Source organism: Bradyrhizobium glycinis (assembly GCF_016031655.1).
Taxonomy (GTDB): Bacteria; Pseudomonadota; Alphaproteobacteria; order Rhizobiales; family Xanthobacteraceae; genus Bradyrhizobium; species Bradyrhizobium glycinis.
On sequence record NZ_JACCHQ010000010.1, the window covers coordinates 114,323 to 169,145 of the forward strand.

The 54,823-nt window shown below is 64.6% G+C and carries 61 protein-coding genes and 1 pseudogene (2 of these 62 cut by a window edge); 29 read left to right on the plus strand and 33 right to left on the minus strand.

Annotated features, from left to right (window positions below; all coding sequences use genetic code 11):
* The 5 genes from HZZ16_RS16905 to HZZ16_RS16925 all read right to left on the minus strand — a co-directional run.
* On the minus strand, positions 1-358 hold the 5' portion of the coding sequence (locus HZZ16_RS16905) for a hypothetical protein (RefSeq protein WP_197949696.1). 68 nt of this gene lie to the left of the window's left edge; the window shows 358 of its 426 coding nt (coding positions 1-358); its start codon is at positions 356-358; the stop codon falls past the left edge of the window.
* Between the two features lie 125 nt (positions 359-483).
* Positions 484-1,473, minus strand: coding sequence for a Bug family tripartite tricarboxylate transporter substrate binding protein (locus tag HZZ16_RS16910; RefSeq protein ID WP_197949698.1), 990 nt, complete (start codon positions 1,471-1,473; stop codon positions 484-486).
* Between the two features lie 111 nt (positions 1,474-1,584).
* On the minus strand, positions 1,585-2,514 hold the full coding sequence (locus tag HZZ16_RS16915) for a type 2 periplasmic-binding domain-containing protein (protein WP_197949700.1): 930 nt from the start codon (positions 2,512-2,514) through the stop codon (positions 1,585-1,587).
* Positions 2,511-2,867, minus strand: coding sequence for a c-type cytochrome (locus tag HZZ16_RS16920; RefSeq protein WP_197949702.1), 357 nt, complete (start codon positions 2,865-2,867; stop codon positions 2,511-2,513). The genes HZZ16_RS16915 and HZZ16_RS16920 overlap by 4 nt, the downstream gene beginning before the upstream one ends.
* A 10-nt stretch (positions 2,868-2,877) precedes the next feature.
* On the minus strand, positions 2,878-4,542 hold the full coding sequence (locus tag HZZ16_RS16925; protein WP_197949704.1) for a methanol/ethanol family PQQ-dependent dehydrogenase: 1,665 nt from the start codon (positions 4,540-4,542) through the stop codon (positions 2,878-2,880).
* A gap of 320 nt (positions 4,543-4,862) precedes the next feature.
* Between HZZ16_RS16925 and lanM the strand changes: the two genes are divergently transcribed.
* The 5 genes from lanM (at position 4,863) to HZZ16_RS16950 (ending at position 7,446) form a co-directional block, all read left to right on the plus strand.
* Positions 4,863-5,255: a lanmodulin LanM gene (lanM, locus tag HZZ16_RS16930; RefSeq protein WP_197949706.1), complete on the plus strand. Its 393-nt coding sequence runs from the start codon at positions 4,863-4,865 to the stop codon at positions 5,253-5,255.
* Between the two features lie 142 nt (positions 5,256-5,397).
* Complete coding sequence (locus tag HZZ16_RS16935) at positions 5,398-5,727, plus strand: hypothetical protein (protein WP_246510175.1); 330 nt, start codon at positions 5,398-5,400, stop codon at positions 5,725-5,727.
* Positions 5,728-5,945: 218 nt separating this feature from the next.
* Positions 5,946-6,026, plus strand: a complete 81-nt coding sequence (gene pqqA / locus HZZ16_RS16940; protein WP_008562446.1) for a pyrroloquinoline quinone precursor peptide PqqA — start codon at positions 5,946-5,948, stop codon at positions 6,024-6,026.
* A gap of 229 nt (positions 6,027-6,255) precedes the next feature.
* Positions 6,256-7,125, plus strand: a complete 870-nt coding sequence (locus HZZ16_RS16945; RefSeq protein WP_197949710.1) for a DUF6662 family protein — start codon at positions 6,256-6,258, stop codon at positions 7,123-7,125.
* A gap of 111 nt (positions 7,126-7,236) precedes the next feature.
* Positions 7,237-7,446, plus strand: coding sequence for a hypothetical protein (locus HZZ16_RS16950; RefSeq protein ID WP_197949712.1), 210 nt, complete (start codon positions 7,237-7,239; stop codon positions 7,444-7,446).
* A gap of 18 nt (positions 7,447-7,464) precedes the next feature.
* Here the strand turns inward: HZZ16_RS16950 and HZZ16_RS16955 are convergent, their stop codons facing one another.
* Genes HZZ16_RS16955 through HZZ16_RS16975 form a run of 5 tightly spaced genes read right to left on the minus strand, consistent with a single transcriptional unit; the run spans position 7,465 to position 11,127 of the window.
* Positions 7,465-7,812, minus strand: a complete 348-nt coding sequence (locus HZZ16_RS16955) for a hypothetical protein (protein WP_197949714.1) — start codon at positions 7,810-7,812, stop codon at positions 7,465-7,467.
* Between the two features lie 25 nt (positions 7,813-7,837).
* Positions 7,838-8,647, minus strand: coding sequence for a pentapeptide repeat-containing protein (locus HZZ16_RS16960; protein WP_197949875.1), 810 nt, complete (start codon positions 8,645-8,647; stop codon positions 7,838-7,840).
* A gap of 48 nt (positions 8,648-8,695) precedes the next feature.
* Positions 8,696-9,424: an ABC transporter ATP-binding protein gene (locus tag HZZ16_RS16965; protein WP_197949716.1), complete on the minus strand. Its 729-nt coding sequence runs from the start codon at positions 9,422-9,424 to the stop codon at positions 8,696-8,698.
* Positions 9,414-10,151, minus strand: a complete 738-nt coding sequence (locus HZZ16_RS16970) for an ABC transporter permease (RefSeq protein ID WP_197949718.1) — start codon at positions 10,149-10,151, stop codon at positions 9,414-9,416. The genes HZZ16_RS16965 and HZZ16_RS16970 overlap by 11 nt, the downstream gene beginning before the upstream one ends.
* A gap of 1 nt (position 10,152) precedes the next feature.
* Complete coding sequence (locus HZZ16_RS16975) at positions 10,153-11,127, minus strand: ABC transporter substrate-binding protein (protein WP_197949877.1); 975 nt, start codon at positions 11,125-11,127, stop codon at positions 10,153-10,155.
* Positions 11,128-11,214: 87 nt separating this feature from the next.
* Here HZZ16_RS16975 and HZZ16_RS16980 point away from each other — a divergent pair, with 87 nt between their 5' ends.
* Complete coding sequence (locus tag HZZ16_RS16980) at positions 11,215-11,574, plus strand: hypothetical protein (protein WP_197949720.1); 360 nt, start codon at positions 11,215-11,217, stop codon at positions 11,572-11,574.
* Positions 11,575-11,614: 40 nt separating this feature from the next.
* Here the strand turns inward: HZZ16_RS16980 and HZZ16_RS16985 are convergent, their stop codons facing one another.
* Complete coding sequence (locus HZZ16_RS16985; RefSeq protein WP_197949722.1) at positions 11,615-12,439, minus strand: quinoprotein dehydrogenase-associated SoxYZ-like carrier; 825 nt, start codon at positions 12,437-12,439, stop codon at positions 11,615-11,617.
* 48 nt (positions 12,440-12,487) lie between these two features.
* A complete protein-coding gene (locus HZZ16_RS16990; RefSeq protein ID WP_197949724.1) occupies positions 12,488-13,411 on the minus strand; it encodes a quinoprotein relay system zinc metallohydrolase 2 in 924 nt (307 codons plus the stop codon).
* Positions 13,412-13,537: 126 nt separating this feature from the next.
* Here HZZ16_RS16990 and HZZ16_RS16995 point away from each other — a divergent pair, with 126 nt between their 5' ends.
* A complete protein-coding gene (locus HZZ16_RS16995; RefSeq protein ID WP_197949726.1) occupies positions 13,538-14,422 on the plus strand; it encodes a substrate-binding domain-containing protein in 885 nt (294 codons plus the stop codon).
* Positions 14,419-14,976 carry a PQQ-dependent catabolism-associated CXXCW motif protein gene (locus tag HZZ16_RS17000; RefSeq protein ID WP_197949728.1) on the plus strand — a complete coding sequence of 186 codons (558 nt, stop codon included), beginning with the start codon at positions 14,419-14,421 and terminating at the stop codon, positions 14,974-14,976. Before HZZ16_RS16995 ends, HZZ16_RS17000 begins: the two co-directional genes overlap by 4 nt.
* A gap of 50 nt (positions 14,977-15,026) precedes the next feature.
* Here HZZ16_RS17000 and HZZ16_RS17005 read toward each other — a convergent pair whose 3' ends face one another.
* The 6 genes from HZZ16_RS17005 to pedA1 all read right to left on the minus strand — a co-directional run bounded on the left by HZZ16_RS17005 (position 15,027) and on the right by pedA1 (position 20,068).
* Positions 15,027-15,329, minus strand: coding sequence for a copper-binding protein (locus HZZ16_RS17005; protein ID WP_197949730.1), 303 nt, complete (start codon positions 15,327-15,329; stop codon positions 15,027-15,029).
* Positions 15,330-15,465: 136 nt separating this feature from the next.
* Positions 15,466-16,080, minus strand: a complete 615-nt coding sequence (locus HZZ16_RS17010) for a hypothetical protein (protein WP_197949732.1) — start codon at positions 16,078-16,080, stop codon at positions 15,466-15,468.
* Positions 16,077-16,925 (minus strand): lanthanide ABC transporter permease protein PedC, encoded by an 849-nt coding sequence (gene pedC, locus HZZ16_RS17015; RefSeq protein WP_197949734.1) that lies wholly within the window; start codon positions 16,923-16,925, stop codon positions 16,077-16,079. The genes HZZ16_RS17010 and pedC overlap by 4 nt, the downstream gene beginning before the upstream one ends.
* The gene (pedB, locus tag HZZ16_RS17020; protein ID WP_197949736.1) at positions 16,922-17,728 is read right to left on the minus strand and encodes a lanthanide ABC transporter ATP-binding protein PedB/LutE; all 807 of its coding nucleotides are present in this window, start codon (positions 17,726-17,728) and stop codon (positions 16,922-16,924) included. The genes pedC and pedB overlap by 4 nt, the downstream gene beginning before the upstream one ends.
* On the minus strand, positions 17,725-18,684 hold the full coding sequence (locus HZZ16_RS17025; RefSeq protein ID WP_197949738.1) for a YVTN family beta-propeller repeat protein: 960 nt from the start codon (positions 18,682-18,684) through the stop codon (positions 17,725-17,727). Before HZZ16_RS17025 ends, pedB begins: the two co-directional genes overlap by 4 nt.
* 202 nt (positions 18,685-18,886) lie before the next feature.
* The gene (gene pedA1 / locus HZZ16_RS17030; protein ID WP_197949740.1) at positions 18,887-20,068 is read right to left on the minus strand and encodes a lanthanide ABC transporter ABC transporter substrate-binding protein PedA1; all 1,182 of its coding nucleotides are present in this window, start codon (positions 20,066-20,068) and stop codon (positions 18,887-18,889) included.
* A gap of 59 nt (positions 20,069-20,127) precedes the next feature.
* Here pedA1 and HZZ16_RS17035 point away from each other — a divergent pair, with 59 nt between their 5' ends.
* Positions 20,128-20,700: a DUF3280 domain-containing protein gene (locus HZZ16_RS17035; protein ID WP_197949742.1), complete on the plus strand. Its 573-nt coding sequence runs from the start codon at positions 20,128-20,130 to the stop codon at positions 20,698-20,700.
* Positions 20,701-20,907: 207 nt separating this feature from the next.
* On the opposite strand, the gene fghA is transcribed toward HZZ16_RS17035, so the two are convergent.
* Positions 20,908-21,753, minus strand: coding sequence for an S-formylglutathione hydrolase (gene fghA, locus HZZ16_RS17040; protein ID WP_197949744.1), 846 nt, complete (start codon positions 21,751-21,753; stop codon positions 20,908-20,910).
* A gap of 69 nt (positions 21,754-21,822) precedes the next feature.
* Entirely contained in the window at positions 21,823-22,443 is a 621-nt protein-coding gene (locus tag HZZ16_RS17045) for a response regulator (protein ID WP_036007891.1), read from the minus strand.
* Between the two features lie 204 nt (positions 22,444-22,647).
* Here HZZ16_RS17045 and HZZ16_RS17050 point away from each other — a divergent pair, with 204 nt between their 5' ends.
* Together HZZ16_RS17050 and HZZ16_RS17055 are read left to right on the plus strand one after the other, a co-directional pair.
* Positions 22,648-24,000: a histidine kinase gene (locus HZZ16_RS17050; RefSeq protein ID WP_197949746.1), complete on the plus strand. Its 1,353-nt coding sequence runs from the start codon at positions 22,648-22,650 to the stop codon at positions 23,998-24,000.
* 165 nt (positions 24,001-24,165) lie between these two features.
* Positions 24,166-26,637: a TonB-dependent receptor gene (locus HZZ16_RS17055; RefSeq protein ID WP_197949748.1), complete on the plus strand. Its 2,472-nt coding sequence runs from the start codon at positions 24,166-24,168 to the stop codon at positions 26,635-26,637.
* Positions 26,638-26,710: 73 nt separating this feature from the next.
* On the opposite strand, the gene HZZ16_RS17060 is transcribed toward HZZ16_RS17055, so the two are convergent.
* The 3 genes from HZZ16_RS17060 to HZZ16_RS17070 are packed head-to-tail and all read right to left on the minus strand — an operon-like array spanning position 26,711 to position 30,237.
* Positions 26,711-27,736, minus strand: a complete 1,026-nt coding sequence (locus HZZ16_RS17060) for an ABC transporter permease (RefSeq protein WP_197949750.1) — start codon at positions 27,734-27,736, stop codon at positions 26,711-26,713.
* Positions 27,733-29,250: a sugar ABC transporter ATP-binding protein gene (locus HZZ16_RS17065; protein ID WP_197949752.1), complete on the minus strand. Its 1,518-nt coding sequence runs from the start codon at positions 29,248-29,250 to the stop codon at positions 27,733-27,735. The genes HZZ16_RS17060 and HZZ16_RS17065 overlap by 4 nt, the downstream gene beginning before the upstream one ends.
* Before the next feature lie 33 nt (positions 29,251-29,283).
* Positions 29,284-30,237 carry a sugar-binding protein gene (locus HZZ16_RS17070; protein ID WP_197949754.1) on the minus strand — a complete coding sequence of 318 codons (954 nt, stop codon included), beginning with the start codon at positions 30,235-30,237 and terminating at the stop codon, positions 29,284-29,286.
* A 385-nt stretch (positions 30,238-30,622) separates the two neighbouring features.
* On the opposite strand from HZZ16_RS17070, the gene HZZ16_RS17075 reads away from it, so the two are divergent.
* Together HZZ16_RS17075 and HZZ16_RS17080 are read left to right on the plus strand one after the other, a co-directional pair.
* Positions 30,623-30,790: a hypothetical protein gene (locus HZZ16_RS17075; RefSeq protein WP_197949756.1), complete on the plus strand. Its 168-nt coding sequence runs from the start codon at positions 30,623-30,625 to the stop codon at positions 30,788-30,790.
* Between the two features lie 60 nt (positions 30,791-30,850).
* Entirely contained in the window at positions 30,851-31,258 is a 408-nt protein-coding gene (locus tag HZZ16_RS17080; RefSeq protein WP_197949758.1) for a hypothetical protein, read from the plus strand.
* 29 nt (positions 31,259-31,287) lie between these two features.
* On the opposite strand, the gene HZZ16_RS17085 is transcribed toward HZZ16_RS17080, so the two are convergent.
* Complete coding sequence (locus HZZ16_RS17085; protein ID WP_197949879.1) at positions 31,288-31,980, minus strand: GntR family transcriptional regulator; 693 nt, start codon at positions 31,978-31,980, stop codon at positions 31,288-31,290.
* Between the two features lie 133 nt (positions 31,981-32,113).
* On the opposite strand from HZZ16_RS17085, the gene HZZ16_RS17090 reads away from it, so the two are divergent.
* The 4 genes from HZZ16_RS17090 (at position 32,114) to HZZ16_RS17105 (ending at position 36,531) form a co-directional block, all read left to right on the plus strand.
* Positions 32,114-33,013, plus strand: a complete 900-nt coding sequence (locus HZZ16_RS17090; RefSeq protein WP_197949760.1) for a VOC family protein — start codon at positions 32,114-32,116, stop codon at positions 33,011-33,013.
* Positions 33,010-34,626, plus strand: coding sequence for a bifunctional 3-(3-hydroxy-phenyl)propionate/3-hydroxycinnamic acid hydroxylase (locus HZZ16_RS17095; RefSeq protein WP_197949762.1), 1,617 nt, complete (start codon positions 33,010-33,012; stop codon positions 34,624-34,626). The genes HZZ16_RS17090 and HZZ16_RS17095 overlap by 4 nt, the downstream gene beginning before the upstream one ends.
* Entirely contained in the window at positions 34,623-35,468 is an 846-nt protein-coding gene (locus tag HZZ16_RS17100; protein ID WP_197949764.1) for a fumarylacetoacetate hydrolase family protein, read from the plus strand. The genes HZZ16_RS17095 and HZZ16_RS17100 overlap by 4 nt, the downstream gene beginning before the upstream one ends.
* 85 nt (positions 35,469-35,553) lie before the next feature.
* Positions 35,554-36,531, plus strand: a complete 978-nt coding sequence (locus HZZ16_RS17105; RefSeq protein ID WP_197949766.1) for a Bug family tripartite tricarboxylate transporter substrate binding protein — start codon at positions 35,554-35,556, stop codon at positions 36,529-36,531.
* A 175-nt stretch (positions 36,532-36,706) separates the two neighbouring features.
* Here HZZ16_RS17105 and HZZ16_RS17110 read toward each other — a convergent pair whose 3' ends face one another.
* Positions 36,707-37,282 carry a YybH family protein gene (locus HZZ16_RS17110; protein ID WP_197949768.1) on the minus strand — a complete coding sequence of 192 codons (576 nt, stop codon included), beginning with the start codon at positions 37,280-37,282 and terminating at the stop codon, positions 36,707-36,709.
* A gap of 78 nt (positions 37,283-37,360) precedes the next feature.
* Here HZZ16_RS17110 and HZZ16_RS17115 point away from each other — a divergent pair, with 78 nt between their 5' ends.
* The 4 genes from HZZ16_RS17115 to HZZ16_RS17130 all read left to right on the plus strand — a co-directional run bounded on the left by HZZ16_RS17115 (position 37,361) and on the right by HZZ16_RS17130 (position 42,044).
* Positions 37,361-38,314, plus strand: coding sequence for a LysR family transcriptional regulator (locus HZZ16_RS17115; protein WP_197949770.1), 954 nt, complete (start codon positions 37,361-37,363; stop codon positions 38,312-38,314).
* A gap of 159 nt (positions 38,315-38,473) precedes the next feature.
* Entirely contained in the window at positions 38,474-39,934 is a 1,461-nt protein-coding gene (locus tag HZZ16_RS17120) for a GH1 family beta-glucosidase (protein WP_197949772.1), read from the plus strand.
* Positions 39,935-40,165: 231 nt separating this feature from the next.
* On the plus strand, positions 40,166-41,398 hold the full coding sequence (locus HZZ16_RS17125; protein WP_197949774.1) for an acetyl-CoA C-acetyltransferase: 1,233 nt from the start codon (positions 40,166-40,168) through the stop codon (positions 41,396-41,398).
* A 343-nt stretch (positions 41,399-41,741) separates the two neighbouring features.
* Positions 41,742-42,044 carry an HU family DNA-binding protein gene (locus HZZ16_RS17130; RefSeq protein WP_018320691.1) on the plus strand — a complete coding sequence of 101 codons (303 nt, stop codon included), beginning with the start codon at positions 41,742-41,744 and terminating at the stop codon, positions 42,042-42,044.
* Positions 42,045-42,114: 70 nt separating this feature from the next.
* On the opposite strand, the gene HZZ16_RS17135 is transcribed toward HZZ16_RS17130, so the two are convergent.
* The 7 genes from HZZ16_RS17135 to HZZ16_RS17165 form a co-directional block, all read right to left on the minus strand.
* On the minus strand, positions 42,115-42,279 hold the full coding sequence (locus HZZ16_RS17135) for a hypothetical protein (protein WP_197949891.1): 165 nt from the start codon (positions 42,277-42,279) through the stop codon (positions 42,115-42,117).
* Entirely contained in the window at positions 42,276-44,654 is a 2,379-nt protein-coding gene (lon, locus tag HZZ16_RS17140; protein WP_197949776.1) for an endopeptidase La, read from the minus strand. Before lon ends, HZZ16_RS17135 begins: the two co-directional genes overlap by 4 nt.
* An 8-nt stretch (positions 44,655-44,662) precedes the next feature.
* Entirely contained in the window at positions 44,663-45,046 is a 384-nt protein-coding gene (locus HZZ16_RS17145) for an Hsp20/alpha crystallin family protein (protein ID WP_024342525.1), read from the minus strand.
* A 168-nt stretch (positions 45,047-45,214) separates the two neighbouring features.
* On the minus strand, positions 45,215-45,781 hold the full coding sequence (locus HZZ16_RS17150) for a YciE/YciF ferroxidase family protein (protein ID WP_197949778.1): 567 nt from the start codon (positions 45,779-45,781) through the stop codon (positions 45,215-45,217).
* Positions 45,782-45,879: 98 nt separating this feature from the next.
* Complete coding sequence (locus HZZ16_RS17155; RefSeq protein ID WP_197949780.1) at positions 45,880-46,086, minus strand: hypothetical protein; 207 nt, start codon at positions 46,084-46,086, stop codon at positions 45,880-45,882.
* 86 nt (positions 46,087-46,172) lie between these two features.
* Positions 46,173-47,360 (minus strand): carboxylate-amine ligase, encoded by a 1,188-nt coding sequence (locus HZZ16_RS17160; protein ID WP_197949782.1) that lies wholly within the window; start codon positions 47,358-47,360, stop codon positions 46,173-46,175.
* Positions 47,361-47,363: 3 nt separating this feature from the next.
* Complete coding sequence (locus HZZ16_RS17165) at positions 47,364-48,182, minus strand: gamma-glutamyl-gamma-aminobutyrate hydrolase family protein (protein ID WP_311974167.1); 819 nt, start codon at positions 48,180-48,182, stop codon at positions 47,364-47,366.
* 300 nt (positions 48,183-48,482) lie between these two features.
* Between HZZ16_RS17165 and HZZ16_RS37205 the strand changes: the two are divergent.
* The 3 genes and pseudogenes from HZZ16_RS37205 to HZZ16_RS17175 form a co-directional block, all read left to right on the plus strand.
* Positions 48,483-48,616: pseudogene (locus HZZ16_RS37205) on the plus strand (MarC family protein); the annotation flags it as partial.
* 134 nt (positions 48,617-48,750) lie between these two features.
* Entirely contained in the window at positions 48,751-49,404 is a 654-nt protein-coding gene (locus HZZ16_RS17170) for a class II aldolase/adducin family protein (RefSeq protein ID WP_197949786.1), read from the plus strand.
* Positions 49,405-49,416: 12 nt separating this feature from the next.
* Positions 49,417-51,204: a chloride channel protein gene (locus tag HZZ16_RS17175; protein WP_197949788.1), complete on the plus strand. Its 1,788-nt coding sequence runs from the start codon at positions 49,417-49,419 to the stop codon at positions 51,202-51,204.
* Positions 51,205-51,211: 7 nt separating this feature from the next.
* On the opposite strand, the gene HZZ16_RS17180 is transcribed toward HZZ16_RS17175, so the two are convergent.
* Positions 51,212-51,463: a DUF2798 domain-containing protein gene (locus HZZ16_RS17180; protein WP_197949790.1), complete on the minus strand. Its 252-nt coding sequence runs from the start codon at positions 51,461-51,463 to the stop codon at positions 51,212-51,214.
* 288 nt (positions 51,464-51,751) lie between these two features.
* Here HZZ16_RS17180 and HZZ16_RS17185 point away from each other — a divergent pair, with 288 nt between their 5' ends.
* The 5 genes from HZZ16_RS17185 to uraD all read left to right on the plus strand — a co-directional run.
* Positions 51,752-52,153, plus strand: a complete 402-nt coding sequence (locus HZZ16_RS17185; protein WP_197949792.1) for a hypothetical protein — start codon at positions 51,752-51,754, stop codon at positions 52,151-52,153.
* Between the two features lie 651 nt (positions 52,154-52,804).
* On the plus strand, positions 52,805-52,981 hold the full coding sequence (locus HZZ16_RS17190; protein ID WP_197949794.1) for a hypothetical protein: 177 nt from the start codon (positions 52,805-52,807) through the stop codon (positions 52,979-52,981).
* Positions 52,982-53,415: 434 nt separating this feature from the next.
* Positions 53,416-53,829, plus strand: a complete 414-nt coding sequence (locus tag HZZ16_RS17195; RefSeq protein ID WP_197949796.1) for a DUF3830 family protein — start codon at positions 53,416-53,418, stop codon at positions 53,827-53,829.
* Complete coding sequence (gene puuE, locus HZZ16_RS17200; RefSeq protein ID WP_197949798.1) at positions 53,830-54,765, plus strand: allantoinase PuuE; 936 nt, start codon at positions 53,830-53,832, stop codon at positions 54,763-54,765.
* Between the two features lie 4 nt (positions 54,766-54,769).
* Positions 54,770-54,823, plus strand: the 5' portion of a protein-coding gene (gene uraD / locus HZZ16_RS17205) for a 2-oxo-4-hydroxy-4-carboxy-5-ureidoimidazoline decarboxylase (protein ID WP_197949881.1). It continues 834 nt past the right edge of the window; 54 of the gene's 888 nt are visible here — the first part of the coding sequence; it begins with the start codon at positions 54,770-54,772; its stop codon lies beyond the right edge, outside the window.

Sequence of the window (54,823 nt, forward strand, 5' to 3'; positions counted from 1 at the left end):
TTCCGCTCCAATGCAGCCGGCGTAACCGACGCGCGGCCTCGGCGTCACCGGCGTCCCGCGCGCTGAGCTGGTCGTCGAACCGTTGCATGAACCAGGGGCGGCCCCAGATCGCCAGGGCCGCGATCACGCCGACGCCGAACGCGGCGAGCAGGCGGCCGTCGAGCAGCAGCGCAACCGTTGCAATGACGCCGGCGACGCGCATCACCAGAAAATGGGCGTTGAACATTCCGCGCAGCAACTGGGCGACGGGCTGGATGTCGAGCCTCACCAGCAGGAAAGCGGGCGAAGCCAGCGTGAAATAGCTCATCGGAAAGAGCAGGATGATCATGACGGCAACGGCGACTGCATCCGGTGTCATGCGATCGGCCTCCCTTGTCCGCACAGGCGCGCAATCATAGCGGGAAAATGCGCCTCCGACACTAGGCTTTGGTCGGACTCCCGGGAGGGGCGGGAGCAGCCGGGTGACCGGCCAAGCCTCCAGGTTCAGGCCGGCTCGAGGCCGAGCGCCTGCGCGCTCTCGATCCAGATCGGCAGCTCGCGCTGGTACAGCGCATTGGTGTCCTTGAAGCCGAGTGCGGGTTCGAGCACGAAGGTCGCGAGAACCTCCTTCACCTTCGAATCGTTGTTGGCGGCGACACAGAGCTCGGCGATGCGATCGACCACCGGCTGCGGCGTCGCCTTCGGCACTGCCCAGCCGGTGAACCCGCTCACGGTGAAGAATTTCGACGTCGCGCCCTGTTCCGGCAGCGTCTTGATGTTCGGGATCGCATCGACCTTCTTCGAATGCACGGCGAACACCGTGCCACGATCGCTTTGCAGGACCGACTGCGCGGCCGTGTAGCTGCCCATCGCGGCATCGAGGGTGCCTTCCAGCATTCCCGTCCACATCGGCGCCTCGCCGCGATAGTGCACCGGCTCGATGTTGAGGCCGTACTGCTTATTGAGCTCGTTGATGGTCATGTGCGGGGCCGAGCCCGCGCTGTAGGTGCCGAAGTTCACCTTGCCGCTCTTGCGCGCGAAGGCGACGAAATCCTCCAGCGTCTTGACCCCGGTTTTCGGGTTCGCGACCAGCAACAGGCCGGCGCCGGGAATGACGCTGACGAGCGTCAGATCCTTGTCCATGTCGTAGCCGGGATTCTTCATCACCACACGGTTCATGATGTAAGTGGTCGAGATCGAGCACAGGATGGTGTGGCCGTCGGGCTCGGCGCGGGCGACTTCCGCCGTGCCGATCGCACCGGAGGCGCCGGGCTTGTTCTCGATGACGACGGTCTTGCCGACCTGCTTGGAGATGAACTCGCCATAGGCGCGCGCGAGCAGGTCGGTCTGGCCGCCGGCGGGATAGCTGCAGATCATGCGAATCTGCCGCGCCGGCCAGCTGCTTTGCGCCGATGCGCCGCGCGCGAGGAACGGCATCGCCAGTGCGGTGGTACCGGCGGCGATGAAATGGCGGCGATCGAGCTTGGCGGACATGATTCTCTCCCTGATTTTTGCCGAACCTACTGCATCAGGCCGTCGCTGCCATGGATCGCAGGCGAGACAGATTGGCGCATTGGCTCGCCCTGCGTCCGGGCCGTGAGAGCCTCACCGCTGGATGATCTTCGTCCAGACATCGCCGAGGATCGCGGGCTCGCGCGGCGGCAGATAGGTGAGGCCGGCCTGCTTGCCGAATTCGGCGATCTTGCCCGAAGCCGTGAGCTCCGTCAGCGCCTGGTTGACGGCCGCGATCAGCGCGCCATCGCTGGCGAGCCCGATATAACCGCGATTGGCGCCGATCGGATAATAGTAGCCGGACGCCGTGATCGCCGTGTTCGGGTGCGCGGCGCGATGGGCGTCGAAGCGGGCAAGATCGATCAGCGTCGCGTCATGGTCGCCGCGCTCGAGTGCGCCGAGGAGATCGTCGCGGCCGGGGACGAGGTGGGTGATGTTGTCGATCAGGCGCCCCTTGTCGAAGGTCATCAGGATGGCGTCGCCGAGCGATCCGCTTTCGATGGCGAGACGAAGGCCGGCGAGATCGCCGATGTCGCCGACCTTGCGCCCGCGGGCGTTTTGTCCCAGCACCACCGTCATCGGCGAATAGATGTAGGGCTGGCTCGGCGCGAGCACGCCGAGCGGGACGCGACGGCGCCGATCGTCGCGCGTGGCGCCGGCGAAATCCGGCAAGCGCGCCGTCTTCATCCCGGGTGCGACGAGCGAATCCTGCGTCAGCGCGTAGCCGCCGACCAGCGAGCAGCGCCCGTCCGAGAGCAGCGCGTTGGCCTCGAGCTGCGGGCTCGAATCCTCGTCCAGCCTGCTCTCGAACCACTGGATCTTCAGCGGGCGTCCCATCCGCTCGGCGATCGCCTGCGCCAGCAGCACGTCGAAGCCGGCATCCGGCTTGCCGCGGCGATGCACCGAGAGCGGCGGCCGGTCCTCGTCGAGACAGACCTTCAGGGGATCGTCGGCCGCGAGAGCGACCGACGCCATCGTCGACAGAAAGGCCGCAACGCTCCAGGCAACGCGCCAGCGTCTCATGGCTTTCTCCGGCTGGAGACAAAGGCCCAGAGGTTTCCGATCTCGTCGTCGCTGAGAATGTCGCCCCAGGGCGGCATCTTGTTGTTCTTGCCGTTCTTGACCGTGGTGACGAAGCGCGTCTTGTCGTCGGGGATGACGCGCAGGTCCGGCGTGATGGTGCCGGAGTTCATCAGGTTGGGACCGTGGCAGTGCGAGCATTTCTCGGCATAGGTCGACTTGCCGTGGTCGATCTGCGCCTGCAAGGGATTGCCGGTTGCGTTATCCGCGGCGCGAACGGTCGCCGCAAGCGCGACCGTCAGCACTGCGACGGTGGCGATCGTCGCCACCGTCCTGTGTGATACGTCTGTTAGCATCGTGCCGTGGTTACTGCTTGACCGCAAAGACCCACAGCGAGCCGCCGGGCGGCACGGCGGCAAGCCGCTCGTCACCGGAGAACAACGAGTAGACGCCGCCATAGCCGCTGGTGACCGCGACGTATTGCACGCCATCCTGCTGCCAGGTCACCGGCTGACCCTCGATGCCGGACCCGGTTTGGAACTGCCAGAGCTTCTTGCCGGTGTCGGCGTCGAAGGCCTCGAACTCGCCGGTCAGCTGACCCGAGAACACGACGCCGCCGGCCGTCGACAGCACACCCGAGAAGCGCGGAATGTCGCTCGGCGCCTCCCACTTGGCCTTGCCCGTCATGGGGTCGATGGCCTTGAGGTAGCCGCGCGGGCCATCGTCGAACTGCCAGGGATCGGTCAGGTCCATGCCGAGATACCATTCACCCTGCTTGAAGGTGACGGGCTCCGCCTTGTACTTGCCGCCGAAATTGAGCGTGTTGGCATAGGCGAGGCCGGTCTGCGGATTGAACGACATCGGCTCCCAGTTCTTACCGCCGAGGATCGACGGATAGACCGTCACCTTCTTGCCCTCGCGCGCGTCCTTGGAAACGTCGCTCTCGATCGGACGTCCGGTTTTCATGTCGATGCCGGTCGCCCAATTCACCTTCACGTAGGGATTGGCTGCGAGCAGCTTCCCGTTGGTGCGGTCGAGCACGTAGAAGAAGCCGTTGCGGTTGGCATTCATCAGCGCCTTGGTCGGCTTGCCCTCGACGTTCACGTCGGCGAGCACCATCTCGGCCACGGCGTCGTAGTCGAACGGATTGTTCGGCGAGAACTGGTAGTGCCACTTGATCTTGCCGGTCTTGGGATCCATCGCCAGCACGGAGCAGGTGTAGAGATTGTCGCCGGGGCGCACTGCCGAGTTGAACGGGCCGGGATTGCCGATGCCCCAATAGACCGTGTTCAGCTCGGGATCATAAGAGCCCGTGATCCAGGTCGAGCCGCCGCCGAGCTTCCAGGTGTCGCCCTTCCAGGTGTCGCCGCCGGGCTCGTCCGGCGAGGGGATCGAATGGGTTCGCCAGAGATGCTTGCCCGTTGCCGGATCCCAGCCGTCGATGAAGCCCCTTGTGCCGAATTCGGCGCCGGAGATGCCGGTGATGACGACACCGTCGGCAACGAGCGGGGCCACCGTCATCGAATAGCCTTCCTTGAAATCGGCCGCCTTCTGCCGCCACAGCTCCTTGCCGTTCTTGGCGTCGATGGCAATCACGTGGGCATCGAGGGTCGTACGGAACAGCTTGCCCTCGTGAATCGCGGCGCCGCGGTTGATGATGCCGCAGCAGACAATTCGCGGCGTCTCCGCCGGATATTCGATCTTGCTCTTCCAGATCTGCTTGCCGGTCTTGACGTCCACCGCCATGGTCGCATTGTGCGTGGTCACATAGATCACGCCCTGATAGACGATGGGTTGGGACTCCTCACTGCGATCGTCGTTGAAGGAGTAGTTCCAGACCGGGACCAGGTTCTTGACCGTATCCTTGTTGATCTGCTTCAGCGTCGAGAAGCGCTGGAGATTGTAGCCCATTCCATAATTGAGAACGTTCGACGTGTCGGTCGCACCCTTGACCAGCTGTTCGGTGGTTTGTGCATTTGCACAGGTTGACGCAAGCATGACAAGGCTCGCGGCCATCGCAAAGCGTTTCATCCGTTCCTCCCAATATGCGCGCCTTTGACGCTGCGGCTGCAACACTCCGTCGGAAACCAAAACGCGTCAATACGAAAGTCGAAACGGCCGTGCCGATATGGTCGGCGGTCACCTGACGGAAACCTGACAAAGGCAACTCCAACTTGTGCGCAGACGCTGAGAAATTCCGCGGCGCGAAGCACGATCGTGAGCAGGTCAATGCATTTTCCACCGGTTGTGGCGCGCGCAAGTTGCAAGTCCGGACTTGAACCGAGCGTCGCTTGCGGGTTTATCTCGGCTCTGCCCCATCGATCTGGGGCTCTATGTCAGGGGAGGTCTCGATGATTTCGGCTCGCTCGATTGCCCTTGCACTTGTGATTGCACTTTCGGCCGGTCCGGCGTGGTCGGCTTCCGGCAATGCGGTCAAGTTGTTCGACACCGACAACGACGGCACGCTCGATCTCGCCGAGGTGAAGAAGGCCGCCGCCGCCGCGTTCGCAAAGCTCGATCCCGATCACGACGGTACGCTCGATGCGCGCGAATTGCGTGGACGGTTGACCGCAAAAGAGCTCGCCGCCGCCGATCCTGACCGCGACGGGACCCTCACTCTCGACGAATATCTGTCCGTGGTCGAGCAGCGCTTCAACGCAGCCAATCCTGACAAGGACGGAACGCTGGATGCGAAGGAGCTGAACTCGCGCGCCGGTCGCGCGCTCGTGCGATTGCTCCGGTGAGCGCCCAGACCGGAACGGGGATGACGGGCGCAACGTTTGCGACCATTCCGGTCTGACGCTTGGGAACATCGGGCTGCTCGGCCTGTTTCTCCGCATGTCCTGCCGGCGCTGGGGCTGCGCGGCGGGAGAAAAGGAGATGCAGATGAACACGAAGCGTTCTCTTCTTGCTGCCTGCGCAATCCTGACGCTGAGCGCCGGGGTTGCGGTCGCCGGTCCCTGCAACACCGGCAGCGCCGGCACCGACAAGGATGCCGGTTCTGGTCCGGTCACCGTGGGCTCCGCACAATCGCACACGTCCGGGTCGGCGAGCGATACCAGCCAGCATCCGCCGACCAGCACGATGAACCGTGCCAGCGGTGAATCGCCGGCGTCGTCCGAGGATGCGCAGCGGCAAATGCAGAGCGAGCCGACGGCGGCTCAGCGCGCCGAAGGCGCCAAGCCGAATGCCGAGATGGCCGACAAGGGTTGCTGACGGCACCCTTGTCGATTCGACGCGCGGTGCGTTGCACAAGGCAGTGTCTCGCTGGTCATGTTTGACCAAGAGGGAACTTGCTTTGTCCGAGAGAGAAATGGCGGTCGCGAAGAATCGGCACAGACGCGTCGGCAGTCGAATCGAGGCTTGAACTGCACTCGAGGCAGCTCTAGGTTTTTCGCCGCGCGATGTCGCGCTCAATACCTTGGGAGACCCGAATGGCTTGGAAAGCTCCGAAGATCGTGGAAGTGCCGGTCGGCATGGAAATCAACATGTACGCCTGCGCTTCGCGCAAGTAAGACCAACGACCTGCCGCGGCTTGGATGGCGAACGCCGTCGGAGCCGTGGCGGTGTCGGATCTCCGCCTCGCCGTGCTCCATGCTTTGCGGATCGGCGCGGAAGCCGCGCGTGGAGAGGCTTCAATTTTCTCCCCGCAAAATCTCGACCGGGCTCTGCGGCAGTGTGTTACGCTGGCGCCCGGTCAGCGCTGCTGCCGCATCATAGCGGCGCGCGCCTTTGGGGCACGGGATGGGCGGCAGAGCCTGCAAGTTCTGGACGGTGATCGTGTGCGCGATCGTGCTGGCGCCGGCACGCACCAGCGCCGAGGCAGGCTTTGATACCGAGCATATCTTCGGCTTCATGATCGGCACCGACGTCGGCAATGTCGGCGAGCGCGAATTCCAGAGCCAGACGACGGGGCGCTTCGGCAAAGGCGGGGGCGCCTATCGCGCTCTCGAGCACGAAGCCGAGATCGAGGTGGTGCCGCTGCCGAATTTTCGTGTCGAGGTCGGCGGCACCGCCAGCTTGCACGACATCACCGGCGTCCCTGGCATCGACGACCGCCGCCAGTTCAACTTCCAGGGCATCTCGCTCGACCTGCGCTATCGCCTGCTCGACCGCGAGCGCGCGCCTTTCGGCCTCACGATTGCGGCCGAGCTCCACGGCGACCGCATCGACGAGACCAGCGGCGCGAAAGGGCGGATGTACGGCACCGAATTCACGCTCGCGCTCGACCGCGAACTCGTTCCGAACTTCGCGATCGGCGCCCTCAACCTGATCTACCAGCCGGAATGGGCGCGCTTCGAGATTGGAGGCGCTTCCGAGAAAAGCTCGACGATCGGGGCCGCGTTTGCCGGCCTGGTGCGGGTGCGGCCCAATGTGCTGCTCGGCGGCGAGATGCGCTACTTCCGGCAATATGAGGGCATCGGCCTTAGCGAGTTCTCAGGCCAGGCCCTGTTTGTCGGCCCCACCGCCTATTTCCAGCTCTCCGAGCGCTCCCGGCTCACTGTGAGCTGGAGCATGCAGGCTTGGGGGCGCCCGGCCGGCTCAGGCGGCAATCTCGACCTCGTCAATTTCGAGCGGCATCAGGCGCGATTGGTGTTCGGCGTGAACTTCTAGCGCGGAAGGTCGGCCATGACGAGGCTTCGGCGCTTTGAAACTTCCCCCTCCCTGAAACGTAGCTCCATGTGCTAATCTCTCCATCCCCCCCCCCTGCGAGAGGATCCCGGCATGAACCCGATTGACCTGGTGGTGACCGTGTGCGCGGTGCTCTCGCCTGCAACCTGCGAAGAGCAGCATCTGATGTTCAACTATTCCGGGTCGCCCCGCCAATGCGTCATGGCCGCGCCGCCCTATATCGCGCAATGGATCGGCGAGCATCCGAAATGGCAGGCCGTGCGGTGGCGCTGCGAATATCCGCATCCGAACGACAGAGCGTGAGCTGCAAGAAGCTATTCTCTATTTCGTGCAGTCCTTCAGATCCTTGTCGGCGATCGAGAACACCGCGTCGGCTTTGATCTCGATATCGCGGACGATGCACTGCCGCGCATTGGGGTAACTGACCTTGGCATCGTAGCGGCCGGGCTCGACGCCGGTGATGCGCAGCCGCTCGTCGTGGTCGACCTCCTTGTCCTTGTCATTCAAGCACTGGTTCGGACCCCAGTCGGTCTTGCCCGCGGGTGCGAGCTGGAAGCCGGAGATCGTCTCCGTCGTGAGATTCCAGAGCCTTATGCCCTTGCCCTTGGTCTGCGCGGCGGCTTCGCCGGCAAGAGTCAACAACGCGATCAAAGCAAGAACCCCACGCATCGGCCAGTCCTCCCAAAGGGCGCCGTCATTCCCTGATCAGGCGCTCGCGGTTCTTTGCCTTGTCGAAATTCTTGGCGCGGTCAAGCCCGTTGGGTGCGATCAGCTTCGCCGAGACGAGATCGGCGCCGTCGAAATCGGCGTCGATGACGATGGCACCGGTCAGATCGGCTCCGCCGAGTTGGGCGTTTTTCAGTGATGCCCCGCTCAGATCGGCGCCCCTGAGGACTGCGAATTCGAGGTCGACGCGCGACAAATCGGCGTTGCGCGCGCTCAGCCGTTCCAGCTTGGCGGATCTCAGCACCGCGCGCATCAGCCCCATCGACTGGTTACGCATATCGGCGCCAAGCTGCGCGTCCGCGATCGAGGCGTCCACCAGGCTTGCGCCGGTGAGGTCGGCAGCGATGCGCGCTCCTGACAGGTTGGCGCCGTCGAGACGCGCGCGGGCCATTTGCGAGGCGAACAGATTGGCGCCTTTCAAGCTTGCGCCGGTAAGATCCGCATCCAGCAGCCACGCCTGATCGAGGATCGCACCGTCCAGCCTGGCGTCTCGAAGTATTGTCTTGTTGAGCCGCGCGGCGCGGAGAACCGTGTTGGACAGGTCCAGCCCCGAGAGATCGAGACCCGACAGGCGTTTGCCGGTGAAATCGGCAGGCTGCTTTGGGCTCGCTTTGGCCAACATGGCCTCGACCTCCGGCCTCGTCATTTCAGCCGAGACCATCGCGGGGGAGGTGAGGTCGACGCCACGCATCATGTCCTGCGCGCCCGCCGTCATCGCAACGAGTGCGAGGCTAAGCGCTGCAAGACCAAGCGTTGCGAAGGCGACTGTCCGTGTCATCATCAGGTCCGCCGCCGGCCTAATTTAGCACGTCCGCCAGGCAACCGGCTATGAGGCATCTGGCTCAGTGCGGTCGCCTTGAGTTCGTTGGGCGAGGCTGGCCTTGATCGCCGCAATCTCGGCTTCGCCGCGTGTGTCGCGCGGGATGCCGATAGGCACCTCGGCCACGATCCGCGCTGGTCGTGGCGACAGGAAGAACAGCCGGTCGCCCAGGCGCACCGCATCGTCCAGGCTGTGTGTCACCAAAAGCGTCATCACCGGCCGGCTCGCGACGAGCGTTGCAATCTCATCGCGCAGGCGTCCGGCGAGAGCGTCATCGAGCGATGCCAGCGGTTCGTCGAGCACCAGAATGTCCGGCTCGACGGCAAAGGCGCGGGCGAGCGCCACGCGCCGGGCCAAACCCAGCGAGAGCTCACCGGGATAGTGGTCGCGATGCGCTTCCAGCTCCAAAATCCTGAAGAGCTCGGCGAGCTTGGCATCAACGACATCGGGCGCAGCCAGCCGCACATTCTGCTCGACCGAGCGCCACGGCAGCAGCCGCGGCTCCTGGAACACCATGCCGATCCGCGCCTCCGGCGGCCGCCCGATGTGGCCTGCAAAGTCGTGGTCCAGTCCCAGGATGATGCGCAGCATCGTGCTCTTGCCGCAGCCGGAGGGGCCGATCAGCACGCCGACCTCGCCGGATTGCAGCGCGAATTTGACCGGCGCCAGCACCTCGTGCGTTCCGCCCGCGGCACTCCTGAAAGTCTTGCCCGTGATATCGACCTCAAGCCGCACGGGGCCGCCACCTGTTTGCGCGGGCTTCGAACGGCTGCACCAGCAAGGTTTCGATGACGAGCACGACGGCGGCGAAGGTCAGGGAATAGGCCAGCAGCCGCGGCGTGTCGAACAGCTGGAAGGCGACGCCGATCTCGAAGCCGACACCGTTCGGCCGGCCCAGCAACTCGGCGACCAGCACGATCTTCCACACCAGCGACAGGCCGGAGCGGGCGGAGGCCGCGATATAGGGCGCCAACTGCGGTAGCACGACGTGGCGGAAGGCTCGCCAGCGCGGCATTGCGAACACGCTCGCCATCTCGTCGAGCGAGCGGTCGAGCGCGCGCGTGCCCTCGCGCAAGGTGACGATGGCAGTCGGCAGCTTGTTGATGGCGATCGCCGCGATCGCGGCGGCCTCGGTGAGGCCGGCCCAGATATAGGCCAGCACAATCACGACCAATGCGGGCAGGTTGAGCAGCAGGATCAGCCAGGGATCGCCGAGGCGGTCAGCGACTTTCACCCGGCCCATCAGGTATCCGATGGCACTGCCGAGCGACATCGCGAGGGTGAAGGCGAGCGCGACGCGCGCCAGCGTGGCGCCGAGATGCAGGAACAGCGCGCCGCTTGATGCTTCCGCGATCATCACCTGAAGCACCGCCGGCGGGGAGGGCAGCTTTGCGCCCCCGACGAGGAGCGCGGCAATCCACCAGATCGCGAGGAACAGGGCGAACGACAGCAGGCGCAGCACCTCAGTCTCCGGGGACTGCGTGATAGAAGGTGCCGGGATCGAGCTCGGCTGCGGGGCCGACGAGATCGCGGCCGCCGATCTCGGCCAGTACGCGGTAGAGCACGCGCGCGTCCTTTTCCTCGTCATCGATGCTCCGGCGCGGAATGCCGTCGCGGTAGCGCTCGCGGTAGGTCTTGAGCAGGGCAGGATCCGTCGTGCCGGTGAGCGGCGCCACCTTGTCCCAGGCCGCATCCGAGGTCGCCAGCAACTCCTTGGCCTTGCGGGTCATTGCGATCAAGCGCGCGACTGCCTCCTTATGGCTCGCGGCCCAGCTCTCGTCGAAGACATAGCCGACCGCGGCGACCGCGCCTTTGGCACCAAGCTTCGGCAAGATGTCCTCGATGCCGGCCAGGCGCCTGAAACCCTTGGCCTCGAGCTGGGCGCAGAAATTCCAGAAGTTGAGGCTCGCATCCATCTCGCCGTCCAGCGCCTTGGCGGCGATCAGGGGCGGGGCGCCGTAGACGATGGTTGCTTCCGACTTCAGGTCGATGCCGTCCTGCTTCATCCGCGCCTGCAGCAGCAGCCAGCTCTTGTCGATCGCCCCGCCGGCGACCGCGAGCTTGCGGCCCTTGAGGTCGGCGAGCGTCTTGATCGGCGATGAGGCCGGTACCATCACGGCGCCGAGCGCGCTGGAATAGGGATAGAAGGTAAGCTTCGCACCAAGCGTGCGCTCGCGTGACACCCACAGCCAGTCCGACAGGATGATGTCGGCGCTGCCGGCGCGCATCGCGATCTTGCCGGCCTCGGTGCTCGCGAGCTCGGTGACCTCCAGCGACAGGCCAGCCTCCTTGTCGAGGCCGGCGCTGCGGATCGCGGCCAGCTCCCACGAGAATGTTCCGGTCTTCTGCACCGCAAGGCGGATCGTGTCCGCGGCGCCGGCAGGTGCGGCTAGCGCCAGCACCGTTGCGAGCGCCCATATTCGCGCCAAAACTCTCATCACCTTGTGAGCCGTTTCCTCTGACTGAGTGCTTTTCAGCACAATAGGCATAGCATAGCCTTGGTCGCAACCAGCGGGAGGACGCGCATGAATCTGGCCGGACGGCTACGACCGATTGTCGCCGCATTGACGGCGCTCGCTGCGAGCGTATGCGTGGCGCGGGCCGAAGAGGCCAATGATTATCCCACCGCGGCACGTGCAGAATACGTCTATGGCTGCATGAAGGCCAATGGCGAGACTCGGTCCACGATCGAGCAATGTTCCTGCTCGATCGACGTGGTCGCCTCGATCGTGCCCTACGAGCGCTATGTTACCGCCGAGACCGCGCTCAGCATGTCGCAGGTGCGCGGCAATCTCGGCGTGCAGTTTCGCACCTCGGAGCAGGCCAATTCGGCGGTGAATGACTTGAGGCGCGCGCAGGCGGAAGCCGAGGTGAGGTGTTTCTAGTTTGCTGCCGCGGTGTCTAACCCTCCCCGTGCTCCTCGCCTCACGTCCCCGGCTTTTCGACATCCCATTCATTGCGGAACACGTGCCCGTCCGTATCCCGGGCCTCCGCACGGAAACGCTTGGCGCCGTTCGAGACATAGGTGAAGCGCAGGTTGGGATCTTCCGAGATCGAGATGCCGCCTTCCATCGACAGCACGGGGCTGTCGTCCTGCGTCAACTTGAGCTGGTTGATGAAGTAGGCGGGGATATAAAGCTGCGTGACCTGGTCCATCTGCAGGCCGGAATTGTTGGGATGGCCGATCATGATCTGCGCTTCGCGCAACCGGCTGGCCGGACCGTCCTCACGGGCGAATTGCCGGTAGCGCATCTGGCCGAGCCGGTTCTTGGCTTCCTCCACGTTCTTTGCCGCCGGCGCTGAGCAGCCGCCGGAGGCCTTCACATAGACTTTTGAGACGTAGAGCTGGCCATCGCTGAGCTCGGCCACCGCGTGCACGTCGGTGTAATTGTTGACGCGCACGCGGGTTGAGATTTCCGTGACGTTGGCGTCCGGGCCGAGCTCGAACTTCGCGGCCATCGGCGCGGGGTTGCGGTCGATCACCAGCGTGATCGAACGGATGCGTCTGCTGTCGCCGGGCGATAGCTTGCTGCGCAGCGTCACCGGCACGATGGCGGCGTCCTCGGCGCGATACGGCATCTCGATGCCGATCACCTCGGCACCGTCGTTCATCGGCCGGCTGCTGAATATGTCCTGCACCAGGCCCGGCCAGGGATCGTAGGCCTCTTCCGCCTGCGCCGGCACGGCGAAGGCGATGCCGAGGAGCAGGGCGATCAGGGGCAGGCGGCGTGTGCATCCCGTCAAGGTCATGCTCCTCGGAACAGGCGAAGCTGATCTCCTGCCAGGGTAGCGCGCCCGCTACTCCCATTCAATTTCCGAAAATGCTGCAGTTGCGTTGCGGGCGTTGTAGTCCTCGAACAGCTGCCAGTGCGGCCGCTCGTCCGCGGCCGCCTTCGCCGCAGCGGCGCGGATAGGGACGCCCTTCTTGTTCAGGGCACGGACGTCGGACAGCAGCGTTGACAGGTAACGCCGTTCTTCGCTCAGCGCCGCAGGCCAGTCGCTCACAGGACCGTGACCGGGAACAACGCGCAGCGCCGGGATCGTCTCCAATTCTTTGAGCGTAGCAAGCCAGCCGCGAATGCTGCCGTCCATCACCGGAATGTGGCGGAGAAAGACGAGATCGCCGGCAAGCAGGGTCTTGGTGGTCTCGTCGAACACGGTCAGATCATTGTCGCTGTGTCCGGCCGGCCATGCGCGCAGGGTCAAGCGGCGCGAGCCCAGATCAAGCGTGAGCGTGTCCGTCACGAGCAGGGTCGGCGGCACGATCTTCACGGGATCGATCAACTCGGCGCCCATGATGCGCCTGAAATTGTCGAGATAGAACGGCCCGCGGCTCGCCAGCGCCTGCGGCAGCTTGCTGTGGCCGACGAAGCTGGTTCCCTCCGCCACGAAGGCAGCATTGCCAAAGACATGGTCGGGATGGGCATGGGTGTTGATGACATAGCGGATCGGCTTCGGCGTGCGCGCGCGTATTGCCGCCAACAGCGCCTCGCCTTCGCGCAGGCTGCCGCCGGTGTCGATCACGACCACCGCGTCATCTCCCACGATGAAGCCGACATTGGCGATGTCGCCTTCATTCTCACGGCTCATCAGCGCGATGGTCCCGGAGTGTACGAAGATTCCCGGCGCGACTTCGCTCACAGGCAATTCGGCCGTCCCGGCGCGTGCTAGCGTTGCTGCTACCAGGGACAAGGCTGCGATCACGAGAGCGATGCGAGACACTTTTCCGCCTCAGTTCAAAGGATTGGCCTCATTGCACTGCAACAAAGCAAAGCCGACAAAAGTTGGCACACGTGGCGCGTCAAGCGTTGCATGGATAACATTCAAACAAAACGAGGAGGAAGCGCGATGATGCAGGCCCGACGACATCGTCGCTGGTGGTTTTCACTCTGGATCGTGATCGCATCGTGTGCCTATGGCGATCTCGCCATCGCGCAGACCAACGAGAGCGGAGATCTCTCGTTCGAGCTGGTCGACCCGAAGGTGCTGCGCGTCTGCGCCGACCCGCGCAACCTGCCGTTCTCGAACGAGAAGGGCGAGGGCTTCGAGAACAAGCTCGCCGAGTTTCTGGCGGACAAGCTGCAGAAGAAGCTCGATTACGTCTTCTTCCCGCAGGCCTCGGGCTTCGTGCGCATGACGCTGGGTGCGCATCGCTGCGACGTCATTATGGGCTTCCCGCAGGGCGACGACCTCGTGCAGGGCACCAATCCCTATTACCGTACGACCTATGCACTGGTCGCCAAGACCGGCAGCGGGCTCGAGGATGTCGACACGCTGGAGGACGCACGCCTGAAGGGCAAGCATATCGGCATCGTCGCTGGCACGCCGCCGGCGACGAATATGGCGTTGGCAGGCCTGATGGGCGACGCCAAACCCTATCCGCTGATGATCGACACGCGCTTCGACAATTCGGCGCAGGCGATGATCGAGGACCTCACTGCCGGCAAGATCGACGCCGGCGTGCTCTGGGGACCGATGGCCGGCTATTATGCGAAGAAAGCCGGCCCCTCGCTGCACGTCACGCCGCTGGTCAAGGAGACCACCGGTCCGAAGCTTGTCTATCGCATCGGCATGGGCGTGCGACCGGCCGATCAAAACTGGAAGCGGCAGCTCAACCGGCTGATCCAGGAGAACCAGGGCGAGATCAACAAGATCCTACTCGATTTCGGCGTGCCGCTGCTGGACGAGAGCAACCGGCCGCTCGGCGCGGAGACGGCCAAGAAGGCGCCATGAGCCGGCCGCTTGCCGCTGCGTTCGTTGTTGCCCTGCTCGTGGCCCCGGCGCTGGCGCAGCAGCAGGAGCCGTTCGAGCCCGAGGGCTATCGCACCGACAATTATCGCGCGCCGGTGCCGGCGACGCTCGCCGGCGCGCGCGTGCTCACGACCGGGGAGGCGGAGGCGATCTGGCGCGCGAACAGCGGCGCCTTCGTTGACGTGATGCCGCGCGCGCCGAAACCAAAGAACCTTCCTGTGGGCACGGTGTGGCGTGACGCGCCGCGCAGGAACATCCCGGGGAGCTTCTGGCTGCCGGACACGGGCTACGGCAACTTGCCGCCCGCCATGGACGACTATCTCCAGCGCGGCCTTGCGCGCGCCTCACGCGGCGACAAGGCCGCGTTGCTGGTGATCTATTGCCTCGGCGATTGCTGGATGTCCTGGAACGCCGCCAGGCGCGCATTGGCGTACGGCTATTCCAATGTCGCCTGGTATCCCGACGGCACCGACGGCTGGGAGCGCGCGAAGCTGCCGACGGAAGAGGCGCAGCCGGAGCCGCGCCCGGAGCAGTAATGGCTGAACGCAGCTGCCGCTCCCTGTGAGTGGGGGCGGGAGGGACGGTGCTATTTCTGCTTCTGCAGCTTCGTCAGCGTGCCCGTGCCGTTGGTCTCGGTGGCCGAATACGTTACCCTGTCGCCGGCATGGACGGCATCCAGCATCGCGGCATCCTTGGCCTTGTATTCCTGCAGCGCGCCGGCACTGCCTGCGCTGGCGCCGACGGTACCTTTCTGCGTCTGCTGGATCGAGATCGTGCCGTTGAGCCGATCGATCCGGGTGATCATCCCGGTCATGTCGTCAGCAAAGGCGCTGGTTGTGAGCATGCTGAGGGCCGCAGCGCCCGCGAACATGAGTCTTGTGGTTCCCATCGAGGCCTCCCGACGTCTGGAGTTCACGTCGACAAGCCATGATAAATCGATTTGGTTCCGGCAGATAGCGCGGCGAAAGGTTAACGTTGCCGGGGCGATTGCGGGAACTTTTCGTGAGCCGTCAGTGTAACTGACGCTATTCCATTTCCTGCTGGATCACGCGTCCGAGCGCGAACAGGCGCTGGTCGATCGAGGTCGGAACCTCGCAGACGAAGCGCACCACCTTGTGGCGGTCCTCGAAGATCCGGGTCTTCCAGATCAGCTCGTTGCTGAGCGCCTCGACCTTGGCCTCGTCACGAGGGGTGGCCCCTTGCAGGGCCTGGAGCTCGATCGTCTCCTCGCGGATCTTGTCGGCGGCATCGCGTTGCTTGCGGCTGACGCGTTCGAGTCCGTTCATGACCTGGGAGCGCTGGGCGTTGAGCGTGTCGAACAGGCCCGCGAACAGCAGCTTGGCGTTCGAAGTCTTGTCGGCTGCGGAACCCGCGAGAAACTCCTTCACCAGCTTTTCCGCCTCATCCAGCGGCGTCTTGCGCGCCGCCAATTTCGCAACGAGCGCGCTGATCCTGGCGTCGTCCTTCCATTTGTTCTGGACGTCATCGAGCGGCGGACCGCCCCACACAGCCGCCAACGAGATCTCCGGCACCTTGGCCTGGGTGCACGGCCAGTCTGGATAGCGCGGATCGGCGGCGTGCGCCGCCGCGCTCGCAACCGCGAGCACCAGTACAGCAATGGCCAGACCCCGAACCGTCATCCTTCGCCTCCCGCAGGCCCGCGTCGCGCCAGCCCGCGCGAGGGATCATAGGCCAGGATCGCGCCGATCATGAAGACGATTGTGCAAGTAGCGACCACGGCCAGCGAGATCCAGTTGACCTGGCCATACAGCGCGAAGCGGATCAGCTCGACCGCGTGGGTGAACGGATTGGCCTCGCACAGATAATAGAGATAGGGGCTGCCCTCCTGCACCCGCCAGAGCGGGTAGAGCGCGGAGGAGGCGAAGAACATCGGGAAGATCACGAAGTTCATGACACCGGCGAAGTTCTCCAGCTGCTTGATGCCCGACGAGATCAGCATGCCGAGCGAACCCAGCATCAGCCCCGACAGGATCAGCGCCGGCAGCACGGTGAGATAGCCCTGGGGCGGCGGTGTGATGTCCCAGAGCCAGGCGATCAACAGGAACGCATAGACCTGGAGCAGCGATACCGCCGTGCCCGCGAGCAGCTTGCAGAACAACAGGAATCCACGCGGCAGCGGGCTCACCAAGAGCGTGCGCATGTTGCCCATCTCGCGGTCATAGACCATCGACAGCGAGGACTGCATGCCGTTGAAGAGCTGGATCATCGCCATCAGCCCGGGCGCGATATAGACCTCGTAGAGGATGTAGGTCTCGTAGGGCGGGATGATGGAGATGCCGAGCACCTGGCGGAAGCCGGCGGCAAAGATGAAAAGCCACACCAGAGGCCGCACCAGCGCCGAGACGAAGCGTTCGCGCTGATGCAGGAAGCGCAGGCCCTCGCGCCAGACGATGCCGCTGAGGCAGGTCATGTACTCGGCGAACGAGAAGCCGCGCGGCGCCTCGCGCGTTGTGATGCTGCTCATGCGCCGCCTCCCGGCATGGTTTGCGCGCCGGTGAGGCGCATGAAGGCGGTGTTGACGTCCTGCGCGCCGGCTTCGGTGATGACGCGGCTCATCGGCCCCTGCGCCAGCACCTTGCCCTGGTGCAGAACCACGAGGTCGTCACCGGGCATGATCTCGTCGAACAGGTGCGTGGCCCAGAGCACGCCGATGCCTTGCTCGGTCACGAGCTGGCGGACGTGGCTGATGATGTCGGCACGCGCCTTGACGTCGAGCCCGACGGTCGGCTCGTCGAGCAGCAGGAGGCGCGGCCGGTGTAGCAGCGCGCGGGCGATCTCCAGCCGCCGCATCTGTCCGCCGGAGAGGTCGCGCACCTTACTTGCAGCGCGATCCGCAAGCCCGATGCGGCCGAGCAGCTCGGCGCTGCGCGCCGAGGCCTCGCGCCGGCCGATGCCATGCAGCGCGGCGTGGTAGAGCAGGTTCTGCGTCAGCGACAGGTCGAGATCGAGCGTGCGCGGCTGGAACACGACCCCGAGCAGCCGCAGCGCCTCGCCGGGGCTCTTGCTGACGTCGTGGCCGAAAATGCCGACGCGGCCTGACTGAATGCCGAACAGCCGCGTGATCAGCGAGAACAGCGTGCTCTTGCCGGCGCCGTTGAGTCCCAGCAGCGCCGTGAAGCTCGCGGGCTGCACGTTGAAGGATACGTCCATCAATGCGCGCCGCGGACCATAGGAATGGCTGACGTCGTCGATCGACAACGCCGGCACCGCGGCCGCTTCGGCTCTCGGCGTCCCATGCGGTTCGGCGATCGGGGCGGGGCTGGTCATGGCGCGATCGCAATGCCCCAGGGCAGCTCACCCACCTGAATGGTCTTGATCACCTTCTGCGCGGCGACGTCGATGACGGAGACGTCGTTCGACACACCGTTGGTGGTGAGCAAATATTTCTCGTCCGGCGTGAACGCCATGTGCCAGACCCGCTGCCCGACCAGGAGAAATTTCGTCACCTTGCGCGAGGCGACATCGACCACGGCGATGCGATTGGCGGGACCGAGCGCGACGAAGGCGGTCTTGTCGTCCTTGGTCATGCCGATGCCGACCGGCTGGATCGCTTCCTTCCGCAGGCCCGGGATCTCGAACGTGACCTTGCCGATTACCTCGTGCTTGTTGGGGTCGATGATCGAGACGGTGCCGCCGATCTCCGAGGACACCCATACCTCGGACGAATCGTGCTTGTACTCGGCAAAGCGCGGCCGCGCGTCCACCAGCACGTTGGCGACGATCTGGCGCGTGGCGGTGTCGATGAAATGCGCCATGTTGGTCGTCTCGGACGTGTTGATCAGCGTCTTGCCGTCAGGGCTGATGGTCATGCCCTCGGGCTCGACGCCGACCTGGATGTCGCCGAGCCGGGCGCGCTTCTCGAGGTCGATCACCGTCACGGTGTTGTCGTTCTCGTTGGCGACATAGAGGGTCTTGCCGGCGGCATCTTGCGCGAACAGCTCCGGGTCGGGTCCGGAGGGCAGGCTGTCCACCACGCTTTGCGTCTTGGCGTCGATCACCTGGATGGTGTCGTCGTCACCGACCGCGACCATCACGAACTTGCCGTCGCGGGTGAAGTCGATGCCGCGCGGACGCTGTCCGACCTTGATGGTCTTGGTCACGGTCCAGCTGTCGGTATCGATCACCGAGACCGTGTTGCTCTTCTCGTTCGAGACATAGGCGATAAACGCATGCGCGGGCGCTGCCGCCAGCGCTAGAGCCGCGAGCAATGCTGCTCTGAACATGTGCGATGTCCGCCTGCGGGCGGCCCTTACCTCCCCCGCTCGCGGGGGAGGTCGCATCGCATCGATAGATGCGATGCGGGAGAGGGCTCTCTCCTCTGGGGGGCTATCGCGAGTGGAGACACCCTCTCCCCAACCCTCCCCCGCAAGCGGGGGAGGGGGCGCAGCGTCGTCGCGGTGGCGGCGCGATCTCATCTCACAATGCTCACTTCAACTTGCATTTGCTCTCCGGGCGATCGTAGCCGAGCGTGTCGAGCTCGGAGACCTGGTGCAGGAAGCCTTCCTGCGGCGACACCGACACCACCAGGCGGCCGTCGACCAAGAGGATCGGCTGGCGCAGCTGCAGATTCCAGTCGCGCAGGGTCAGCCGCGTGCCCTTGAAGGCGGCGACCGAGAAATCCGGCCCCTTGATGAAATCTGTGACCTTCTTGACCTCGCCGGAATTGGTGCGCGAGGTGGCTTCGCCGATCATGCGCACCGCCGTCCAAGCCTGCATGTCTAGTGCGGTCATCCGCCGCGAATTCAGCTTGACGAAGCGGTTCTGCATCTGGATGGCGCCCCACTGATCCTGCGATGCGTCCCAGCTGCGCGGCACGAGGCCGGCCGAGCCGGCGACCGGCCGCGGATCCCAGGTGCGATAGGGCAGATAGGCGCCGAACACCTCGCTCTCGTCGGCGGCGACCAGCACGTCATAGGCCGGTGCCTGCTGCGTGAAGACGGGGATCTGGCGCTGGATCTGTGTCACCCCGCTGTCAGTGCGCCGCGCGCCGCCCTTGTCCTCGAAGGTCCGCTCCTGCACGATCTTGGCGCCGAACCGCGCCGCGGTACGCCTGATAGCATCGGCGAACAGCCTGTCCTCGTCATGCGAGCCGACCACCAGCAGCCAGCGCGACCACTTCTTCCACACCAGATACTGGCCGAGCGCATCCGCCAGCATCGCGCGCGTCGGCGCGGTATGGATGACGTTGGCACGGCAATCGGTCTCGCGCAGCCGCTCGTCGGTCGCGCCGGCGTTGAACACTAGCGTGCCGCGATCGCGCAGGGCGTCCGCGACCTTCAGGAGCGCATCGGCGGGCAGGTCGGCGATGATGAAGCCGTTCTTCTCGGCGAGCGCGGTCGCGGCCTGCGCCACGTCCTCGTCTTCCCTGATGCGGCGCTCCTCCAGCGTGAAGCGCTGGCCGGTGAATTTACCGGTGGTGTTGTTGTCCTCGATGGCAAGGCGCGCGCCGGCGACGCCATCGTTCTCGGCGGGCTGCTCGACCAGCGACAGCGTCGATCGGGTGCCGGCGATTGCGAGATAGCCGACGCCGATCGTGACGGGATCGGCCGCAAGCGCGCTCGTCGCGGCAACACCAAAGCCGATCAGGCCGGCCAACCATCGGATCATGTTTCCTCCAGACGATCTCCCCGGCTTGACCGCCGGTGAAGAATTGTCTCTGCTCAAGCATGACCAATTTGTCAGGCCATGCAACCCCGCATTTCGTCCCCGCGCGTAGACGGCCGGGCGTCACGATCATGCGAGCATCGTTGGCGATCACAGCTTTGCTGTTGACGGGCTCGGCCGCGCTCGCCGAACCGCCGAAACTCGCTGTGTTCGATTTCGAGCTGATCGACACCAGCCTGCCCGGCGAGTTCTACGGCTCCAAGCCGGAAGAGGCGCGGCTCGTGCGCATCAGCGAGCAGCTGCGCAAGGAATTGGCAGAATCTGGCAAGTTCCAGGTGCTCGACATCGCGCCTGTACGGGAGGCCGCCCGTCACGCGAACCTGCACGCCTGCGGCGGCTGCGACCTCAAGCTCGCCGGGCAGCTCGGCGCCGATTTGGAGATCACCGGCCTGGTGCAAAAGGTCTCGAACCTGATCATCAATCTCAACATCTATCTGCGCGACGTGAAGACCGGCAACATGATCACGGTCGCCAGCGCCGACATGCGCGGCAACACGGATGAATCGTGGTCGCGCACGATGAGCTATCTGATCCGCAACCGCCTGCTGGCGCCGAATTACGGCAAGCCGGAGTAGGGGCGGGAATAACTCGCCGCGACGGCGGTGCACCCTCTCCCCTTGTGGGAGAGGGTGGTTTCGCGATAGCGAAACCGGGTGAGGGGTTGTTTCCGCGAGCCCAACTCGCGTTTGTGCACGCGGAAACGACCCCTCATCCGGCGCTTCGCGCCACCTTCTCCCACAGGGGGAGAAGGACGAGGGCAGCGCGCGCTTGGCGCTCAAAGATCACCCCTTCAGCTTCTCCGCATGCCAGTGCAGGTGATCGCTCATGAAGGTCGAGATGAAATAATAGCTGTGGTCGTAGCCCGCCTGGCGCCGCAGCGTCAGCGGGATGCCGGCCTTGGCGCAGGCGGCCTCGAGCAGCTCCGGCTTGAGCTGCTCGTTCAGGAAATTGTCGGCCTCACCGACGTCGACCAGGAAGCCGGAGAACTTGGCGCCGTCCTCGATCAGCGCCACCGTGTCGTGGTTGCGCCAGGAATCCTTGTTCGGCCCGAGATATCCGGTCAGCGCCTTGATGCCCCAGGGCACGAGCGAGGGCGCCACGATCGGGGCAAACGCGCTGGCTGCGCGAAAGCGGTGCGGGTTGCGCAGCGCCACCGTCAGCGCGCCGTGACCGCCCATCGAGTGCCCCATGACCGATTGCCGCTTGGCATCGACCGGAAAGTTCTCCGCAACGAGCTTCGGCAGCTCGTCGGTGACGTAGCTCCACATGCGATAATTGCGCGCGAACGGCTCTTGCGTGGCGTCGACATAGAAGCCGGCACCTAAGCCAAAATCATAGGCGTTGTTGGCATCGCCCGGCACGTCGGGGCCGCGCGGGGAGGTGTCGGGCGCGATGAAGATCAGGCCGAGCTCGGCGCAGGCCTTGCGGAATTCGCCCTTCTCGGTGACGTTGGCATGCGTGCAGGTGAGGCCGGAGAGGTACCAGACCACGGGCAGCTTGGCGCCGTCGGCGTGCGGCGGGATATAGACCGAGAACACCATGTCGGTCCCGGTCGCCTGGCTGGCATGGCGATAGACGCCCTGCACGCCGCCATGGGATTTGTTGGTCGAGACAGTCTGAATCGTCATGCCCAAGGACTCCGTGGCATCTCACCACATCAAGATTGCAACGCTTGTGTGACCGAATTCGTGGCGTGGTCAGGCGACGCCGCTGTCGATCGCCAGCCGCACCAGCTCGACCGAGGTCTTCACCCCGAGCTTCTGGCGCATGATGGACGAGGTATTGGCCACCGTCTTGTAGGACGATTGCACCAGCCACGCGATCTCGGACAGGCTCTTGCCGGCGCTGAGCAGCCGCAGGATCTCCATCTCGCGCGCGTTCAGCTTCGACAGCGGGTTTTGCGCCAGCGTCGGTCCGGCGAAAGCGATGCTGCGCGCGATCGCGGTCGGAAGATAGGTGCCGCCGCTTCCGACGGCGCGGATCGCCTCGACGAGGTCGTCGGGGTCGCCGGTCTTGGAGACGTAGCCCTTGGCGCCGCATTCGATCGCGCGCGCGGCGAAAGCGGGGTCGTCATTCATGCTGAACATGATGATGCGGGCCTCGGGCGCGCGCTCGAGGATGCGGCGCGCAAGCTCGAAGCCGGAAACGGTCGGCAAATTGATGTCAATGATGCAGAGATCGGGACGTTCGACGATGAAGACGCACTCGCCATCTTCGGCGTCGGCGGCCTCCAAGATTTCGATCTCGCCTTCGTCGGCCAGCACGGCACGGCAGCCGGAGGCGACGATGGGATGATCGTCGACGATCAGAATGCGCATAGGCGTTCCCCGCGACAGCCCGTTCCCTTGGAGCCTGCCTGTTCTGCGCCGCATGAGACTGACCAGGCAAGACGCGCATCTCGTGTCGGCTCATGCAACCCGGCCGGGATTGCTGTACGCTTCCGATTAGATATCGGGCGGTTCGCCTCTGTCAACGTCATCGGACAGGCGTGGCCAGCCCTTCGCGAGGCACGAGCGAGACCAATGTGGCAGAATCTTTCCTTGCGCGGGCGCATCAATCTCTTGCTGGCGCTGCTGCTGGCACTGGGGCTCGCGGTCAATATCGGCCGCCAAGTCGCCGAGGCCGGCCCGCGCGTGCAAGCCGAGGACCAGAGCGTGATCCGCCTCGCGCGCGAATTCATCGAAATGATCGTTGCCGATCTCAACGAGGCGCCCGATCCGGATGCCAGGCTGAACCAGATCGCCCGCGATCTCAGTCGCCTGCGCCATGTCAGCATCGCGCTGCTCGATTCCGCTGGGAACCCGCTGACGCCGCCGCGGCTTGGCACTGATGCCGACACACGCGGCCCGCCGGTCTGGTTCGTCAGCCTGGTTCATCCCGAGCAGACCGCGGTCAGCGTGCCGGTCTCGCTCCGCGGCAAACCCGGCTCGCTCGTGATCACCTCGCATCCTGACGACGAGATCGCCGAGATATGGGACGGCATCGTGACCCAGCTCGAGGTCGGCTCGGTGATCGCGCTCGCGCTGTTTTTCCTGATGATGAAGGTGGTCGGCCGCGCGCTGGCACCGCTGCAGTCGCTGGCGGAGGCAATGGGGAAGCTCGAAAGCGGACATTACGAGGCCCGCGTCGCGCCAGGCGGCGCGCCGGAGCTCGGTGCGATCTGCACCAGGCTCAACCATCTTGCGGCGACGCTTGGTGAAGCGGTCGAGGACAAGCGGCGCCTCGCCGAGCGTGCGGTGTCGCTGCAGGACATCGAGCGCAAGGAGATCGCGCGCGAATTGCATGACGAGTTCGGACCCTACCTGTTCTCGCTCCGCGCGCATGCGAGCGCGCTGGCCAAGCAGGCGGACGGACGCGAGCCGAGCGTGGATGCCGTGCGAAAACATGGCAGCGCCATGCTGGAGCAGATCAATGCACTCCAGCAGTTCAACCGCCGCGTGCTGGAGCGCCTTCGGCCCGTGGGCCTCGCCGAGCTCGGCTTGCGCCAGGCGCTCGAATCCCTGACGCGGCTGTGGCGAGAGTCGCGTCCCGACGTTGCGATCGAGACCTCGATCTCGCCGGCGCTTGGCCCCACCGGCGAGACCGCCGATCTCACCATCTACCGCATCGTCCAGGAGGCGCTCACCAACGTGTTCCGCCACGCCGGTGCGACCTCGGTCAGCGTCGTCATCGAGCCGGTCGAGCAGGCCGGCGGCCGCTTCTGCGCCCGGGTGCGGGTCAGCGACAACGGCCGCGGCATGGGGCCGGGGCAGAAGCTCGGCTTCGGTCTCGTCGGCATGCGCGAGCGGATCCTGGCGCTCGGCGGCACGCTCAATGTGGTCTCGGGTGAGGGCGGTGTGACCTTGGAAGCGCTGGTGCCGACAGTGGCAACCTGATCGCATCCGAAGCGATCGGGAAAAATTCCCGATTTGGTCGGGAAAATCGGTGCGGATAGGGTCCGACCTTTTGTGGCTGGCGTCCCCCTTGCGGCCGAATAAACTCGCCTCGACCAATCGGCGCAAAATCAAAACAGCCGGTGGTCCATGGATGGGAAGGCGGGGATGGGCAAGGTTGTTTCGTTCAAGCGTGGTTTGTTGATGGCCTCGGTGTCGACCGGGCTGGCATCGGGCTTGGCCTTTGCGAGTCCTGCCAAGGCCGCGCCGGACGAGGAGACCAACGTCCAGAACCTGCCGCCGGTCGAGGTCTCCGCGCCACCGCGGGCAACGCGGCGCGCGGCGCCGACGCGACCGGTTGCGCGCGTGGGGGCGCCGGGATCGGCCGCGCCGAGGACACGGATCTACGTCTATCCGACCTCGCCGGGCATCGGCCGAGGTCTCGACGTCGACAAGGTCCCGTCGGCGATCAATGCCGTCGATGCCAACCAGATCAGGCGCACGGGTTCGCTGAACGTCACGGACGCGCTGCGCGACAACATCGCCGGCGTCAACATCAGCGAAGTCACCGGCAATCCGTTCCAGCCGGATGTCGAATTCCGCGGCTTCGTCGCTTCGCCCGTGACCGGGACGCCGCAAGGCCTTGCGGTGTACCGGAACGGCGTCCGCATCAACGAGGCATTCTCGGACGCCGTGAATTGGGACCTGATCCCCACGGCCGCGATCAGGTCGGTGACGCTGGTGACCAACAACCCGGCCTTCGGCCTCAACGCGCTCGGGGGCGCGATCAACCTGCAAATGAAGGACGGCTTCACCTATCAGGGCGCCGAGCTCGACCTCATGGGCGGATCGTTCGGTCGCATCCAGGGCTCGGCGCAATGGGGCAAGCAAGTCGATCAGAACTACGCCGTCTACGCCGCGCTCGAAGGACTGCGCGACAACGGCTTCCGCAATTTTTCCCAATCGACGGTGCGGCGCTTTTACGGCGATGTCGGCTACAAGGCCGGCGACAGCGAATTCCACGCCAATATGGGCGTCGCCAAGAACGATTTCGGGGCCAGCGCCACCGTCCCGGCCGAGCTGCTCGACCGATATTGGGGTGCGACCTACACCACGCCGCAGACCACTTCCAATCGCGTGGGCTATCTCAACCTGACAGGCAAGGTCGACGCGACGCCGACCTGGACGCTCGAAGGCACCGCTCATGTGCGCAGGTACGAGCAGAAGGTGGTCGACGGCAACCCGACCGACGTGCAGGAGTGCGGCGCGGATCCGGCGCTGCTGTGCTTCGGCGATGACACCACCGCCGCGAACGGCGCGGGCGGCGTGCAACTCGCCAATCCCTTCGCGCCGGGCACCATCCTCGGCGAGATCGACCGGGGCTCGATCCGTTCGACCACTCTCGGCGTCTCGGGGCAGGCGACCAACACCGACCAACTGTTCGGCCACGACAACCGCTTCGTGATGGGTGCAACCTACGACGCCAGTGTCACCCGCTACAACGCCACCGCCGAGATCGGCTCGATCGGAGAGAACTACGTCGTCAGCGGCAGCGGCGTTTTCCTGGGACCGACTCCCGCCGCAGATCCCGTCGCCGGCCCGGTCTCGCTGCGGACCGTCAATCAGTACAACGGCCTCTATGCGATTGACACGTTCAACGTCACGGATGCTTTCGCCATCACGGGCGGCGGCCGCTTCAACCTCGCGCGGATCTCGCTGGAGGACCAGCTCGGGACCGCGCTCAACGGCGATCACACTTATACCCGCTTCAACCCGATCATCGGCGGCACCTACAAGATCACGCCCGAGCTGACCGCCTATGCCGGCTATTCCGAGGCCAACCGCGTGCCGACGCCGCTCGAGCTCGGCTGCGCTGATCCTGCCAGGCCCTGCCTGCTCGCGGCATTTCTGGTTTCGGATCCGCCGTTGAAGCAGGTGGTCTCCAAGACCGTGGAAGCCGGTTTTCGCGGCACCAAGGAGCTGAACATCGGCACGCTCGGATGGAAGGTCGGCGGCTTCCGCGCCACCAATCATGACGACATCCTAGCGGTGCCTGCCGTCGGGCGGACCGGCTTCGGCTATTTCTCCAATGTCGGCCGCACAAGGCGGCAAGGACTCGAAGCCGAAGTCAGCATCAAGTCGCCCACGCTGCAGTTCCAGGCGAGCTATGCTTTCGTCGACGCGCGCTTCCTCGATCCGCTCGAACTCGGCTCGGAGAGCCCGTTCAAAGATCCCGCCACCGACACCATCCAGGTCAGGCCCGGCAACCAGATCCCGGCAGTCCCGCGCCACCGCGTCAAGGTCGGCGTCGACTATGCCGTGACCGATGTCTGGAAGGTCGGCGGCAATGCGCTGTTCGTCTCCAGCCAATATCTCGTCGGCGACGAGTCGAACCAATTCGCGAAGCTGCCGTCCTACACGGTGTTCAATCTCCACACCTCCTACCAGGTGACGAAGAACATCCAGCTCTACGGGCGCGTCGACAACATCTTCGACAAGCGCTACGCGACCTACGGACAGTTCTTCGATACCGGGGCCTTGCCCAACTTCAGCAACGGCGGCAACGCCTTCACCGACCCGCGCTCGCTCAGCCCGGCACGGCCACGCGCCTTCTACGCGGGGTTGCGGGTGACGTTCTAGATCTTTTGGAAGTGCCGGCGTCCTCTTTCGGCCGGCCGTCTATGTTGGCCACACGCCCGCGCAACCCCTTCTTTCACTCCACCTTCACGCGCTCGAGCGGAGCCGCCGCGACGCTCGCCTGCTCCCGGCCTTTGGCCACCCCCACGCGTTGGCGTCGCTGCACCAGATATTGATCGCCGAGCACGCCGACCAGGATCACCGTTCCCATCACCGCGAAATTGAGCGAGCTCGGAATGCCCAGCAGGTTGACGAGATTCTGCAGCACCTGGAGCAGCACGGTGCCGAGCACGACGCCGATGATCGAGCCTTCGCCGCCGCGCAAGGAGCAGCCGCCGAGCACGGCGGCGGCGATGGCGTAGAGCTCGTAGAACGAGCCATGCACCGCCGGCGAAATTGAACGGGTGTACATCGCGATCAGGATTGCCGAGAACGCAGTCAGCCCGCCACAGATGACATAGGCCGAGATGATCACGCGATTGGTGCGTATGCCGGAATAGCGTGCCGCTTCCTCGTTCTTGCCGACGGCAAAGAGATAGCGGCCGAACACCGAGCGGTGAAGCACCACCCAGGCGATCACGGCCACCACGGCGAGCGCCACCACGCTGTGCGGCAGCGGGAAGCCGAGAATGTTGGTGCGGCCGGCGGCCAGCCATTCCAGCATCGGAAAGCTCGCGCCGAAGCCGAAGCCCGCCGTCGCGTCCTCGGTGTAATAGCGCGCCGCGCCGCGATAGATCAGCAGGCCGCACAGCGTGACCACGAAAGCCTGGATCCGCATCCTGGTCACCAGCGTGCCATGAACGAGGCCGATCGCGAGCCCGGCCGCGACGATCATCGCGAGGGCTACGACCCAGTTGACGTCGTGATTGACGATCAGGTCGATGAACAGGACGCCCAGCAGTGCGATCACCGAACCGACCGACAGCTCGATCCCGCCGATGATGATGATGAAGGCTTCCGCGATCGAGAAGATGCCGAACAGCCCGATCTGGTTGGCGGTGTTTGAGAGATTACCGACGAACAGGAATCTCGGATTGATCAGGGCGACGACGGTCCCGACCACCAGAATCAGAACGAGAAGGCTCAAGTCTTTCTTGCTCAAGGTCCCTCCGCCTCGATTGTGTGGCCGACGGCAAGCTGCAGCACATTGTGCTCACTGAACTGACTGCGATCAAGGAAGCCCGAGATGGCGCCTTCATGCATCACGGCGAGCCGATCGCTGACCCCAATCACCTCTTCCATGTCGCTCGAGATCATCAGGATCGCGACCCCAGCATCGGTCAGGCGGCGCAGCATGCCGTAGATCTCCTGCTTGGCCCCGACATCGACCCCGCGCGTCGGCTCGTCGACGATCAGCACCTTCGGCCGCATCGATAGCCATTTGGCGAGCACGACCTTCTGCTGGTTGCCTCCCGACAGAGAGCCGACGGCGGTCCTGACGTCGGGCGCGCGGATCTTGAGGCGCTCCCGCTGACGCACCGCATTCTCGTTCTCGCGCTCGGTATCCACCAGCCAGAAGCGCATATAGGACGCCAGATCCGGCAGCGAGATGTTTTCGGTGATCGAGACGTCGAGCAGCAGGCCGGCGCCCTTGCGGTCCTCCGGAACGAGATAGATGCCTTGCTCGATGGCGGCCCGTGGGCTTGCGATACGAATCGGCTCGCCATCGAGTCGTATCGTGCCGCCACGCAATCGGTCGATGCCGAAGACGGCGCGGGAGAGCTCCGTGCGGCCTGACCCGACGAGACCCGCTAGTCCGAGAATCTCGCCGCGGCGGACCGACAGGCTTACGGCGCGGCCGGGATAGGTGTCGGTGACGGCATCGACGATCTCCAGCACGCTGTCGCCCGGCGGCGCGGCCGGGGGAACGTAGAGCGATTTCAGGTCGCGGCCGATCATCAAGCGGATCATCGCCGCCGGAGAGAGCTCCGCACGCGTCAGTGCGCCGACCACGCGACCGTCGCGCAGGACGACCGCACGGTCGGCGCACTGCATCACCTCGTTGAGCCGATGCGTGATGAAGATGATGCTGACTCCGTGGGCTTTCAGGCCGGCCACGGTCCGCATCAGGCGGTCCGTCTCGGCGAGCGTCAGGCTCGAGGTCGGCTCGTCCATGATGACGAGACGCGCGTCGAGCGAAAGCGCCTTCATGATCTCGACGAGTTGGCGCTGCGCCAGCGACAGTTCGGCGAGCGGCGCGTCGGCCGCAAAATCGCAGCCCAGCCGCTCCAGCAGCGGAGCGACATCGGCATACATCCGTTTGCGGTCGATCAGCCGCAAGGGCCCGCCCTGCACGGGCTCGCGGCCGATGAAGACATTGCCGGCGACATCGAGATTGTCGAACAGGTTCAGTTCCTGATGGACGAAGGCGATACCCGCCTTGATCGCATCCGCCACGGTGAGCGAAGATCGCGCAGTGCCGTCGACACGGATGACGCCGCCGCTGGGCTCCACCACCCCGCCGAGCACGCGCATCAGCGTCGACTTGCCGGCGCCGTTCTCGCCGATCAGCGCAACGACCTCGCCGGGCGACACCTGGAGACCGACGTGGTCGAGGGCGACCACGCCTGGATAGCTCTTGCTGATGTCAATCAGTTCGAGAAACGGTTCTGACATGGCAGGCTGCGCGGCGGGCAGCGCGGATATCTCCTACTTCTTCAGCATCTGCTTCATCGAGGCCATGAACTCGTCGACATTCGCCTTTTCGATGACCTTGCCGGGCACGATGATGATGCCGTTGGCCGGAATGCCAGACTTGTTGCCGCCGATGTAGTTCGCCATCAGCTTCATGCCCTGATAGCCCCATTCGAACGGCTGCTGCACCACCGTGCCGACGATGCTGCCTTCCTTGACGCCGCCGAGCGTGATCGGATCCTCGTCGAAGCCGATGATCTTGATCTTGTCGAGCTTGCCGGCCTCCTTGAGCACCTCGTAGATCCGCGGCGTGTTGTAGGAGTAAAAGCCGACGAGGCAGCTCACATCGGGCATGGCGGCGAGGATGTCCTCGACGTTGCGTTTGGCGCGGGTCTGGTCGATTTCGTCGCCGCGAACGTCGACGAGCTCGACCTTCGAGCCCTTGATGGTCTCCTTCACGCCTTCGATGCGCTCGCGCGCGTTGTCGGCGCCGGGCAGGCCGACGAAGCCGACGCATTTGCCGCCGTTCGGGAGCGCCTTGACCATCAGCTTCCCTGCCTCCTTGCCGAGGTCGGTGTTGGAGGAGCCGATATAGGCCACGCGCTTGGATTGCGGCGCGTCGCTGTCGGTGGTGAACAGCACCGTCTGGGACGCAACCTTGTTGAGGTGCTCGGTCTGGTTCTTCGGATCGACCGCGCTGACCATGATGCCGGCGGCACCGGCGGCGACGAGGTCGTCCATCACGCGCTGCTGCACGGCCGCCGCGGCCTGTTCCGGATATTTGAACTGGAGGTCGTAGTTGGGCAGCTCGCCCTGCGCCTTCTTCATCCCGGCCTCGGCGATCTTCCAGAAGTCGGACGCGCCATTGACGACGAAGGCCAGAACCTTCTTGTCCGCCGCATCGGCCGGGCCGACACCCGCTGCAATCGCGAAGGCAACAGACACACCTGCAACCAAGAGACGCTGCATATCATTCCTCCCCTAAGGCGGTCGGCCGTTTTCGATGGCCAACTCTGCTTGAGCCCAAGATTGGGCGCATGCCTCACCCCCAGCGGCGCGGCAGTCAGCCGCTACCCGCATCATTGCGGCAGAGGCGGGTCACCGACCCGGCCGGCGAGGTGAAATGAGGCGCGTACCTCAAGCTAGCAGAAGCCCGCCGCGCACGCAATTGGAAGCAGCGGTCTGGACGTCAACCGCCGCGCTCAGGCTGACGTCGCGGGTCCCACGGCAGCCTTTTCGGGCAATCCGCAACCCGGCCACGCCTTTAACCGACTGGAAACCATCGCAAATGATCCGAAAATTGTAACGAAACTCTCCGCCCGTCTCCGCGTCGGTTCACCGGAGGGCAAGTCTGATGACAGAGCGCCAGTTGAGAGAGCAGGAATTTAAGATTGCGCGTTACCGGCATCTGGAGCGCGAGGTGACCGATCCGCTTGCCGCGTGCCTGCTTCACAGCATCATCGAGGAGCTCGAGGCCGAGCTGCGCAAGCAAAGACCGGATTGGCACGGGCCCCGTCATTAACCGTTTGTTGGCGCTAATGATGCCAATTGTCGGCGTGGGAACACCAAGGAGGCTGCTCCCATGCTGAAGGACGGCACCTACGCGGCGTGGTACAAGACGCCGATCGACCAGGGTACCGGGATCGTCCATGTCGCAGACGGCCAGATCTGGGGCCGCGACAGCCTGATGACCTATCACGGCACCTGCCAGATCGATGGCGATCGCTTCACTGCAATCGTATTGACGAAGCGTCACACCGACGGTCGCGCCACCGTGTTCGGCAACGATGATGAGCTGACGTTGACGATCGAAGGAAGCTGCCCTGGCAAGATCGCGACCTACACCGCGACGGCCCCTCAGGCGCCGGGCATGATCCTCCGCGGAACGCTCATTCTCACCGAACAAAAGCCGCCCGCACCTGAACCAGCAGGGCAGATGCCGACATTCAATCCCGACAAGCTGCCAAAATTGCCGAAGCGCGCGCGCTGAACGCAGCGCGCCATGTTCCTGAGACGAAGCTACGCCAGCAAGCCGTCAAGATCGGAATAGATGACGTCGGCCGTACGCTGATAGTGCTGCTGAAGCAGATGCACGGCCCGCTCACTGTCCCTGCCGAGAACCGCCTGCAAGATATCGCTGTGCTCGGCACCGACCTTGCGCGCCGGATAGGCCTTCGCGATGGACATCATCCGATAGCGATAGAGCCGGTCGGCAAGCTGCTCGCAGAAGCCGAGCAGCGGCCGTGAGCCGCAAAGTCCGATCAGCGTTGCGTGGAAGGCGCGGTGCACCTTCTCCCAATCCGGATTGTCCTCGAACGTGTCGGGCTTGAGCGAGCGCGGCGTGCGATCGAGCCGGTGGTGCGCAACCAGCAGAGCCTCTTCCCAGGTCTGGGTCGCATTCTGCATGGACTCGCGAAGCGCCAGACCCTCGACCCAGCACCGCGTCTTGGTCAGCTCCTGGAGCTCCTCCTTGCTGACGTCCTTCACATAGAAGCCGCGCTGCTCCATGCCGACGACGAACTCTTCGGTGGTCAGGCGGTTGAGTGCCTCGCGCAGCGGGGTCTGCCCGACATTGTATTGCTCCATCAGGAAGCGCGACTGGAGCTTTCGTCCGGGCTCGAGCCGCGTCGTCAGGATGTCGGCCTTGAGGCGCGCATAGATCGTGGTCGCCAGCGTCGCCGGCTGGTCATCCCTTTGGCCGTCAGTGCTCATCGGCATCCATCAGATTCTCCAGTGCTTATGTACATTAGCATGTCGCCCGCCAACTATTTATAAATTTTTGCTTTACGTGCGACTTTTTACATATTAAGGGGGTGGCGTTCGTGTCCCCTGACAAGGAAGCCCAATGTCCGCCTTTCCGGTGACGGCCCTGCGCAGCGTCGAAGTCACGACGCCGCAGCTTGCCGGCTCGGTCGAATTCTACAGCAAGGTCTGGGGCCTCGACGTCGCGGCGGAAGCGGGCGGCACCGTGTACCTTGCCGCAACGGGCAGCGACTTCCACGTCCTCGAGCTCACGCCGGGCGAGGCGACATCGCTCCGCAAGATCAGCTTTCGCGCCCGCTCGCACGATGATCTGCACCGCCTGTTCACGCGTGTGCGGCAAGCCGGCTGCGAGGTGATCAGCTCGCCCGCGCCGTCGTCTGCGCCGTCGGGCGGGACGAGTTTTGTGGTTCGCGAAGCGCAGGGATGCGTCATCGAGTTTGTGCACGGCGATCGTACCAAGCAGGCGCGCGTGATCGCCGACCGCCCCGAGCGGTTGGCGCATGTCAACATCAACAGCGCCGACATCGAAAAACTCTCCGCATTCTACCAGGAGACCTTGGGATTCCGGCTATCGGATCGGTCCAGGCTGATGGCCTTCCTGTGCTGCAACAGCGATCACCACGCGATCGTGCTGGCGGAGGCCCCTCGCAACGGCCTCAATCACGTGGCTTTCCTCATGCCTGATCTCGAGTCTGTGATGCGCGGCTCCGGCCGCATGATCGATCATGGTTATCCGATCGGCTGGGGCGTCGGCCGCCACGGTCCGGGCGACAACGTGTTCGCCTATTTCGTCGACCCGGCAGGTGCCGTGATCGAATACACAGCCGAAGTCTTGCAGATCGACGACAGCTACGTCGCGAAAGGTCCGAGCGATTGGGTCTGGCCTCCGGGACGGACCGATCAATGGGGCATCGCCCCGCCGAAATCGGAAGCCTGTAAGACGGCGCAGCTCGCCGTTCCCTTCGCAATGGCTCGCGCATGACGGAGACGGCCGGCGCCCTCGACTACGACGTGCTCGTCGTCGGCTTCGGGCCGACCGGCGCCGTTGCCGCGGGCCTGCTCGGCCGCCTCGATCATCGCATCCTCGTCATCGACAGGCTCACCGACGTCTACGACAAGCCGCGCGCGATCGCGCTCGATCACGAGATTTTCCGTCACTTCGACAATATGGGCCTTGCAGATGCAATCTCGCCCTACATCGAGCCTTTTACCGCATCGGAGCACTTCGGCGTCGATGGCCAGCTGATCCGGCGCATCGACATGGTCGCAAAGCCCTATCCGCTCGGCTACACGCCGAGCATGGTGTTCAGCCAGCCCGCCGTCGAGACCGAGCTGCGCCGCCACGCGACCGGTTTTTCCAATGTACGTGCCGAGCTCGGTGTCGAGCTGCTCGGTCTTTCGCAAACCTCCGATCGCGTCGAGGCGCATCTGAAGGACGGCGATGGACGACACCGCTCCGTGACGGCGCGCTACGTGCTCGGCTGCGATGGCGCATCGAGCACCGTGCGTCAGATCGCAGGTCTCGCGCTCGAGGACCTCATCTTCGATGAACCCTGGCTGGTGGTCGACGTCCGCGTGAACGAAGACGCGCTTGCACGCCTGCCGCAATGCTCCGCGCAATTCTGCAATCCGGCGCGCCCCGCGAGCTTCCTGATCGGCCCCAAGAACCATCGCCGCTGGGAGATCATGCTGCTGCCGGGTGAAGACGCGCGGCAGATGGAGCGGCCCGAAAATGTCTGGAAGCTGCTCGCGCCCTGGCTCACGCCACACGACGGCGAATTGTGGCGAGCAGCGTCCTATCGCTTTCACGCCCTCGTTGCCGCAGAGTGGCGCAACCGCAGGATCCTGATCGCCGGCGATGCCGCGCACCAGCAGCCTCCCTTCATCGGCCAGGGCATGTGCCAAGGCCTGCGCGACGCCACGAACGTCGTCTGGAAGCTGGATCACGTGCTCAAGGGCGTCTCCTCCGACGGCCTGCTCGACAGCTACGGGGTCGAGCGCAAGCAGCACGTCATCGAGCTGACCGGCAAGATCAAGGCCATCGGCCAGTCGATATGCGAGCGCGATCCGGCAGCCGCCCGGCGGCGCGATGCGCAAATCCTCGCCGACGGCGGCGGCAAGCCGCTGCTGCTGACGCGGCAGGAAATCATTCCGCCGCTCCGCGCAGGGTGCCTGTCACAGCACGAGATGCCCGCACGTGGCACGCTGTTTCCGCAGCCGCGCATCGCGAGGGGCGGTGCCGCTCGCTTGCTGGACGAAGTGACCGGGACCGGCTGGCGCGTGTTGATCGACGGCCGCAGCGATAATGCCGCTTTCATGCTCTCGCTCTGTGCCGCGCGCCCGGACGTATCGGCGGCGGCTGTCGTGCCTGCCGGCGCGGGTCTGCCAAATGCCCTCGAAGAGACCGAGGGCGTGCTCGCGAACTGGTTCGACCGCCACGGTATCGTCGCTGCGATCGTGCGACCAGACCATTACGTCTTCGGAACCGTGCGCAATGCCTCCGGGCTCGGCGATCTCCTGCGCGAGATCGAGTTGCGTCGTCGCGACGTCCGACCAACACAAGATTCCCGATCTGAAATGGAGAGAACACCGTGAAGCTTGCCACCGTGTCGATTGACGGCCGTACCACCTGGGGCATCGTCGAAGGCGAAAGCTTTTTCGATGTCGGAGCTGCGCTCAAGGCGCGCTATGCCGATCTCAAGGCCGCCATCGGCGCCGCCTTCGCCGGTGTTGAGGATGCAAAGACCTCCGTCGCTGGCGTGCCGATCTCGAAGATCACCTGGCTGCCGGTTATCCCGAACCCGGACAAGATCCTGTGCGTGGGCCTGAACTACGAGACCCACCGCAAGGAGACAGGCCGCGCCGAGGTCGATCACCCCACCATTTTCTCACGCTATGCCAACAGCCAGACCGGACACTTGCAGCCGATCGTGCGGCCGCGCGTCTCGACGGATCTCGATTTCGAAGGCGAACTCGCGGTCATCATCGGCAAGGCGGGACGTTACATCTCCCGGGCAGATGCCATGGATCATGTCGCGGGCTACTCCTGCTACAATGACGGCAGCATTCGCGATTTCCAGCGTCACACCCATCAATTCACGCCGGGCAAGAATTTTCCGGATACCGGCGCGTTCGGGCCCTGGATGATGACCCCGGACGAACTCGGTCCGCTCGGCGAGCTCAAGCTCCAGACCCGCCTCAACGGGCAAGTCATGCAGGAAGCGCTGATCAAGCAGATGATCTTCGATATCCCGCGCCAGATCGAATACTGCTCCACGTTTACGCGGCTCGAGCCCGGGGACGTCATCGTCAGCGGAACGCCGGGGGGCGTCGGCGCGCGGCGCGAGCCGCCGCTCTGGATGAAGCCTGGCGATGTCGTCGAGATCGAGGTCGATCGCCTCGGCGTGCTCAGGAATGTCGTCACAGACGAAGCGTGATCGAGCGAGCTGCTGCCCGGCGGCGGCTGCGCGCGCGAACGACCAATAATGGCCCGCAAAGCGGGATCTTGAGGGAGGAACACCTATGTCCGGATTATCCCGTCGTCTGCTGCTCGCCGGCGCCGCGCTTTGCTGCTCTCTTCCAGCCTTCGCGCAGTCCTGGCCGCAGCGGCCCGTGACCGTCGTCGTGCCTCAGCCGGCGGGCAACAGCCCCGACGTGATGTGTCGCCTGATCACCGAAAAACTCTCGCGGACTTTCGGGCAGCAGTTCGTCGTCGAGAATCGGCCGGGCGCCGCAAACCTCGTCGGTACGCAGTCGGTCGCCCGTGCGGCTCCGGACGGCTACACATTCCTGTTCGCCACATCGGCGGCGCTCGTCACCAATCCCTACACGTTCAAGAAGCTTCCCTACGATCCCGTGAAGGACTTCGTGCCAGTCGCGATGGTGGCCAAGAGCAACCACGTCCTTCTCGTCAATCCCGAGGTGAGGGCCAAGACGCTGCCCGAATTGATCAAGCTCGAAAAATCGGCGCCGGGCTCGTTGAGCCTCGCCGTCGACGGTGCGCGCAACCTCTCGGGCCTGATCGCTCAAGCCATTAACAGGAGCGCCGGAACCGGCTTCGTCCTCATTCCCTACAACACGACCACGAATGCGGTGCAGGACGCCATCTCAGGCCGCGTCCAGGTGACGATCCAATCGGCCTCGATCGCCGAGGCCTTCATCAAGGCGGGTACGCTCCGACCGGTTGCGGTAGCAGGTTCCAAACGGATCGACTCCCTGCCGGACGTTCCCGCGGTTGCTGAGATGCTGCAAAGCGTCGATCTCCAGGGCTGGTTCATGTTCATGGCGCCGGCCGGTACTCCCGCCGACATCGTCGCGAAACTGAGCGCCGAGATTGCGCGCGCCCTGGAATCGTCCGATGTGCGCGAGCGCGCACCGACCCTCGGCTTCGATGTCCGTGTCGGCGATGCCGTGACGGCGGCAGGCGCCAAGCGCTTTCTCGACGACCAGCTCGCCTCGTCCGGCAAGATCATCCAGGGGCTCGGCATCGAACCTGAATAGGCGCTTCCGGAGCCGGCGCTTCTACATTTTTGCATCGTCAACGCCTGCCCCCACTGCTTAATCAAATTGCTCCTGACCCGTCATTGTACTGCCGCAACAACCATCGCGAGGGCAGCATGATATGTCGGACAAGATCTCGCGTCAGCTCCGAATCCAGCTCATCTGCGGCGCTTCGTTATTCTTCCTCCGGCCATCCCCGGGCGAGCATCGCCGCCTGTTTCAAGGTGATGCTTCGGACCAGCGGATCCGCATGACGGTGCACGAGTTGCCAATCCGTGGCGTCCTTGCGATAGACTTCGGTCACGCGCAGCGACCAGTCTTGAGCCGGCAACCCGCCCACTTCGGCGCGCTGGCGCTCGACCATGACGAGAGCGACGAGCGCGTCCGATGCATAAGTTTGCAAGACCTCGAGTTCGGTTTCGCCTTCCCTGAAGTATCGCGATAGGGCAGCCAGACGCTGGGGGCTAGCGTCGAATCCGCGACTCGTAGGCCCGCCGAAGGGCTGCATCAGCGTGAAATCGGGCGCGATGCGGACAAGCTGGGACCAGCGATCCATATCGCCACGCATGAAGGCGGCATTCTTCTCGCGGGCGCGTTCGACAAGACCCGCTATCGCGTCGCTCCCCGAGGCCGCATCGGCCGTAAGCTGACCGGACAGAGGAATCGCTGCGGCAGCGGCCATCATCAAGCGCCGCGAAATCTTCTCCTGCTCGCATGGCCACCTATTCAGCCCGGACGGTTTCTTGGTCATTTCTAAGCTCCTGATCGAACGACGAGCCCATCCATGAAGCCTTGATCCCAATGAATCCAGCGATATGATTTCAGCAACATGCTGAACCAAATTGATCTATCCAGGATTGATCTGAATCTCCTCGTGCTCTTCCGCGTGGTCCTGGAAGAGCGCCATGTCGCGCGAGCAGCCGCTCGGCTGAGCCTGACGCCCTCGGCTGTCAGCCATGCGCTTGGCCGGCTCCGTCTTCTGCTAAACGATCCGCTGTTTTTGCGGACCCCGAAGGGGGTCGTTCCAACGGAACGGGCCTTGGAGCTTGGAGAGCCGGTGGCCGAGATCATCGCGCGCGTCGAAGAGCTGATCGGCTCGGCCACACCGTTCGACCCGGAGCAAAGCGGCCGTCGGTTCACGATTGGCGCTCCCGATGCCGTACTGGTCTCAGCAATCGGTCCGCTGTTGCAATCGATCGCGACTGCGGCGCCCCACATTGATATCGGGCTGATCCATCTGATGCCTGCGCCGCGCGGTGGCGCGATCGGAGAGCCTTGGCAGCAAAGCCTAGACATGCTCGAACGACGCGAACTCGATATCGCAATGCTGCCGCTGCCGGCGGTATCACCGCGTTTCGAGGCGCGCAGGCTTTACGAGGAGGAGTTCGTGCTGGCCATGCGCAAGGGACATCCCTTCGCAAAAGCGCCAACCCATGCTGCGTTCGCGCGATCACAGCACCTGCTGGTCTCTCTCAGTGGGGAACCGCGCGGTTTCATCGATGAGATATTGGCAAAGCGCGGCCTCGAACGCCGCATCGCTTTGACTGTCCCGAATTTCATGATGGCGCTTGCCCAGCTTTCCGGGTCTGATCTGATCGCCGCATTGCCGCGCCGACTGGTGGAGCAACACGCCGGCCGTTTCGGCCTCGTGTTGGTCGAGCTGCCTTTCGCGCGCAAACCGGATACGATCCGGGCCATCGCGACCAAAGCGGCTATGAAAGACGCGGGCATCGCGTGGCTGATGCAGACTGTGGTCGGTTCAATCGGAGCAGGCCGACGCTAGAATCCGGTCTGAACTCAACAGGCGTTCATCTCGGCAAGGGAACGGCATTGTGCTGCCGCGCCTACGGTGGCGGATCTGGGACCTCCTGCACCCGCTTCTCAAATCGCCCGGAACTGTTCATTGTGCCGGCCCGAAACGAAAAGAAGTGGAGCAGCATCAATGACGGAGGGGGTCTCGCGCCGCCGGTTTGCCAAGCTGGCGGGATTGTCCGCAGCCGGGATTGCGAGTCCCCTTGTCGTCGAAGCCGAGCCGGCGCGGCCGCCGCGCAATGGAAGTGGCTTTCCGGCAGGCTTTCTCTGGGGCACGGCGACCTCGTCCTATCAGGTCGAGGGCGCGGTCGAGGAGGACGGGCGAGGGGCCTCGATCTGGGACAAGTTCGTCCGCATCCCCGGCAAGATCGAGGACGGCACCACCGGCGACCGCGCCAATGAGCACTATCACCGCTACAAGGAGGACATCGCCCTCATCAAGGAGCTTGGCTGCAAGGCCTATCGCTTCTCGGTGGCCTGGCCGCGGCTGTTTCCGGACGGCGACGGCAAGCCCAATCCGAAGGGGCTCGACTTCTACAATCGTCTCGTCGACGAGCTCCTGAAGAGCGGCATCGAGCCGTGGCTGACCCTCTATCATTGGGATCTGCCGCAATCGCTCCAAGATCGCTTCGGCGGCTGGCGCTCGACCGAGACCTGCAAGATCTTCGGCGACTACGCGGCTTATGTCGCTGAGCACCTCACTGACCGCGTCAGGAACGTGTTCACGCTCAATGAGAGCGGCCGCTTCGTCTATTTCGGTTACGGCATCGGCATCGACGCGCCGGGATTGAAGCTGCCGCAGGCCGATGTCAACCAGATCAGGCACAACAGCGCGCTGGCGCACGGGCTCGCGGTGCAGGCGGTGCGGGCCCATGGCCGCCCCGGCACCAGGGTGGGGCCGGCGGAGAACATCGAGGCGTGCGCGCCTGCGTTCGACACGCCGGAAAACGTGCGCGCCGCGGAGATCGCGCTGCGTGAGATGAATGGCGGCTATCTCAACGTCATTATGACGGGCCGCTATACCGACGCCTTCCTGAAATACGCCGGATCCAACGCGCCGAAATACACCGATGCGGAGCTCAAGATCATCTCTTCGCCGGTCGATTTCCTCGGCCTCAACATCTACGCGCCGCAGAACTACGTGGTGGCGTCCGACCAGGGCGCGGGCTTCAGGCCGCTGCCGATTCCGAAGTCGTTCCCGCGCATGAATTCGGACTGGCTGCGCGTCGGGCCCGAGACCATCTATTGGGTGCCGAAGCTGGCGGCGAAAATCTGGAAGACGGATGCGATCTATATCAGCGAGAACGGCACCTCCGGCGACGATGTGGTGTCGCCCGACGGCAAGATCTACGACACCGACCGCATCATGTATTTGCGCAACTATCTCGCCCAGCTCCAGCGCGCCACCGACGAAGGCGTGCCGGTGCGCGGCTATTTCCTCTGGAGCCTGATGGACAATTTCGAGTGGGTATATGGCCTCAACAAGCGTTTCGGGCTGTATCACGTCAATTTCGACACCCAGGTCCGTACGGCAAAACTCAGCGCCAGCTTCTACCGCAACGTGATCGCGAAGAACGCGGCAGGGGCGTAGCTATTCTCCCTCTCCCCGTTCTTACGGGGAGAGGGCAGGGGTGAGGGGCCCTCTCCGCGAGTCCATCTGTCACCGTCCTTGCTGAAGCTCCCCCTCACCCGGATTTTCCGCTGCGCGTAAAATCCGGCCTCTCCCCGCACGCGGGGAGAGGCGAAGAGGGCAGCGCGCATTGACTCGCCAGTCCCTCTGATTCACAACGCCCTCAACACCCATAACAAGAGGACGACGCCAATGCCTGACGCGCTGATCATCGATGCCTGCCGCACCCCGCGGGGCATCGGCAAGGCCGGCAAGGGAGCCCTGTCGGGCATTCATCCGCAACAGCTCGGGGCAACCGTGCTGCGCGCGCTCGCCGACCGCACCGGCATTAACACCGCCGATGTCGATGATATCGTCTGGGGCTGCAGCGCGCAGGTGGCAACGCAAAGCGGCGATCTCGGCCGCATGTCGGCGCTCGATGCCGGCTACGACGTGCGTGCCAGCGCGGTGACGCTCGACCGCTTCTGCGGTTCCGGCATCACCAGCGTCAACATGGCGGCAAGCTCGATCATGGCCGGCGCCGAGGATCTCGTCATCGCCGGCGGCTGCGAGATGATGTCGATGGAGGGACGCCGCGGCGGCGGTCCGATGATGATGGACAGCGGCAATCTGCGCCTGCGGGCGCGGCATCCGCAGTCGCATCAGGGCGTCTGTGCGGACGCGATCGCGACGCTGGAGGGAATCACCCGAAGGGATGTCGACGCGCTCGGGCTGGAGAGCCAGAAGCGCGCCGCGGATGCGATCGCGAACGGCCACTTCAAGAAGAGCCTCGTGCCTGTTCACCGCGAGGACGGCAGCTTGGCGCTGGACCACGAAGAATACCCGCGGCCGCAGACCACGATGGAAGGCCTCAGCAGCCTGAAGCCGGCGTTTCCGGCCATCGCGGACTACGCGCTCGACGACAAGGGCACGACCTATCGCGGCCTGATCCTGCAAAAGTACCCTGATCTCGAAATCGAATTCGTGCATCACGCCGGCAACTCCTCCGGCGTCGTCGACGGCGCTGCCGCGATCCTTCTGGCCTCGCCCGCTTACGCCAAGGCGCATGGCCTTAAAGCCCGGGGCCGCGTCGTCGCGATGGCCAACATGGGGGACTCGCCGACCCTGATGCTGAACGCACCGGTGCCGGCAACGCGCAAGGTGCTGGCCAAGGCGGGGCTCACCATCGACGACATCGACCTGTTCGAGATCAACGAGGCCTTCGCCGTGGTGGCGGAAAAATATATCCGCGACCTCAAGCTCGACCGGGCCAAGGTCAACGTCAACGGCGGCTCGATCGCGCTCGGCCATCCCATCGGCGCCACTGGCTCGATCCTGATCGGCACGGTGCTGGACGAGCTCGAACGGCGCGACCTCAAGCGCGGTCTCGTCACCATGTGCGCCGCCGGCGGCATGGCGCCCGCCATCATCATCGAGCGCGTCTAGCCGACGCCTCTTCACCGCTCCCCGTAAAAAATGGGGAGCGGGAGAGCTGCCGTGCAATCCAGCCCTTATTTTCCAGGGCGAAAAGCGCTTCTTCTCGCACAAAGAGGCCGTCATCGCTTGTCGAAAGCCGCGAATCAGCTTTAGCAAGATGGCGTGCGGGCCTTTGAAACAAGGCAAAAACCGCTGCCCGAGGCTTCCTCCGCTCCGGAAGTAGCTAAAAAGCAGGGTTTTTTGTCACAGCAGGCCAGAAAAGCCTGTAATTTCGCGACAAAACTGTGCAGAAGGCTATAGGCCTTCAACGGTTGGTCTAATATGCAACCGGCAACGAATCAGAGGAGACACGATGCCAACCCAGATGTCCAAATCGCAGTTGATCGAAAAGATTGCGACCGCCACCGAGCTTTCCAAGCGTGACGTCAAGAACGTCATGGAGACGCTGACCGATGTCGGCCACAAGGAGCTCAAGAAGAACGGCCTGTTCCTGGTGCCGGGCTTCGCGAAGTTCGTGGTCATCAAGAAGCCCGCGACCAAGGCGCGCAAGGGCACCAACCCGTTCACGGGTGAAGAGATGATGTTCAAGGCCAAGCCGGCCCGGAAGATCGTCCGCGCCCGCCCGGTCAAGGCCGCCAAGGACGCCGTGGGCTAACAACGCTAAGGCCCCCTCGAGCGAGGGGGCCTTTTGTCTGGGGCTGCCGCGAGGGTTCGAGACGGAGGGCTCAACCCTTGCGGCGCTTCACCGGGACCGGGAGCGGCTGAAGCCGCGGTTCGGGTCCTGCCAGGGCATCGCGAACGCGGTCGATGGCGCGATCGAGCAGCTGGCGCAGCCGCTGCGTCTTCCGAGATCGCTTCGCTCTTTCCAGCAGTTTCTTCATCGCCTTCACTCCGCCGCTTCCTTGGCTTCAGCCGGCTCGAGCGCCGCGGCGATGGCTTCATCGACGCGCTCCAGCCAGATGAATTCGAGGTTGTCCCGCGCGCTTTTCGGGATGTCGTCATAGTCCCGCTTGTTGCGCGCCGGCAGCATCACCCGCTTCAGGCCGGCAGCAGCCGCAGCCACCACCTTCTCCTTGATGCCGCCGACCGGCAGCACCAGGCCGCGCAGCGAGATCTCGCCGGTCATTGCGGTATCGCTGCGCACCGTGCGGTTGGTGAGCAGGGAGGTCAGTGCCGTGAACATCGCAACGCCCGCGCTCGGTCCGTCCTTCGGGGTCGCGCCCGCGGGGACGTGAACGTGGATGTCGCTCTTCTCGAACGCTTGCGGATCGATGCCGAGCTGAGCGGCCCGGCTCTTCACCAGCGTCAGCGCAGCCTGCACGCTCTCGCGCATGACGTCGCCGAGCTGGCCGGTCAGGATCAGCCCGCCCTTGCCGGGCACGCGCGTGGCTTCGATGAACAGGATGTCACCGCCGACCGGCGTCCAGGCAAGGCCGGTGGCCACGCCCGGAACGCTGGTGCGCAGTGCGATCTCGCCCTCGAAGCGCGGCTGGCCGAGCACGGTGGCGATGTCCTTTGCCGTCACCACGACCTTCGTGGCCGTGCCTTCGGCGACTTGCACCGCAGCATGCCGGAACACCTTGCCGATCTCGCGCTCGAGGTTACGCACGCCGGCCTCGCGGGTGTAGCCCTTGACGATCAGCTTCAGGGCCTCCGGCTCGATCTCGGCCTGCCCGGCCGAGAGGCCGTTGGCTTCCAGTTGCCGCCGCACCAGGTAGCGCTGCGCGATCTCCAGCTTCTCGTCCTCGGTGTAGCCGGCGAGGCTGATCAGCTCCATGCGGTCCAGCAGCGGACCCGGGATCTGGTCGAGCATGTTGGCGGTCGCGATGAACACCACGCGCGAAAGGTCGAAGGGCACGCCGAGGTAATTGTCCCGGAACGTCCCGTTCTGCTCGGGGTCGAGCACCTCCAGCATGGCCGCCGACGGATCGCCCTGCACGCCGCGGCCCATCTTGTCGATCTCGTCCAGCATCATGACGCAGTTCCGCGCGCCCGCCTTCTTGATGCCCTGGATGATGTTGCCGGGCAGCGCACCGATATAGGTGCGGCGGTGACCGCGGATCTCGGCCTCGTCATGCACGCCGCCCAAGCTGACGCGCACGAAGGAGCGATCCATCGCGCGCGCGATGGACTGGCCGAGCGAGGTCTTGCCGACGCCGGGCGGGCCGACGAAGCACAGGATCGGCGCCTTGCCCTGCGGGGCGAGCTTGCGGACCGCCAGATATTCGATGATCCGGCTCTTGATCTTCTCCAGGCCGAAATGGTCGGCATCCAGGATGGCGCGCGCCTCCTTGATGTCGATCGGCTTCTCCTCAGGCAGCGCCCAGGGCAGCTCGATCAGCCAGTCCAGATAGGTGCGGACCATGCCGGCCTCGCCGGCAGCCTCAGGCATGCGCTCGTAGCGGCGCAGCTCCTTCTTGGCATGCGCCTCCGCCTCCGGCGGCATGTTGGCCTTGGCGATCGCAGCCGTCAGCTCGGTGACTTCGGCCTGCTTGCCGTCGCCTTCGCCCAGCTGGCGCTGGATCGTCGCCATCTGCTCGCGCAGGATCGCTTCGCGCTGCCGCTCGTCGAAGGAGGCCTTGGTCTGTTGACCGATCTCCTTGGAGATGCGCAGCACCTCCAGCCGCTCGGCCAGGTGCTTCGACACCTTGTCAATGCGGAGCGCGAGGTCGATGGTCTCCAGCACCTCCTGCTTGTCCTGCGGCTTGATGTCCATGAACGAGGTCGCCAGATCCGCCAGCGCGCCGGGCGCGCTGGTGCCCTGGAACATGGCGGCCAGCTCGGGCGGTGCCTGCGGCAGCAACTCGATCGCCTCGATGGCCAGGCGCTGCAGGTTCAGCGCGCGGGCCTCGATCTCGGGCGAGTCCGTGGTCGGCTCGGGGATCTGCTGGAAGCGCGCGGCGGGGAACGGCGTCCCCGGCAGGAAGTCGAGGATGCGCGCGCGCTGCACGCCCTGGCAGACGATGTGATGGGCGCCGTCGGGCGCGGTGATGTAGCGCACGATGTTGGCGATGGTCGCGACCCGATAGAGGTCGTCCGGCCCGGGGTCGTTGGTCTCGGGGCTGCGCTGCAGGACGATGCCGACCGGCCGCTGCTCGCGCAGCGCCTGCTGCGCGGCGGCGATGGACTTGGCCCGGCCGATCGTGATCGGCGCGATCGCGCCGGGAAACAGCACCATCTCGCGCACGGGGACGATGATCAGCGCGTCGTCGGGGATCTTCACGTCGTTATTGGTCTGTTCGTTGTTCATCTGTTCGGTGGCCATGATCGACCTCAGGATTTCGCGAGGCGCAGTGCGACGCAGCCGTCCATCACGAAGCGGCTGATGGCGTAGCGGCCGAGGGGCAATGCAATGCGGCGCTCAAAACGCCCTTGCGGCAGCTCGAGTCGATGGATGCGGGCGTTGCGAAGCTCCGGCGGGAGGGTGCGCTGACCCGAGATGACGAGCACGCCGTCATGGATGACGGTCTCGACATTGTCCGGATTGACGCCGGGAAGCGCGACCAGGATCAGGAGCTCACGCTCGGTTTCGAGCACGTCGATCGGCGGCTCCCAGCAGGCTTCTTGGCGGCCGAATTGCTGGCGCAGCCGATCGGCGCGGGTCAGCGAGTCCAGGGCTTCGGACAGCATCCAGTCGAGGGGATTTTTGGGTTGCATGATGCGGGCTCTGGGATGGGAAAGCCTGCATATGGGGCTGGTTCCAGGGAAATCCAGTGCGGAAATCCGGTGCGGTGGCGCCGATGTGCCATGCGCGGTCGTGCGATCAAGGCAAGCGAACGCCGCGGCATGTGGCCGCGACGTTCCGTTCATTGGCAGGGCGCGAGGTCAGGCCGCCGCGCGGTAGTCTTCTTCCGCTTCGAGGTTGATCACGGAGGTGGCAAGCTCGGTCAGCGTCTGATCGGTCGCCTCTTCCTCGTCCAGCGTCTCCTGGAGCAGCCTTGCTGCGTCCTGCATGCCGAGCTCCTCGGCCCAGGTGCGCAGCGTGCCGTAGCGGGAGATCTCGTAATGCTCGACCGACTGGGCGGACGCGAGCAGTCCGGCGTCGAGCGCCGGCGCGCCCTTGAACTCCTTCATGATCTCGGCGCCCTCGTCGGCAATGCCGTTGATGGCCTCGCAGGGCTTGCCGCGTGCCGGCTTGCCCAGCATCTTGAAGATCTGGTCGAGCCGTTTGACCTGGCCCTGGGTCTCGCGCAAATGCTTGTTGAAGGCGGCCGCAAGCTCCTTGGAATTCGCGGCCTTGGCCATCTTGGGCAGGGTCTTGATGATCTTGTTCTCGGCGAAATAGATGTCCTTCAGCGTCTCCAGAAACAGGTCGCTGAGCATCTTCGGCGCCTGACGCGGCCGGCGCGCCGCGGTCTTCTTGGTCGTGCGTTTCTTCGCTCGTTTAGCCATACGTCCTCCTCATGAGGCGACACGGGAAGGCCTCGCCTTCCTCAATCCTCGGGCGATCAAAGCCGTCGGAGAACGAAAGTTCCAAACTGCAACCTTGCTCAGGTCGGGCGTTTGTAGGGGTCTTCCTGGCGCTGGCGTTCTTCCGTCGCCCGGTCGAGGCGTGCGCGCTCGCTGCGGCGCAGATGGCCGGCCTTCATCACCCCGTAAACGAGGGCCCCGCCGAGCACGAACGCGCCGATGAACCAGAGCCAAAGCATCTGGGCCGAGGCGTGGCCCAACAGCATGCTAACTCCGCTGTCGCTCATGATTGGTCTCCACCATTGTCCATTGCTGTCACGCAGAGCTAAGTCGGCGGCCGAAACCTCGTTCCATGCAACCGCGGCCTGCGGCGTCAGACCAGGTCGGTGAGTCGTTGCCGTGTGGCGGGCGCCTTCGGCTCGCCGCCCCGGGCGGTGAAGTCTCCGGCTTCGGTGGAGGTCCGCAGCCATTTCGCCACGTCGCCGATCGCTTCCCGCGGCGAGCGCCCCAACTTGCGCAAACCGCGAAAATATTCGAGCTGAAGGTGGGCCGACGTGCCGCGCTTGGGAATCGACTTCAGATGCTGGATGTCGTCTTCGATGCCGAGATGATGGACGTGGGGTGCCACCATGGCGATCACCGCATCGAGCCAGCTTCTGAACGCGACCGGCTCGAACGACACCAGGTCGATATAGGTGCCGTCGGTTCCGTAACGCTGGGCGCGCCAGCGGTTCTCTTCGACCAGCGCGCGGTGCACGGCCGAATAGGTGGCGTTCAGCTCGGGATGGTGGATTGCGTGGCGGACCAGCGCGCGGAACAGCGCCGCGATCGCCACCGAATCCGCAATCGCCGTGCAGCAATCGGTGATGCGAAGCTCGAGGGTCGGATGCTGCAGCGAGGGCCGCAACGCCCACCAGACATAGGTGGCGTTGGGGACGATGCCGGCATCGACCAAGGTCTTCACGTAGGTCTCGTATTCGGAAAGGTTCCGAAACATCTCGGGAAAGCCGGTCCGGGGCAGGGCGTCGTTGGCGGCATTGCGGTAGCCCAGCAATCCCGTCGGGTAGCCGCACCAGAACGGCGAGGAGGTCGAGAGCGCCAGCAGCAGCGGCAGGAACGGCACCAGGCGGTGCATGATCTCGACGCGCAAATCGGGCTCGGGGACCTCGACATGGACGTGCAGTCCGCTGATCGGGTTACCGAGGCCGACCATCCCGAGATCGCTGATGACCTTGCTGTAGCGGCGCTTGCGCGTCATGCGCTGCTGCTGCGGCTGCGCCAGCGGGTGTGTGCCGGCCGCGATGATGCCAACGCCGTGGTCCTTGCCAACCTCGGTGAGCACCGAACGATAATGCGCGAGCTCGGCCAGCGCATCGGCCGAAGACGTCAGCGGCGGGGTTGCCACCTCGATCTGCGATTGCAGGATCTCGGTGGTCAACCGTTCGCCGAGGCGCTTCTGCGCCGCCGCCATGTAAGGCTTGGGCAGCTCGTATCGCGGCGCCGCGGACTGGCGGTTGACCAGGAAGTATTCCTCTTCGATGCCGAAGCGGTAGCGGTGCATGACCTATGCCGCCCCCTGCGCCCTGGCGTGGCGGCGAACCGCGTCCCCAAAAGCCGCCAGAATGCGCGCCGAGGCGTGGTCGGAGCTCGCCCAATAATCGGGGTGAAAAAGGGTGCCGAGCGCAAACTCGCTCGCGCCCTCAACGCTGGCGGCCTCGATCGAACCGTCGTCGGCGACGGCCTCCGCGACGAGACCCGGTGCGAGATCGGCGATCAGGAAGCTGTGCAGCGAATTCACCATGATCGAGTCCGCGCCGCAGATCTGTTGCAGGACGCCGCCTTTGCGCAGCGTCACCTTCTGCCGCAGCCGGTAGCGGGCGTCCTCGTTGTCCGCCTCGGGCGTGCCATGGCGTTGCTCCTCGGGCAAATCGTCGGGCTCCTTCGCCAGTGCGCCGCCGAAGGCGACATTCAGCTCCTGGAAGCCGCGGCAGATGAACAGAGCGGGGATGCCTCGCGCCAGCGCCCGCGGGATCAGGCGCAGCGCGACCTCGTCGCGGAATTCGTCGAACGGGCCGTCGCGCCCCTCGTCGACCGTTCGTCCATAGCGGGACGGATGAACGTTGGTCTGTCCGCCACCGACGAAGAGGCCGTCGAGCCCGTCCAGATAGGCATCGATGTCAGCTTCGGGCGCCGCGGGCAGAATCCGCGGCACGGCGCCTGCGACAAGACCGATCGCATTGACACAGACCATCGAGACCGCGGCGAGCTGCTCGCCGCGTGCGACCATGGAATCGGAGAGAATGCCGACCTGCGGTGCACCGCTGCGCCCCTGCCACTGCCCACGCGAGGCGCTACGCCGCCATTGCTGAAGGCCGTATTCCACGGCGTCCGCCGCGCTGCCGAATTGATGAATCGCCGCCTTGAGCTCTTTGACGTTTGTCCCTAATCGAAGTGCCCAGCGGCTGCAGGCAACGCCATCGTGCGGATCAATTCTGGAACGGGGCTCGTGCAATTGCTTTGGCTGCTTCTGTTCGTGTATCGATGCACAGTGAAACGGCAATCGTCGGGAATGGTTGCTTCGCGATTGCACTGTTCGATCTCATTGCCTCCGCACCAGTCTTAACTTTTGTTATTGCTCGCACGTGGACAGCCGAACCGGGAGAGACGTCCAAGTGGTTTCTCCCTGTGCTTTCTTTCCGCGGGCCTGATAGCACGCACGCGCGGTCGCAGCGGAAATGCCGTGCTCTCGTGCGTCCTCGTCGCCTATTCCGTGCAGTTCGTCATAAACGGGTCGCGGCGGTCCGGACCGGCCTGCCCTGGAGCTGCGACAATCTGTTAACCTGGTGCTATCCCGTCGGCTGGTGTGTCACGGCATACGGGACGCTTTCGCTTGCACTGTCATGTTGCTTTGACGTACTCCCGTCCAATAAGCCCTTCGACAGGAAATCGACATGTCGATGACAGCGGACGAACTCGCCAAGAGACAGGCCATTATCGACGCCTGCCGGCGCATGAATGCGCTCGGCATCAACCAGGGCACATCAGGCAATATCAGCGTCCGGCATGCGGGCGGGCTCCTGGTGACGCCGACCAGCGTGCCCTATGAGGCCATGAGTCCGGACCAGATCGTCTTCATGGCCATGGACGGCTCGCACGCGCCCGACCAGAAGCCGTCGAGCGAATGGCGCTTTCATCGCGACATCCTGAAGTCGCGGCCCGACGTCAACGCCGTCGTGCACGCCCACCCGACCTATTGCACCATCCTGGCGATCATGGGCATGGAGATCCCTCCCGTGCATTACATGATCGCGGCGGCGGGCGGCGACAACATCCGCTGCGCGCCCTACGCGACGTACGGGACGGCGGAGCTGTCCGAGCATGCGGTGCGGGCGCTGGAGGGTCGGCTCGCCTGCCTGCTCGATCATCACGGCATGATCGCGATCGGCAAGACCTTGGACAAGGCGATGTGGCTGGCGGTCGAAGTCGAGACGCTGGCGCGGCAATATCACGGCTGTCTGCAGATCGGACAACCGCCCCTGCTCCCCAGCGATGAGATCGAGCGGGTCCGTCAGCGCATGGCCGGCTACGGCCTGTCGGAAGGGTAGGGCGGGCCAAAGGTGTTCGTGCGGATCAGGCATCTCGTCGATCGCAAGCGGACGAACCGCACCATGGTTCGGATGCGCGCCCTGCTGCGCAGCAACGAGTTCTACCTGATCCCGCTCGCGCTGGTGATCGGCACGCTCGCTGGCGCGGTCGTGACGCTGATGGCCCTGATCGCCCAGATCGCGCATGTCGTGATCTACGGCATTCCCATTGATGTCCACCTGTCGGCCCACGCGAGCGTCAGTCCCTGGGCGGCACTGATCGCACCCGCGCTCGGCGGGCTGTCCCTCGGAATCATGGAATGGTCGCGGCGGCGCATGAGGATATCGAACGCGGTCGATCCGATCGAGGCGAACGCGCTGCGGGGCGGCAATCTGTCGATGCGCGACAGCGTGGTGGTCGCAGGCCAGACTCTGATCTCGAATGGCTGCGGCGCCTCCGTCGGCCTCGAGGCGGGCTACACCCAGATCGGCTCCGGCATCGCCTCGCAGCTCGGCAAGTTCTTCAATCTCCGCCGCAACGATCTGCGCCTGATGGTCGGTTGCGGGGCCGCGGCGGCGATCGCGGCGGCGTTCGGCGCGCCGATCACCGGCGCCTTCTACGCCTGCGAGTTGATCGTCGGCGTCTATGCGGTCGGCAGTGCCGCGCCGATCCTCGCCGCCTCCCTTGCGGGGGCCTTGACCGCGCAATGGCTGGGCGGCGCGCCATACTCGCTGGAGATACCCAAGGTCAGCGCCGTCGGTGTCGAGCAATATCTGGCGCTGATCGGGCTCGCCCTCATCACCAGCGGCGTCGGCATCGCCGTGATGCGCTCCTCGCCGATGTTCGAGCGGCTGTTCGCCTGGATGCCGGTCTGGCTGCGTCCGGTGATCGGCGGCCTCATCGTCGGCGGGTTCGCCATCATCACGCCGCAGGTTCTCGCGGCCGGCCATGGCGCCATGGTGCTCGATCTTTTCCACGAGATGACGGTCGGCCTGATCGCGCTGATCATCGCCTTGAAGGTGACGGCCTGCCTGATCTCGCTCGCCTCGGGCTTTCGCGGCGGCCTGTTCTTCGCCTCGCTGTTCGTCGGCAGCCTGATCGGAAAGTTCTTTGCCGCGGTGCTGCTGCTCATCAGCCCGAACTTCGCGATCGATCCGCTGGTGGCGATGCTGACCGGCATGGCGACGCTCGGCGTCGCCATCGTCGGCGGCCCCCTCACGATGTCGTTCCTCGTGCTCGAGATGACACGCAACGTCGACGTCACCGCCGTGGTGCTGGCCGGCTGCATCGTGACCTCGATCTGCGTGCGCTTCATGTTCGGCCACTCCTTCTCGACCTGGCGCCTGCATCTGCGCGGCGAGACCATCCGCAGCGCCAACGACGTCGGCTGGCTGCGCAATCTCACGGTCGAGCGCCTGATGCGCTCGGATGTCGGCAAGGTGCCCTCGACCACGACGATCGCCGCCGCGCGCCGCGAGTTCGCGCTCGGCTCGCGGCCGGGAATCGTCATCGTCAACAATGCTGACGAATATGTCGGCCTCGTCCTGCTGCCCGATTTGTTCTCCAGCGACCTTGACACCATCGCCGACGACATCCAGGTGATCGAGCTCGCCCGCCTGATCGACATCGTGCTGATCCCGGAAATGAACGTGAAGTCGGCGATGGCGGTGTTCGACGAAGCCGAGGCGGAGATGCTGGCGGTGGTCGATTCCACCGACAGCCGCAAGGTGGTCGGCTTCCTCACCGAGAATTTCGCCCGCCGCCGCTATGTCGAGGAGATCGACAAGGCGACGAGAGGCGTGCTGGGGGCGCTGTCGTAAGCGCGGGTCACCGGCCGGGTGGGGTTGCGACGAGCCAGGCCACGATCCGGCGGACCAGCGGCAGCACCACCAGCAGCGTCGGGAACGCGACGAGCCAGGACAGTCCCCAGGCGCCCGGCCAGGTCGCCAGGAACGCCGGCGTTGCTCCCAGGCTCCGCAGCGTCGAAATGACCGACACCACCGCCGTCATGAGGATGGACAGCACGAATGGCATCACGATCGGCGCATAGCGCGCCGGCAGTTTGCGAACCACAATCATCTGGTTTCTCTTGGAAAAGGACGCGTCGATCACGTTGAACCCTGGAAATGGCATCGATCCCGACGGCGTCGGTTGATGCGTTGGTTCACGTGAAACGCTTACGGCGACCGAATACGGCGCGGCTGTTCATTAACCGCTCAGGTTGGGTGGTTCAAGCTGGATCTGATCGTTCGGTTTACAATCGTTCAAAGCGTGGCAGATCGCCGCGATCATGAAACCATTTCAGTGGTTTGCGGATTATAGATCGTTTGCTTATGTCTCTTTGGGCGAGAAGAGAGGAAATTGAGCATGAGTATTGGACCCGTGATTTCCGCAGCCGGCCGCAATACGATCGTGGTGGCGCTTGCAAGCCTCGCCCTGATTGCGGCTTCCACATCCCCATCCGCAGCGGCGTCGGCCGGGACACCGGCCGCCAAGGCGGCTGTTGCCGGCGAGGCCGCCTCCGACGTCACCGATTTCAGCGCACACCGGCGTCGCCATTACTATCGACGCGGGCCGAATGCCGCGGGTCTGGCCTTCATGGGCATGGCCGCAGGTCTGATCGGAGGCGCGATCGCCGAGAGCCGCCGCCGCGAATATTACGAAAACCGCTATTACTACGGCTATGGCCCGCGTTACTACGGCGGCCCTGGTTATTACGGCGGTAGTCCTTACTACTACGATCCGGGCTATGGTTACGCGCCATACTGAGCGGTCGAGGCCCGCGAAGCGCGCGGATTGCGCGAACCGGGCTGCGAGCGGGTGTTTCGCTTCTCTGTCAACCCATCCGTGCGAAAATATTCCGCTTTACCGAATTTCGGAAATATCGTATGTGTCGCCCATCCCGGCTCATCTCGAGGGGCGATCATGAGGTCGTCATTGTCGCGAGCCGGGCTTGCGGTGGACGCGGCAGCGTCGTGTACGAGAGCTGAGGGCAGGGCGGATTGCTCTCCGTGAGCCCTAAGGCTTCGTACGGACGAGCGGCGCTGTCAGGTTCGTCGCGCCGGCATTTCGATGGCAACGTGCACAAATCCGTCGAACCCTGCGGCGCCAACGAACCGCGCGTACGGCAAAACCGTGTGGTCCTGGCCGTCGTTGCTACGGTCAAGCTCTGGCGAATGCGGCATCTGCGTCAACCGGCGCGGTGCCGGTGACTTTCGCGGGAGTGAGGGAGGCCAGAACGAACTCGGCTCCCGGGAGAGCGCGGCATAAGCCGTCCGACCATCGCGCAGGGAAGGCCGTGTGTTGGGCTTCACCTGTATGCTGCTGTGCGGTCTTTTTGCGCTACATCTTCGCGCAGCGGACCGCGGGTGCCAGCCGGCACCCGGCCTTCCCTGCGCCCTCTTGGCTCAAGAGGGCGGATTGACCAAGCAAAGCTCGGGCGAAATGCGTCGCGAGAAGGCGAAGGCGTATCTGCAATCTGCAATGCACGTTGGAGAGTTGCTGCGTCGCCCCTTGCTCCGTCATTGCGAGCGCAGCGAAGCAATCCAGAATCTTTCCGCGGTGACAGTCTGGATTGCTTCGCTTCGCTCGCAATGACGAGGAGGAGAGTGCGCGCGCAAGGCTTCGCTCTCATGCCCGGACGCAGCGCATCGTCTCTTCGACGATGCGCTGCCGAGCCGGGGCCCATCTCACGACGTCGTCCCGCGCGGCTCTAGGTCCCGGCTCTGCGCCGCAACGTTTGCGCGTTGCAGCTTGTCCGGCACACGGGAGAGCTGCATTGCCGCGCTGGAGCACGCCGCCCGCGGACGTCGTTGGCGTCGGCCCATTGCCCGCAATTCCGCCGGCCGTGCCGGTGGACTCACCTCCGGCAATCCGGTTCAATGGCGACGAGCTTTCACGCGATCGACCATGTCGGGTGGCATGCCCGAGGCAGGCAAGAGCCTCCCCGCGCCACTTGCGCGAAACGGTCGGGAGTGCTTTTTGCTGCAAGTTCCCCGCGGGGCGCATCGCCCCCGATCCAGAGAGATGAGATGAGCAAACTCGTTATCCGCGCCGGCGATTTCACCTTCGATGCCCGTTTCGAGGAGCAAGCGGCGCCCAAAACCGTCGCCGCCTTCCGCAAGGCGCTGCCGTTCGAAAGCCACATCATCCATGTGCGCTGGAGCGGCGAGGGCGTGTGGATGCCGCTCGGCGACCTCGACTTCGGCGTCGGCTACGAGAACCACACCAGCTATCCCGCGCCCGGCCAGATCATCCTCTATCCCGGTGGCATCAGCGAGACCGAGATCCTGCTGGCCTATGGCGGCGTGCATTTTGCGAGCAAGATGGGCCAGCTCGCCGGCAACCATTTCATCACGCTGACCTCGGGCCTGGAGAACCTGGCGACGCTGGGCAAGAGCGTGCTGTGGAAGGGCGCGCTACCGATCCGCTTCGAGGAAATCTGAGTGACTGAGCCCCGCTACCCGCGCGATCTCCGCGGCTACGGCCGCAACCCGCCGCATCCGCAATGGCCCGGCAATGCGCGGGTCGCGGTGCAGTTCGTCGTCAATTTCGAAGAGGGCGGCGAGAACAACATCCTGCACGGCGACCGCGCCTCGGAAGCTTTCCTGTCCGATGTGCTCGGCGCGCAGCCCTGGCCGGGCCAGCGCCACGCCAACATCGAATCCATGTTTGAATATGGCTCGCGCGCCGGCTTCTGGCGGCTGTGGCGGATGTTCAACGAGCGGAACTGGTCGACCACAGTGTTCGGCGTCGCGACCGCGCTCAAGCGCAATCCCGAGATTGTCGCTGCGATGAAGGAGGCGGGCTGGGATATCGCCAGCCACAGCCTGAAATGGATCGAGCACAAGGACATGACGGAGGCGCAGGAGCGCGCCGAGATCGCCGAGTCCATCCGCGTGCATACCGAGGCGACGGGCTCGCGTCCGCTCGGCTGGTACACCGGGCGCTCCTCGATCAACACCAATCGTCTGCTGATGGAGGAAGGCGGCTTCCTCTATCTCTGCGACTCCTATGCCGACGATTTGCCCTATTGGGTCAAGGGCGCCAATGGCAAGCAGCTCATCATTCCGTATACGCTCGATGCCAACGATATGCGCTTCATCAACCCGCAAGGGTTTGCTGAGGGCGAGCAGTTCTACACCTATCTGAAGGACGCCTTCGACGTGCTCTACGCGGAAGGCGAAACCGCGCCGAAGATGATGTCGGTCGGCCTGCATTGCCGCCTCGCCGGCCGGCCCGGCCGCGCAGCAGGCTTGATGCGCTTCCTCGATTATATCGGCAAGCACGAGCGCGTCTGGGTGCCGACGCGGCTGCAGATCGCGCAGCATTGGCACGAGAAGCACGCCCATCTTGCCGCCGACGCATTCGAGATCGGGTGAGATGATGTCGCAGATTTCGCTCGCCGATCTCAACAATGCAAGCACGGCCGACTTCGTC

Coding starts and splice junctions, on each gene's coding strand:
- HZZ16_RS16910 (WP_197949698.1), bottom strand. CDS start 1,473: ATGTCCGCCAAGCTCGATCGCCGCCATTTCATCGCCGCCGGTACCACC.
- HZZ16_RS16915 (WP_197949700.1), bottom strand. CDS start 2,514: ATGAGACGCTGGCGCGTTGCCTGGAGCGTTGCGGCCTTTCTGTCGACG.
- HZZ16_RS16920 (WP_197949702.1), bottom strand. CDS start 2,867: ATGCTAACAGACGTATCACACAGGACGGTGGCGACGATCGCCACCGTC.
- HZZ16_RS16925 (WP_197949704.1), bottom strand. CDS start 4,542: ATGAAACGCTTTGCGATGGCCGCGAGCCTTGTCATGCTTGCGTCAACC.
- lanM (WP_197949706.1), top strand. CDS start 4,863: ATGATTTCGGCTCGCTCGATTGCCCTTGCACTTGTGATTGCACTTTCG.
- HZZ16_RS16935 (WP_246510175.1), top strand. CDS start 5,398: ATGAACACGAAGCGTTCTCTTCTTGCTGCCTGCGCAATCCTGACGCTG.
- pqqA (WP_008562446.1), top strand. CDS start 5,946: ATGGCTTGGAAAGCTCCGAAGATCGTGGAAGTGCCGGTCGGCATGGAA.
- HZZ16_RS16945 (WP_197949710.1), top strand. CDS start 6,256: ATGGGCGGCAGAGCCTGCAAGTTCTGGACGGTGATCGTGTGCGCGATC.
- HZZ16_RS16950 (WP_197949712.1), top strand. CDS start 7,237: ATGAACCCGATTGACCTGGTGGTGACCGTGTGCGCGGTGCTCTCGCCT.
- HZZ16_RS16955 (WP_197949714.1), bottom strand. CDS start 7,812: ATGCGTGGGGTTCTTGCTTTGATCGCGTTGTTGACTCTTGCCGGCGAA.
- HZZ16_RS16960 (WP_197949875.1), bottom strand. CDS start 8,647: ATGACACGGACAGTCGCCTTCGCAACGCTTGGTCTTGCAGCGCTTAGC.
- HZZ16_RS16975 (WP_197949877.1), bottom strand. CDS start 11,127: ATGAGAGTTTTGGCGCGAATATGGGCGCTCGCAACGGTGCTGGCGCTA.
- HZZ16_RS16980 (WP_197949720.1), top strand. CDS start 11,215: ATGAATCTGGCCGGACGGCTACGACCGATTGTCGCCGCATTGACGGCG.
- HZZ16_RS16985 (WP_197949722.1), bottom strand. CDS start 12,439: ATGACCTTGACGGGATGCACACGCCGCCTGCCCCTGATCGCCCTGCTC.
- HZZ16_RS16995 (WP_197949726.1), top strand. CDS start 13,538: ATGATGCAGGCCCGACGACATCGTCGCTGGTGGTTTTCACTCTGGATC.
- HZZ16_RS17000 (WP_197949728.1), top strand. CDS start 14,419: ATGAGCCGGCCGCTTGCCGCTGCGTTCGTTGTTGCCCTGCTCGTGGCC.
- HZZ16_RS17005 (WP_197949730.1), bottom strand. CDS start 15,329: ATGGGAACCACAAGACTCATGTTCGCGGGCGCTGCGGCCCTCAGCATG.
- HZZ16_RS17010 (WP_197949732.1), bottom strand. CDS start 16,080: ATGACGGTTCGGGGTCTGGCCATTGCTGTACTGGTGCTCGCGGTTGCG.
- pedC (WP_197949734.1), bottom strand. CDS start 16,925: ATGAGCAGCATCACAACGCGCGAGGCGCCGCGCGGCTTCTCGTTCGCC.
- pedB (WP_197949736.1), bottom strand. CDS start 17,728: ATGACCAGCCCCGCCCCGATCGCCGAACCGCATGGGACGCCGAGAGCC.
- HZZ16_RS17025 (WP_197949738.1), bottom strand. CDS start 18,684: ATGTTCAGAGCAGCATTGCTCGCGGCTCTAGCGCTGGCGGCAGCGCCC.
- pedA1 (WP_197949740.1), bottom strand. CDS start 20,068: ATGATCCGATGGTTGGCCGGCCTGATCGGCTTTGGTGTTGCCGCGACG.
- HZZ16_RS17035 (WP_197949742.1), top strand. CDS start 20,128: ATGACCAATTTGTCAGGCCATGCAACCCCGCATTTCGTCCCCGCGCGT.
- fghA (WP_197949744.1), bottom strand. CDS start 21,753: ATGACGATTCAGACTGTCTCGACCAACAAATCCCATGGCGGCGTGCAG.
- HZZ16_RS17045 (WP_036007891.1), bottom strand. CDS start 22,443: ATGCGCATTCTGATCGTCGACGATCATCCCATCGTCGCCTCCGGCTGC.
- HZZ16_RS17050 (WP_197949746.1), top strand. CDS start 22,648: ATGTGGCAGAATCTTTCCTTGCGCGGGCGCATCAATCTCTTGCTGGCG.
- HZZ16_RS17055 (WP_197949748.1), top strand. CDS start 24,166: ATGGGCAAGGTTGTTTCGTTCAAGCGTGGTTTGTTGATGGCCTCGGTG.
- HZZ16_RS17065 (WP_197949752.1), bottom strand. CDS start 29,250: ATGTCAGAACCGTTTCTCGAACTGATTGACATCAGCAAGAGCTATCCA.
- HZZ16_RS17070 (WP_197949754.1), bottom strand. CDS start 30,237: ATGCAGCGTCTCTTGGTTGCAGGTGTGTCTGTTGCCTTCGCGATTGCA.
- HZZ16_RS17075 (WP_197949756.1), top strand. CDS start 30,623: ATGACAGAGCGCCAGTTGAGAGAGCAGGAATTTAAGATTGCGCGTTAC.
- HZZ16_RS17080 (WP_197949758.1), top strand. CDS start 30,851: ATGCTGAAGGACGGCACCTACGCGGCGTGGTACAAGACGCCGATCGAC.
- HZZ16_RS17085 (WP_197949879.1), bottom strand. CDS start 31,980: ATGAGCACTGACGGCCAAAGGGATGACCAGCCGGCGACGCTGGCGACC.
- HZZ16_RS17090 (WP_197949760.1), top strand. CDS start 32,114: ATGTCCGCCTTTCCGGTGACGGCCCTGCGCAGCGTCGAAGTCACGACG.
- HZZ16_RS17095 (WP_197949762.1), top strand. CDS start 33,010: ATGACGGAGACGGCCGGCGCCCTCGACTACGACGTGCTCGTCGTCGGC.
- HZZ16_RS17105 (WP_197949766.1), top strand. CDS start 35,554: ATGTCCGGATTATCCCGTCGTCTGCTGCTCGCCGGCGCCGCGCTTTGC.
- HZZ16_RS17110 (WP_197949768.1), bottom strand. CDS start 37,282: ATGACCAAGAAACCGTCCGGGCTGAATAGGTGGCCATGCGAGCAGGAG.
- HZZ16_RS17115 (WP_197949770.1), top strand. CDS start 37,361: ATGCTGAACCAAATTGATCTATCCAGGATTGATCTGAATCTCCTCGTG.
- HZZ16_RS17120 (WP_197949772.1), top strand. CDS start 38,474: ATGACGGAGGGGGTCTCGCGCCGCCGGTTTGCCAAGCTGGCGGGATTG.
- HZZ16_RS17125 (WP_197949774.1), top strand. CDS start 40,166: ATGCCTGACGCGCTGATCATCGATGCCTGCCGCACCCCGCGGGGCATC.
- HZZ16_RS17130 (WP_018320691.1), top strand. CDS start 41,742: ATGCCAACCCAGATGTCCAAATCGCAGTTGATCGAAAAGATTGCGACC.
- lon (WP_197949776.1), bottom strand. CDS start 44,654: ATGGCCACCGAACAGATGAACAACGAACAGACCAATAACGACGTGAAG.
- HZZ16_RS17145 (WP_024342525.1), bottom strand. CDS start 45,046: ATGCAACCCAAAAATCCCCTCGACTGGATGCTGTCCGAAGCCCTGGAC.
- HZZ16_RS17150 (WP_197949778.1), bottom strand. CDS start 45,781: ATGGCTAAACGAGCGAAGAAACGCACGACCAAGAAGACCGCGGCGCGC.
- HZZ16_RS17155 (WP_197949780.1), bottom strand. CDS start 46,086: ATGAGCGACAGCGGAGTTAGCATGCTGTTGGGCCACGCCTCGGCCCAG.
- HZZ16_RS17160 (WP_197949782.1), bottom strand. CDS start 47,360: ATGCACCGCTACCGCTTCGGCATCGAAGAGGAATACTTCCTGGTCAAC.
- HZZ16_RS17170 (WP_197949786.1), top strand. CDS start 48,751: ATGTCGATGACAGCGGACGAACTCGCCAAGAGACAGGCCATTATCGAC.
- HZZ16_RS17180 (WP_197949790.1), bottom strand. CDS start 51,463: ATGATTGTGGTTCGCAAACTGCCGGCGCGCTATGCGCCGATCGTGATG.
- HZZ16_RS17185 (WP_197949792.1), top strand. CDS start 51,752: ATGAGTATTGGACCCGTGATTTCCGCAGCCGGCCGCAATACGATCGTG.
- HZZ16_RS17195 (WP_197949796.1), top strand. CDS start 53,416: ATGAGCAAACTCGTTATCCGCGCCGGCGATTTCACCTTCGATGCCCGT.